This window comes from Sphingomonas sp. NCPPB 2930 (assembly GCF_042867205.1).
Classification (GTDB): domain Bacteria; phylum Pseudomonadota; class Alphaproteobacteria; order Sphingomonadales; family Sphingomonadaceae; genus Sphingomonas.
Genome location: NZ_JBHZQU010000021.1, coordinates 1 through 52,277, shown reverse-complemented (window position 1 = coordinate 52,277; position 52,277 = coordinate 1). Strand labels below are relative to the sequence as shown.

Below are 52,277 nucleotides of genomic sequence, written 5' to 3'. Positions count from 1 at the left end.
GCGCGCGAGCCTTTGGGCTCGCTCAACCCCTCACCCAAGCTACGCTAGCCAGCAGGCTGGCAAGCTTCGCTAACCCTCTCCCCTGTCCAGGGGAGAGGGGAAGAAGAAGCGATCCAGAATGGCGATCCGTCCTGGGGCCGGAGCGGGGCCCGCCAGGACGACGGTCATCCCTGATCGCTTGGTCCTATCCCCCGGCGGGGCGATGAATCACGCCCCCGGTCATCGGCTGCGGCACGCCGGTCGTGCCGGGAAAGCTGATCGGCCGCTCGTTCAGCCGACGCACCGCCATATAGGCGAAGCCCTCCGCCTCCATCGCGTCGCCGTTCCAGCCGAGCGCATCGCTCGGCTCGGGGGTCAGCCCCGTCGCCGCCGCGATCATCGCGAGCATCGTGGCATTGTGCCGCCCGCCGCCCGCGACCAGCAGGCGCCGGGGCCGCGCGGGCAGATGGTCGAGCGCGCGCGCCACCGTTTGCGCGGTAAAGGCGGTCAGCGTCGCCGCGCCGTCCGCCGCCGACAGCCCCCGCGCGGGCTGGATGGTGAAGTCGTTGCGGTCGAGCGACTTGGGCGGGGCGAGGTCGAACCACCCATTGTCCATCATCGTGTCGAGCACGGTCGGCTCCACCCGTCCGCTGCCCGCCAGTGCGCCATCGGCATCGTAACGCTGCCCGGTTTCGGTCTCCATCCAGCTGTCGATCAGGCCATTGGCCGGGCCGGTATCGAAGGCGACGAGCGCGCCGTCGTCGCCGATCCAGGTGATGTTCGCCACCCCGCCCAGATTGAGGATCGCCACCGGCTTCTCCAACCCGGCCGCCAGCGCGGCGTGATAGACCGGGATCAGCGGCGCCCCCTGCCCGCCCGCCGCGACATCGGCCGAGCGGAAGTCGGAGACGGTGACGATCCCGGTCGCATCGGCCAGCGCCTGTCCGTCGCCGATCTGCCAGGTCCAGCCGCGATCGGGGCGATGCGCGACCGTCTGGCCGTGAAAGCCGATGACATCGACCGCATCCGCGCCGATCCCGGCATCGCGCAGCAGCTTCTGGACGACCATCGCATGGGTGCGCACGATCAACTCGCTCGCCGCGACGATCGGCGGGCTGGCGCGCGGTCGGTCGAAGGTCAGCGCCATGGCGGTGGCCTCCGCCAGTTCGGTGCGCGCGGCATCCGAATAGGGTTCGCTGCGAAAGGCGATCGCGCGCCGCTGCGCCTCGCCGTCCGTCTCGATCAGCGCGGCATCCACCCCGTCGAGCGAGGTTCCCGACATCAATCCGATCGCCAGCATCGCGCTTAACCCTTGTGAATTTGCATCCCTCATGCCGGGATCGCGCGGACGTGTCGACCACATGGCGCAAGCGCATCTGGAAAAGCGTCGCGTTTTGGCCTATGTGCGCGCGTATCCCATGGCAACCAAACTCCCCACTCCGCCGCGTGTCGGCATGGTCTCGCTCGGCTGTCCCAAGAATCTGGTCGACAGCGAACGCATCCTGACCCAGCTCCGCGCAGACGGCTATCAGATGTCGCCCGACTATGCCGGGGCCGACGTCGTGCTGGTCAACACCTGCGGCTTTCTCGACTCCGCCAAGGAGGAAAGCCTGGAGGCGATCGGCGAGGCGATCAAGGAAAATGGCCGCGTCATCGTGACCGGCTGCATGGGCAAGGAGGCCGAGGCGATCCGCACCCGCTTCCCCGACGTGCTCGCGATCACCGGCGCGCATGAATATGAGCAGGTGGTGGAGGCGGTCCACGCCGCCGCGCCCGCCAACCTGTCGCCCTATATCGACCTGATCCCCGACGCCGGGCTGAAGCTGACCCCGCGCCATTACAGCTATCTGAAGATTTCCGAGGGCTGCAACCATCGGTGCAGCTTCTGCATCATCCCGTCGCTTCGCGGCGACCTGGTCAGCCGCCGCCCCGACGCCATCCTGCGCGAGGCGGAAAAGCTGGTCGCGGCGGGCACGCGCGAGCTGCTGGTCATCAGCCAGGACACCTCGGCCTACGGCATCGACATCCGCAAGGAACCGCGGATGTGGAAGGGGCAGGAGGTCGTGCCGCACATGACCGACCTGGCCCGCGAACTGGGCAAGATCGCGCCCTGGGTGCGGCTGCACTATGTCTATCCCTATCCGCATGTGGATCAGGTGATCCCGCTGATGGCGGAAGGGCTGGTGCTGCCCTATCTGGACATTCCGTTCCAGCATGCCGCGCCGTCGGTGCTCCGCCGTATGAAGCGCCCCGGCAACGACGCCAAGGTGCTCCAGCGCATCCACCAGTGGCGCGACATCTGCCCCGATATCGCGATCCGCTCGACCTTCGTCGTCGGCTTCCCCGGCGAGACGGAGGAGGATTTCGAATATCTGCTCGACTGGCTGGACGAGGCGCAGCTCGACCGGGTCGGGGCCTTCCGCTTCGAGCCCGTCGAGGGCGCCGCCGCCAACGCCCTGCCCGATCACGTCCCCGAGGAGGTGAAGGAAGAGCGTTACGCGCGGATCATGGAAAAGACCGCCGCCATCTCCGCCGCCAAGCTGGCCGCCAAGGTCGGCCGCACCCTGCCCGTCATCATCGACGCGGTGGATGACGAAGGCGGCGCGACCGGCCGGTCCCAGGCCGACGCGCCCGAGATCGACGGTGAGGTCTTCCTGCGCGATGCCGGGCATCTGTCGGTCGGCGATATCGTGTCCGTCGAGATCGAGGATGCCGACGAGCATGACCTGTACGGCGTCCCCGTCACAGGAAGCGAATAAGCATCATCACCAGCCCGGCCATCGACACCAGATAGGCCAGCGACCGGACGTACCGGACGCCGAACAGATAGAGCGGCACATAGGCGACCCGTGCGAGGAACCAGACCCACGCGCCGGTCGCCGCCATCCCGCCGCTCCGGCCGGTCAGGGCCAGCCCCAGCGCCAGCGCAATGAAGACGGGCCAGGTCTCACGATAATTGGCCGAAGCACGCTCCGCCCGCCCGGCAAGCGGTCCCAGCGGCGCCGGAGTCCCGTCGCGCGGCCCCGCATTCCAGCCGATACCCCGGTCCAGCGTCGCCAACTGCGATTGCAGCGCGAGATGGACGAACAACAGGATGATCGACCAGCCGAGGATGGTCAGTTCGGTGGTCATTCGTCCGTCTCCCGCAGTCCACCCCGGCGAAGGCCGGGGTCCGGTGGTCAGCGCGCCTAGGCGCGCGACGGGGTCTCCAACGCAGAACGTCGCAACTGGACCCCGGCCTTCGCCGGGGTGGCCAGGAAAAAGCGCCGGGTGTCTCCCATCCCCCGTTCAGCCTGAGCGTAGTCGAAGGCCAAGGGACTCATTCTCCACACAGTGATCTTCAGGCTTGGCAGATGTCGTAGCATGGCCTTCGACTACGCTCAGGCTGAACGGAGGGGGGCACGACCGCCCTCCACGCTCCCACACCCGCCCCACACCCGTTGCGCCGCCCCCACAAACCTGCTTCCTTGGAGCGCATGAGATACCCGACCCTGCTGGCAGCCGTCGCGCTGCTCGCCCCCGCTCCGCTCGCCGCACAAGCCCTGACCCCGGCCGAAACCCAGAAGATCGATGCGCTGGTGACCAGGACGCTGGCCGATACCGGCGTCCCCTCCGCCTCGATCGCGGTGGTGCGCGGCGGCAAAATCGTGCTCGCCAAGGCTTATGGCAAGCAGTTCGAGGGGCAGCGCGGCCCCGCCGATCCGGCGCTTCCCTATCAGATCGCCTCTGTGTCCAAGCAGTTCACCGCGACCGCGATCCAGTTGCTGGCGGATGAAGGCAAGCTGTCGCTGGACGACACTGTCGCCAAATATATCCCCGGCATCAGCGGCGGCGACACAATCACCATCCGCCAGTTGCTCAGCCACACCTCGGGCCTGCGCGATTACTGGCCGCAGGATTACAGCTTCAAGGCGATGGCGACCCCCACCACGCCGCAGGGGATCGTCGACCGCTGGGCCAAGGCGCCGCTGGACTTCGCGCCGGGCACCCAGTGGCAATATTCCAACACCGGCTATGTCGTGGCGGGCCTGATCGTCGAGAAGGTATCGGGCCAGCCGCTGCTCGACTTTCTCCAGGCGCGCGTCTTCGGTCCGCTGGGCATCCGCGCGGTGGATCAGGACAAGGCGGTCGGGCCGGGCTTCCCCCAGGGCTATCTCCGCCATGCGCTGGGCCCCGTCCGGGTCGAGACGCCCGCGGCCCCCGGCTGGCTCTATGCGGCGGGCGAGCTGTCCATGGCACCGCGTGATCTGGCGAAATGGGACGTGGCGCGGATGAACCGCACGCTGCTGCCCGCGAAGGACTGGAATGAGCAGGAGACGCCGGTCAAGCTGGCCGATGGATCGAACACCAATTACGGGCTGGGCGTCGCGGTCGGCACCGCCGATGGACGCCGCGTGGTCGAGCATAGCGGCGAGGCGGTCGGCTTCCTGACCGAGAATATCGTCTATCCGGACGACAAGGCCGCCGTGGTGGTCGCGGTCAATGCCTGGTTCGCCGATGCGCAGGGGCGGATCGCCAAGGGCATATCCGACATCGTCCTGCCCGCGCCCAAGGCCGATGCCGGGGATGCCGCCGCGCTCGACCGCATTCGCCGGGTCTATGCCCAGCTTCAGGCGGGGCACCTCGACCGATCGCTGCTGACCGAGGACGCGGCCTATTATTTCACCCCCGCGACCATCGCCGACTATCGGTCGAGCCTGTCGCCACTCGGCGCGCCGAAGACGATCGAACAGACGGGCAAGACCCGGCTGCGCGGCGGGTTCGTCAACCGTTCCTACCGCGTGACCTATCCGAACCGCACGCTGCGCATCAGCACCTATGCCGAGCCGGGTGCGACCGGAAAGATCGAACAGTTTCTCGTGAGTCCCGCCGAATGACCGACTTTGCCCCCCTGCTCCAACCCGATCGCGGCCAGAGCGCCCATGCGATCACGCTGCTGACCGCCGACGGCTTTGACGGCTGGCTGAGCCGCCAGCCCGCCGCGACCCGCGCGCTGGCGGCCGCGCAGCGCTTCACCGCCAAGCCCAATAGCCATATCCTCGTGCCGCAGGATGACGGCATCGCGGTGGTGGCGGGCGTCGCCGATCCCGCCGCGCCCTGGGCGCTGGCAAAGCTCGCCGAGACGCTGCCCGAGGGCAGCTATCGCCTGGACGGCGCGGAGGTCGGGGCCAATGCGCTGGGCTGGCTGCTCGGCCAATATCGTTTCACCCGCTATCGCAAGGCGGAGGATGCGGGGCCCCGCGTCCTGCTGACCCGCGACGTCGCGCACCGGGACGAGATGCTCCGCATCGCCGCCGCGACCGCCTTGGTCCGCGATCTGGTCAACACGGGTGCGGGCGATCTGGGCCCCGCCGAGCTGGAAGCGCAGGCCGAGGCGCTGGCCCAGGCCCATGGTGCGACCGTCACCGTCACGGCGGGCGAGACGCTCGCCCGCGACTATCCGATGATCCATGCGGTCGGGCAGGCCGCGACGCGCGACCGTGCGCCGCGCCTGATCGAGCTGGCCTGGGGAAATCCCGCCCATCCGCGCATCGCGATCGTCGGCAAGGGCGTGTGCTTCGACACTGGCGGGCTCGACATCAAGCCGTCGGCGGGCATGCGGCTGATGAAGAAGGACATGGGCGGCGCGGCGCATGCGCTGGCGCTGGCTGGCCTTGTCATGGCGGCCAAGCTGCCGGTCCGGCTGCACCTGCTGATCCCGGCGGTGGAGAATGCGGTGTCGGGCGCGTCCTTCCGCCCCGGCGACGTGCTGCGCACCCGCAAGGGCCTGACCGTCGAGAACACCAATACCGACGCCGAGGGCCGCCTGATCCTGGGCGACGCGCTGACCCGCGCGGGCGAGGAGAAGCCCGAGCTGATCCTCGACTTCGCTACGCTGACCGGGGCGGCGCGCGTGGCGCTGGGCCCCGACCTGCCGCCGCTGTTCACCGATGACGAGGCGCTGGCGGCCGAGCTGCTGGCGGCGGGCGTGGCGGAGGACGATCCTGTGTGGCGGATGCCGCTCTGGGACGGCTATGACGATATGCTCAAGTCCGACATCGCCGACATGGTCAACGCACCCGATGGCGGCTTTGCGGGGGCAATCACGGCGGCGCTGTTCCTGCGGCGCTTCGTGCCCCGGGATACGGCCTGGGCGCATCTCGACGTGTTCGCGTGGCGGCCTTCGGGCAAGCCGGGACGCCCCAAGGGGGGTGACGCCTATGCCCTGCGCGCGGCGTATCGGATGTTGAAGGAGCGCTATTCGGGGGTTTGATCGGCGGTTGGACGTGGCCTTCGACTACGCTCAGGCTGAACGGAGCTCGGGGATCAATCCCGACAGCCGTTCACGCTGAGCGAAGTCGAAGCGCACGGGCCACACCCAACCCCAATCACAACCCCGCCGCCGCCTCGATGATCGGCACGAACTTCTCGGCGGTCAGGCTGGCTCCGCCGACCAGCGCGCCGTCGACATTCTCGACCGACAACAGCGTCGCCGCATTCTCACCGATCACCGAGCCGCCATACAGGATGCGAACGTCGTCCGCCGCATCGCCGATCAGCATGCGCAGCTTGGCGCGCGCGATCGAGTGGATCGTCGCGATCTCCTCGACGGTCGGCGTCCGCCCGGTCCCGATCGCCCAGCGCGGTTCATAAGCCAGGGTGAACCAGCTCCCATCGGCATTGTCGGGCACCGACTTCTCGATCTGCGCCTGCACCACCCGCTCGGCGCGGCCCGCATTGCGCTCCGCCTCGGTCTCGCCGCAGCACAATATGACCTTCAGGCCGTTGCGATGCGCCGCCGCCGCCTTGGCCCAGGCGTCCTGGCTCGTCTCGCCCTGGTCGGCACGACGTTCGGAATGGCCGACGATCGTGAAGCGCGCGCCCGCCTCGCGCACCATCCCGGCCGAGACGCAGCCGGTATGCGCCCCCGAATCGCGTTCGTGCACATCCTCCGCGCCGATCGCCAGATCGGGCACCCGCTCCGCCGCCGCGGCGATCAGCGTGAAGGGCACCGCCATCGCGACATCGACATTCGGGGCCGCCAGCGCCGCCGCCGCGATCGCGTCCAGCTCGGCCAGGGCGGCGCGCGAACCGTTCATCTTCCAGTTGCCAGCCACCATTTTGCGCCGTGCCATAACCGGGCTCCTCATCTGTCGACTGTTATACGTGTTCAACACCGATAGCGGATCATGCGATCCGCGCAAGCTTGATGCGGGCGCGACGGGCCCCTAAAGCACATCCGTTTTTATCCTTTGCCGATCGGTCGTCCATGCTCAGCTTCTTCCGCCGGATCATCAATTCCAAGGCCGGCGTCGTCGTGACCTTCATCGTGCTGGGCGTGATCGCGATCGCGTTCGCCGCGGGCGACGTGTCCAACATCTCGGGCATGGCGGGCGGGCTGACCGGCTCGTCGGTCGCCAAGGTCGGCGATGCGAAGATCACCGCCAACGACCTGCGCACCGCCGCGCAGAACGAGGTCGCCGCCTATCGCCAGGAACAGCCGACCTTCGACATGGCGCAGTTCATGGCGGCGGGCGGGTTCGAGGGCGTGCTCCAGCGCGAGATCACCGGCCTGTCGCTCGAACAGTTCGGCAAGGACCAGGGCATGGTCGTCTCGCGCCGCCTGATCGACGGGCAGATCGCCTCGATCCCGGCCTTTCGCGGCCCCAATGGCCAGTTCGATCCGGCGCTTTACCAGCAGCTTCTGGCCCAGCGGAAGATGACCGACGCGCAGGTCCGCACCGACCTGGAGCGCACCCTGTTCGCGCAGCAACTGACCGTGCCCACCATCGGCGCGACCCAGATGGCGATGCAGATGGCGCTGCCCTATGCCTCGCTGCTGCTCGAAAAGCGCGGCGGTGAGGTCGGCTTTATCCCGACCCGTCTGGTGCCCACCGGCCCCGCGCCCAGCGACGCCGACATCCAGGCCTTCTACACGCGCAACGTCCAGCGCTACACGCTGCCCGAGCGTCGCGTCGTCCGCTATGCGCTGGTCACCCCCGCCGCCATCGCGGCCAAGGCGACCCCCAGCGAGGCGGAAATCGCCCGCTATTATCAGAGCAACCAGTCGCGCTACGCCGCCGCCGAAAAGCGCGACGTGACGCAGGTGATCGTCGCCGATCAGACGGGCGCGAACGCGCTGGCCGCCAAGGCGAAGGGCGGCACCAGCCTGGCCGATGCGGCGCGCGCCGCCGGGCTCGAGGCTTCGGTGCAGAAGGGCCTGGACAAGGCGGCCTATGCCGCGCTCGCCTCCGCGCCGGTCGCCGATGCGGTGTTCACCGCCGCCAAGGGTACGGTCGTGGGTCCGGTGCGCGGCACCCTCGGCTTCGTCGTCGCCCGTGTCGACGGCGTGACCCAGGTGCCGGGCAAGACGCTAGCGCAGGTCCGTCCCGAGATCGTCGCGGAGCTGACCAAGCAGAAGCAGGCCGCCGCGCTGGGCGAGATGCGCAACGCGATCGAGGATTCGCTGTCGGGCAACGCGACCTTCGAGGAAGTGGTCGCCGACCGCAAGCTGCAGGCGCAGACCACCCCTGCCGTCACCGCGCAGGGCACGGCGCCCGACGCGCCCACCTTCCAGCCGACGCCCGAACAGCGCGCGATGATCACCGCCGCCTTCACCGCCGAGGAAGGCGACGCGCCGCAGCTGGTTCCGGTCGGCCAGGACGGCGGCTTCGCCATCGTCGGCGTCGGCCAGATCCAGCGCTCGGCACCCCGCCCGCTGGCGCAGGTCCGCGCGCAGGTGCTGGCCGATCTGAACGCCGACCGCGCCCGTGCCGCCGCGCGCAAGCTGGCCAATGCCGTGCTCGCCAAGGTGAACAAGGGCATGCCGATGGCGCAGGCGCTGAAGGAAACCGGGCTGGCCGTGCCGCCGGTCCGCCCGATCGCCGCGTCGCGCCGCGACCTCGCCGCCGCGCAGAACACCCCTGCCGCCGCTCCGCTCGCGCTGCTGTTCTCGATGCCGCAGAACAAGGCGCGCACGCTGGAGGCACCGCAGAACGAAGGCTGGTACATCCTGCGCGTGACGAAGATCGAGGCGGGCAATGCGACCGGCAATGACGCCGCGATCCGCGCCGCGCGCGGGGACATTGGCCGCCTGGTCGGCCGCGAATATGTCTCGCAATTCGCCCGCGCCGTCCGCGACACGCTGGGCGTCAAGACCGATCCCAAGGCGATCGCCAAGGTCCGCTCGGAGCTGCTGAACAATGGCGGCAACTGAGCCCCACGCCGATGACGCCGCGCTCGCCCAGCTGAAGGCGGGGCGGCCCGCGCTGGTGTGGCGGCGGCAGATCGCCGACACCGAGACGCCGGTCGCCGCCGCGCTGAAGCTGATCGAGCCGGGGCGCGGCGACTTCCTGCTCGAATCGGTCGAGGGCGGCGCGACGCGCGGGCGCTACAGCCTGATCGGGCTGGCCCCCGATCTCGTCTTCCGCGCCGACGGGCATGACGCCGCGATCAACCGCCGCTGGGCGACCGATCGCGACGCTTTCGAGCCCTGTGCTGCGCCGACGCTCGCCGCGCTACGCACGCTGGTCGCCGAATGCCGCGCCGACGTGCCTGATGGGCTGCCGCCCGCGCTCGCCTGCCTGGTTGGCTATTTCGGCTATGAGACGGTGGGGCTGGTCGAGGCGCTGCCCAAGCCCCCGGTCGATCCGCTCGGCCTGCCCGACATGATTTTCGTGCGACCGACGGTCATCCTGGTGTTCGACCGGCTGACCGACGCGCTCTATCTCGTCGCGCCGGTCTGGCCCGAGAATGTCCGCGATCCCGAACGCGCGCTGGCCGAGGCGCAGGAGCGGCTCGACGCCACCGCCGCGCGGCTGGCCTCCACCCGTCTGCCGCCGCCGGTCCGCGCCGATCTGCCCGAGCCCAGCTATGCCCCCGCCCTGCCCGCCGGGCTCTATGCGGAGATGGTGGCGCGGGCGAAGGACTATATCGTCGCGGGCGACATATTTCAGGTGGTGCTGGCGCAGCGTTTCTCGGCGCCCTTCGCGCTGCCGCCCTTCGAGCTGTATCGCAGCCTGCGGCGGATCAACCCCTCGCCCTTCCTCTATCATCTCGACCTGCCGGGCTTTTCGCTGATCGGATCGAGCCCCGAAATCCTCGTCCGGGTCCGCGCGGGCGAGGTCACGATCCGGCCGATCGCGGGCACCCGCCCCCGCGGCAAGACGCGTGCCGAGGACGCCGCCAACCGCGACAGCCTGCTCGCCGATCCCAAGGAGCGTGCCGAGCATCTGATGCTGCTCGACCTGGGCCGCAACGATGTCGGCCGCGCCTCGGCGGCGGGCAGCGTCCGTGTGACCGACAGCTATACGGTCGAATTCTACAGTCATGTGATGCACATCGTGTCCAACGTCGTCGGACGGCTGGGCGACGACAAGGACGCGCTCGACGCGCTGTTCGCGGGCTTCCCGGCGGGCACGGTCAGCGGCGCGCCCAAGGTCCGCGCCTGCCAGATCATCGCCGAGCTGGAACCCGAGCAGCGCGGCGCCTATGCGGGCGGCGTCGGCTATTTCTCGCCCGACGGATCGATGGACTCGTGCATCGTGCTGCGGACCGCGGTGGTCAAGGACGGCACCATCCATGTCCAGGCGGGCGCAGGCATCGTCGCCGACAGCGACCCGGCCTATGAACAGCGCGAATGCGAGGCCAAGGCAGGCGCGATGCTCGCCGCCGCACGCGATGCGGTGGCGCGGGCGGGTGACGGGGGTTTCGGGCAGTAGGGCAGCTCAGGGCCGGGGCGCCCGACGGGGAAGCGGAACCAGTATCGCCGCAAACGCGAGGGAACTGGGGCGGATCGATATTCAGGATAGCTTCTTCTTCCCTCGCCCCTCGCAGAGGGGAGAGGGGAGAGGGTTGCGCAGACTTGGCCTTTGCGTAGCAAAGGCTTAGTCGGAGCTGGGTGAGGGGTGGCGCTCGCTTCGCGAGCGCGCGAGCCCTTGGGCTCGCTCAACCCCTCACCCAAGCTGCGCTAGCCAGCAGGCTGGCAAGCTTCGCTAACCCTCTCCCCTGTCCAGGGGAGAGGGAAGAAGACGCAATCCCGCACGTCGATCGACCCTAAGCCACCGCCCTCACTGCCCGTCGGCGGACGGCGGGGTCGCTTCGGCGCGGCGGGCGCGGCGTTCGTCGGAATATTGGCGGTTCCAGGTCATGCTGCACCCGCTCTGCCCGCCCGTGCCGACCGGCGAGCAGGTGTCGGGGATGCCGCCCGCGACCCGACCGACCTGATCGATCGTCGCGGCACGGTTGACCCAGCTCTGGTTCTGCGCGGGAATCGGCTTGTCGTCGCGCAACGCCTTGGGAATGCGGTAGGGCTCGTCGACGCGACCGCAGACCACCACCTCTTCGGAGGTGCTGGGCGGACATTTCTGGTCGCCGGTCAGCGTCACCTGACGCACCCGCTTGGGCGGTTGGCCGGAGGCGGCCTGCGCATCCTGCCCCGCTTGCTGGGCAAGCGCCGCGCCGGGGGTCAACAGCAGGGCAGCGATCAGGGCGGCACGAACCATGGCGACGAAACTCCTTTGAGACGACAACGTCGAACGCCGCGCATGGCTCCACGCTGAACGGCCTCTCCCCACGGCCGAATTCCGGCAAATTTAGGGCCATGTGTCGCGCGGCCCGACAATTTCACACCTCCGACCGCCCGGTGCGGCGCGGCGGGCGTTGCACCATCCGTGCGATCGGCTATGGCGGGATCATGATCCTGGTCGTCGACAATTACGACAGCTTCACCTGGAACCTCGTCCATTATCTTCAGGAATTGGGCAGCGAGGTGGAGGTGGTCCGCAACGACGCGATCTCGGCGGGCCAAGCGCTCTCGTCGGGGGCGCAAGCCTTTCTCATCTCCCCGGGGCCCTGCACCCCGACCGAGGCGGGCGTCAGCCTGGACCTGGTCGCCGCCGCCGCCGATGCGGGCCGGCCGCTGCTGGGCGTGTGCCTGGGCCATCAGGCGATCGGCCAGCATTTCGGCGGACTGGTCCAGCGCGGCGGACTGATGCACGGCAAGACCTCGCCCGTGCATCATGACGGCACCGGGCTGTTCCGGGGCCTACCTTCTCCCTTCACCGCGACGCGATACCATTCGTTGATCGTCAACGACGTGCCCGACAGCCTAGTGGTGAATGCGCGGGCCGAGGACGGCACGGTGATGGGCTTCCGCCACGCGACGCTGCCCATCCACGGCGTCCAGTTCCACCCGGAAAGCATCGCCACCGAATATGGCCATGCGATGCTCGCCAATTTCCTGCGCGAAGCGGGCGTGGCGCACGACCTGCCTGAGCGGCTGCGTCCGCCGGTCGAGACGCCCGCGTGACCACGATCGCGCTGCTGCCCGATCCCGTCAGCCCGCTGTCGCGCGAGACGGCCTATGCGGCCTTTGCCGACATTCTCGACGGTCGCGCGGGCGACGAGGCGACAGCGACCTTCCTGACCGATCTGGCCGAGCGAGGCGAGACCTCGATCGAGATCGCCGAGGCCGCGCGGGCGATGCGCGAGCGGCTGATCCCCATCACGGCGCCGCCAGGCACGATCGACGTGTGCGGCACCGGTGGCGACGGGCATCACACGCTCAACGTCTCGACCGCCGTGTCGCTGGTCGTCGCGGCGCTCGGCGTGCCGGTCGCCAAGCATGGCAACCGCGCCGCCTCGTCCAAGGCGGGCGCGGCGGACACGCTGGAGGTCCTGGGCCTCGACATGGAGCGCGCCGGACAGGTGGCGCAGGCCAGCCTGAGCGATATCGGCATCGCCTTCCTCTTCGCCGCCAACCACCACCCCGCCATGGCGCGGATCACCCCGATCCGGCGGCGGATCGGGCGGCGGACGATCTTCAACCTGATGGGCCCGCTCGCCAATCCCGCGCATGTCGGCCGCCAGCTGATCGGCATCGCCCGTCCCGACTATGCGTCGGTCTATGCCGAGGCGCTGGAGCAGCTGGGCGCGACGGCGGCGCTGGTCGTGTCGGGCGAGGAAGGGCTGGACGAACTGTCGGGCGCCGGGCCCAGCATCGCGGTGTCGGTCGGCGATGTCGCCGCGCCCGCGACGATCACGCCCGAGGATGCGGGGCTGCCCCGCCATCCCATCACCGCCATTCGCGGCGGCGACGCCCGGCACAATGCCGAGGCGCTTCACCGCCTTCTCGCCGGAGAGCCGGGCGCGTATCGCGACGCGGTTCTCCTCAACGCCGCCGCCGCCTTGCTGGTCGCGGGGCATAGCGCCGATCTGGCCCAGGGGGCCGTGGCCGCTGCCCGCGCGATCGATACCGGCGAGGCTGCGGCGCTTCTCGATCGATGGATTGCTTACCGATGACGATGCTCGACCGCATCCTGGAAACCAAGCGCGCCGATGTCGCCGCGCGCAAGGCGACGATGTCGCTGTCCGATCTCGATGCCAAGATCGACACGGTCTCCGCCCCGCGCGGCTTTCGCGCCGCGCTCGACGCCAAGACCGGCCATGCGCTGATCGCCGAGGTGAAGAAGGCCAGCCCGTCCAAGGGCCTGATCCGCGCCGATTTCGATCCCCCCGCCCATGCCCGCGCCTATGAGGCCGGGGGCGCGGCGTGCCTGTCGGTGCTGACCGACGAGCGCTGGTTCCAGGGGGCCGACCTGTTTCTGGAACAGGCGCGCGCGGCGGTGTCGATCCCGGTGCTGCGCAAGGATTTCATGGTCGATCCCTGGCAGGTGCATGAGGCCCGCGCGCTGGGGGCCGACGCCATCCTGATCATCGTCGCCGCGCTGGACGACGGCCAGATGCAGGAGATCGAGGCGGCTGCGATCGAATGCGGCATGGACGCGCTGGTCGAGGTGCACGACGCCGCCGAGATGGAGCGCGCCGCCCGGCTGAAGTCGCGACTGATCGGGGTGAACAACCGCGATCTCAGGGACTTCTCGGTCGATTTTCAGCGGACCTACGAACTGGTCGGCCGCGCGCCGCAGGGTTGCACCTTCGTCGCCGAGAGCGGGCTGACGACGCGCGCCGATCTCGACGCGATGGCCGAGCATGGCATTCACTGCTTCCTGATCGGCGAAGCGCTGATGCGCCAGCAGGATGTCGAGGCGGCGACCCGCGAACTGATCGGATGACCGGCCTCACCCATCTGGACGAGACCGGGTCGGCGCGGATGGTCGATGTCGGGGGCAAGTCGGTGACGGCCCGGCAGGCGGTGGCACAGGGGCGGATCACCATGTCGGCCCAGGCCGCCGCCGCGATCGCGGCGGGCAGCGTCCAGAAGGGTGACGTGCTCGCCGTCGCGCGGGTCGCCGGGATCATGGCCGCCAAGAAGACCAGCGACCTGATCCCGCTCTGCCACCCGCTTCCGCTCAGCAAGGTCGAGATCGAACTGACCTTGGATGCCGAAGGCGTGACCGCGACCGCGACCGCCGCGACGGCGGGCCAGACCGGGGTGGAGATGGAGGCGCTGGCCGCCGTATCGGTCACGCTGCTGACCGTCTATGACATGGCCAAGGCGCTCGATAAGCGCATGACGATCGGCGATATTCGGCTGTTGTCCAAGACCGGCGGCAAGTCGGGTGACTGGCACGCCTGACCGGCCCGCCTGCGGGAACGCCAGCGCCGACGACGCGTCTTGTCGCCAATAGGAGTGACCGCCATTCTTCTACCCGTTGCCGAAGCCCAACAGCGCCTGCTCGCGCTCGCCCCTGACCGGCCCGCCATCGAGCTCGCCCTGCGCGACGCCGCCGGGCGCTGGGCCGCGCGCGACGTGCTGGCGCAGCGGACCCAGCCCTCGCGCGACCTGTCGGCGATGGACGGCTATGCGATCCGCTTCGACGACATGCCGGGGCCCTGGACGGTGATCGGCGAAAGCGCCGCCGGACGCCCCTTTCTGGAGAGAGTCGAAGCCGGACAAGCGACGCGCATCTTCACTGGCGCCGCGCTGCCACAGGGCACCGACACGGTGCTGGTTCAGGAAGAGGCGGGGCGCGAGGAGCAAACGCTGACCCTGACCGGCGAAGGCCCGGCGCATCGCGGGCGCAATGTCCGGCGGCGCGGGCTGGATTTTTCGCAGGGCGACAGGCTGATCGCCGCCGGGCAGCGGCTGACGCCCGCGCGGATAGCGGTGGCGGCAACCGGCGGCCATGGCACCCTGCCCGTCCGCCCGCGCGTCCGGATCGCGATCGCCGCGACCGGCGACGAACTCGTGCCCCCCGGACAGGGGGATGCCGATGCCCTGCCGGAGTCGAACGGCGTGATGCTGGCGGCTTTGCTCGCCGACCTGCCCGTCGAGATCATCGATCTGGGCATCCTACCCGACAATCTGGAACGGCTGCGCGACGCCTTTGCCGGGGTCGCCGCCGATCTGCTGGTCACGACCGGCGGCGCGTCGGTGGGGGACCATGATCTGGTCCAGCCCGCGCTGAAGGCGGCGGGCGGCAGCATCGATTTCTGGCGGATCGCGCTTCGCCCCGGCAAGCCGATGATGGCGGGGCGGCTGAACGACATGGTCGTGCTGGGCCTGCCCGGCAATCCGGTGTCGGCCTTCGTGACCGCGATCCTGTTCGTCAAGCCGCTGGTCGCGCATATGGCGGGCGCGGGCGATCCCTTCCCCAGCGCGATCCCCGCCATTCTGGGCGAGGATCTGCCCGCCAACGGTCCGCGCATCGACTATCTGCGCGCCGCGATGATCGACGGGCGCATCCATGCGGCGGCCATCCAGGACAGCTCGATGCTGCTGACTCTGGCGCGCTCGACGTGCCTGGTGATCCGCCCGCCGCACGCGCCCCCGGCCCCTGCGGGCGACTCGGCGGAAATCCTGATGCTCGCTTGACGCAAGCCTTTCCGTTCCATATAAGTTCCACGTCTGTTCTGGACGGAGGATCGCGATGCTCACCGCAAAGCAGCATGAGCTTGTCTGCTTCATCAACGACCGTTTGCGGGAAACCGGCGTCTCGCCCTCCTTCGAGGAGATGAAGGAGGCGCTGGACCTCAAGTCCAAATCGGGCGTCCACCGCCTGATCTCCGCGCTGGAGGAACGCAATTTCATCCGCCGCCTGCCCAATCGCGCCCGCGCGCTGGAGGTGCTGCGGATGCCTGATCGGCCGGAAAAGCCGGTCGCGGCCGCCGCCAGCGCGGCCGATGCGCGACCGCCCGCCGCGAAGCCGGTCGCCGAGCCCGCCAATGACGTGGTCGAGATTCCCCTGCACGGCCGTATCGCCGCGGGTGTCCCGATCGAGGCGTTCGAGGGCAGCTCGACCCTGGCCGTCCCCGCTGCCCTGCTCGGCACGGGCGAGCATTATGCGCTGGAGGTGTCGGGCGATTCGATGGTCGAGGCGGGTATCCTCGACGGCGACTATGCGCTGATCCGCCGCACCGACATCGCCCGCGACGGCCAGATCGTCGTCGCGCTGATCGACGAGGCGGAGGCGACGCTGAAATATTTCCGGCGCGAAGGCTCGATGATCCGGCTCGACCCCGCCAACCGCGCCTATGATCCGCAGCGTTACGCGCCCGCCCAGGTGCGGGTGCAGGGCAAGCTGTCGGGCATTCTGCGCCGCTACGATTGACAAGGGAGCGAGCGGGTCAGCGTCCACGCGCCTCGCTCGCCACGATCCAGGGGTGCCGGTCCCCCGGCATCCGCGCGGTTTCGGCGACTGGTCCCGACAGCTGGATCGTCACGCCGCCGCTGCGGCGCAAGGCGAGGGCATCGAGTTTCAACCAGCGCGGGCGGCACGCCTCGGGCAGCCGTCGGTCGGCGATCATGATGTCGACGCGGTCGCAGAGCGCGATCAGGCTGGCCCAGGGCACCGCATAACCGCTTCGCGTCGCCGCCACCCGCCAGACGCGCCCGTCCCGCACGATCCGGGTCAGGCAGATATCGGCGCCGCACCGCGCCTCCGCCTGGTCGACCAGCGCGAGCGGTGCATCGTCGCTGCCGCCGATTTCGAATAGCGCATTGCGGACATAATCCCCCGCCCGCTCCCGCAACAGCGCCATGCCGCCGCCGGTGCGGATCGCGGCATGGCGGCCGTCACCGGTCACGATCAGGTCGGGCACGGGCGCGGCCAGCATGGCGGTCACGCCGATCGCCACGCCCGGCACGCCCAGCCATCGCCACCGCGTCCGCCACAGCGCCACCCATAGTCCGCCAAGGATCGTCACGGCGAAAGCCCCGTCCGGCGCGACCGGCAGCGCCATTACCGCCCCCGGCATCGCCGCCACCTGCCGCGCCAGCCAGAGCAACGCCCCCAGCGCATGGCCGAGCAGCCACCAGAAGGGCGCGCCCAGCCCCACGGGATCGAGCAGCAGCGCCAGCATCTCCAACGGCATGGCGACAAAGGTCGTCCAGGGAATGGCGACGATATTGGCAAAGGCGCCGTACAGCCCCGCCTTGTGGAAATGATAGATGGCGATCGGCATCAGCGCCGCCTCGACCACCAGCCCGGTGACGAGCAACGCCCCCAGCTGCCGCGCCGCCGACCAGCGCCAGTCGGGATGCGGGCCGAACCAGCGCCGCATCGCGGGATGTTCGTGCAGCGCGACGATGGCGGTGATCGCCGCGAAGGACAGCTGGAAACTCGCCCCCATCAGGGCCTCGGGCCGGAAGAGCAGCACGATGGACGCCCCCGCCGCAACCAGCCGCAGCGTCATCGCCTCGCGTCCCAGCGCCAGCGCCGCCAGCACCAGCATGGCGGCGACACAGGACCGGATCGTCGGCACCTCCGCCCCCGTCAGCGCGGTATAGCCGATCGCCGCGACCGCGCCCGCCAGCGCTCCGACCAGCGGCAATCGCACGCGCAGCGCCAGCCATGGCCAGAGCGCGAGCAGCCGGATCGTCAGGACCATGACGATCCCGACCACCGCCGTGATGTGCAGCCCGCTGACCGACAGCAGATGCGCGAGCCCCGCCCGGCGCATCGCCTCGGCATCCGCCTCGCCGATGCCGCCGACATCGCCGGTTGCGAGCGCGGCTGCGATACCGCCCGCACTCCCCTCGATCCGCGCGGAAATATGGGATGACAGCCGCTGGCGAAGCCCCTCTCCCCGGCTCAATGGCCGCAGGACCTTGACCGGCGCGAAGCCACGCCCCGTCGCGCCGATCCCCTGAAACCAGGCGGCACGGGCAAAGTCATGGCCGCCGCGTGCAATGGGTCCGGCGGGCGGCATGAGGCGCGCGCGCAGGCGGATGATCGCCCCGCGCCCCAGACCGGCCGGAACATCCTCGATGGGCAGCGACACCCGGACATGGGGCGGCAGCATGATCGCCCGCCCGCGCCCGTCGCTGGCCTCCGACGGCTTCAGCATCAGCCGCATCAGCCCGCGCGCCGCCAGCCGGTCGACGCCCTCCACCGCGCCCGTCATGGTCGCCAGCACCGGGCGGGCCAGGACCGGCGCCGCCACCGACTCGGCCCGCGCCCAGGCCAGCGTCGCGCCGCCGCCGACCAGCAGCGCGGCCATGCCGATGCCGCGCGTCACGCGGCCGCCGCCGGACAGGGTGAACGCCGCCAGCCCGACCCCGCCCGCCACACAGATCAGCGCCGCCCAGCCGCGCGGATCGGGCAGGACGAACCACAAGGCGATGCCAAGCCCCCAGGCCACCGGCATCCACAGCGCCAGCTGCGTCCGCTCGCGTTCCGCCCAAAGTTCCAACGCCGTCCAGCGCGGCATTTGGCGAGGGCCGCGCTTGATGCTAGGGGCTGCGGCGGCTGAATAGGCCATCGAAATTCATGATTGGGAGTATGCGCGGTTGAGCGCAACAGATGATATCGCCACCGGGTCGGCCGCAGGCGAAGTGGTCACCCGCTTCGCGCCCTCGCCGACCGGCTTCCTCCATATTGGCGGCGCGCGCACCGCGCTGTTCAACTGGCTGTTCGCCAAGGCGAATGGCGGCAAGTTCCTGCTGCGCATCGAGGATACCGACCGCGCCCGTTCGACCCAGCCCGCGATCGACGCGATCCTGGACGGCATGCGCTGGCTGGGCCTGGACTGGGACGGCGAGGCGGTGTTCCAGTTCGCCCGCGCCGACCGCCATGCCGAGGTGGCGCGCGAGATGATGGCCAAGGGCCATGCCTATCGCTGCTACATGACGCAGGACGAGATCGCCGCGCAGCGCGAGGCCGCGCAGGCCGCCAAGCAGCCTTTGCGCATCCGCTCGCCCTGGCGCGACGCCGACCCCGCGACCGCGCCCGAGGGCCAGCCCTTCGTCGTCCGCCTGCGCGCCCCGCGCGAAGGGGCGGTCACGATCGAGGACCGGGTGCAGGGCAGCGTCACCGTGCAGAATGCCGAGCTGGACGATCTGGTCCTGCTCCGCTCCGACGGCACGCCGACCTATATGCTGGCGGTGGTGGTCGACGACCATGACATGGGCGTGACCCATGTCATCCGCGGCGACGATCACCTCAACAACGCCTTCCGCCAGCTTCCCATCTACAAGGCGATGGGCTGGGCCGAGCCGATCTATGCGCATATCCCGCTGATCCACGGATCGGACGGCGCCAAGCTGTCCAAGCGTCACGGCGCGGTCGGGATCGAGGCGTATCGCGACGAGATGGGCATCCTTCCGGAAGCGCTCGACAATTATCTGCTCCGCCTGGGCTGGGGTCATGGCGATGCCGAGATCATCGCGCGGGACGAGGCGGTGAAGTGGTTCGACCTCGCCGCCGTGGGCAAGGCGCCGTCGCGCTTCGACCTGAAGAAGCTGGAAAATCTCAACGGCCATTATATCCGCGAAGCCGACGACGCGCGCCTCGCCGCGCTGACCGCTGGCCGCATGGGCGTGGAGGAGGTCGCGCTGCTGACCGCCGCGATGCCCTCGCTGAAGCCGCGCGCCGCCAATCTGAACGAATTGGCCGATGGCGCGCGGTTCCTTTTCGCGACCCGTCCGTTGACCATGGATGATGCCGCCGCCGGTCTCCTCGATGAAAAGGCACGGCACATTCTCTTTTCCGTACACACCGCGCTTGACGCGGTGCACAACTGGGATACGGAGCTTTTGGAAGACGCGGTACGCAAGGTGGCCGAGGCAGAGGGCGTCAAGCTCGGCCAGGTCGCTCAGCCGCTCCGCGCTGCCTTGACCGGACGCAAGACGTCACCGGGGATCTTCGACGTGCTCAGCCTGTTGGGCCGTGAGGAAAGCCTGGGTCGGATCGCGGACCAGATGACCGCAGATAGGAAGGATAATTGAGCATGAGCGACACCGCGAAATTCAACATCGCAGGCAAAGAGTTCGACTATCCGGTCATGTCGGGTTCGATCGGCCCGGACGTGGTCGATATCCGCAAGCTCTATGCACAGACCGGCGCGTTCACCTATGACCCCGGCTTCACCTCGACCGCTTCGTGCCGGTCGGAGCTGACCTATATCGACGGCGACGAGGGCGTGCTGCTCCATCGCGGCTATCCGATCGGCGAGCTGGCCGAGAATAGCAGCTTCATGGAAGTCGCCTATCTGCTGCTGAACGGCGAACTGCCGAACCAGGACGAGCTGTCGGGTTTCACCAACACCATCACGCGCCACACCATGGTGCATGAGCAGCTGGCGGCGTTCTTCCGTGGCTTCCGCCGCGACGCGCACCCGATGGCGATCATGTGCGGCGTGGTCGGCGCGCTGTCGGCCTTCTATCACGATTCGACCGACATCCATGATCCGGTGCAGCGCACCATCGCCTCGCACCGCCTGATCGCCAAGATCCCGACGATCGCGGCGATGGCGTACAAGTATTCGGTGGGCCAGCCCTTCCTGTACCCGGACAACTCGCTGTCCTACACCGGCAACTTCCTGCGCATGACCTTCGGCGTCCCCGCCGAGCCGTATGAGGTGAACCCGGCCGTCGAAAAGGCGATGGACCGCATCTTCATCCTGCACGCCGATCACGAGCAGAACGCCTCGACCTCGACCGTCCGTCTGGCGGGCTCGTCGGGCGCCAATCCGTTCGCGTGCATCGCGGCGGGCATCGCCTGCCTCTGGGGTCCGGCGCATGGCGGCGCGAACGAAGCCGCGCTCAATATGCTGCGCGAGATCGGGACGCCCGATCGCATCCCCGAGTTCATCGCGCGCGCCAAGGACAAGAATGATCCGTTCCGCCTGATGGGCTTCGGTCACCGCGTGTACAAGAATTACGACCCGCGCGCGACCGTGATGCAGAAGACCGTGCGCGAAGTGTTCGACGCGCTGAAGGTCAACGATCCGCTGTTCGAGACGGCGCTCCGCCTCGAAGAGATCGCGCTGAGCGACGATTATTTCGTCGAGAAGAAGCTGTTCCCGAACGTCGACTTCTATTCGGGCGTGATCCTGTCGGCGATCGGCTTCCCGACCGAGATGTTCACCGTGCTGTTCGCGCTCGCCCGCACCGTCGGCTGGGTCGCGCAGTGGAACGAGATGATCACCGATCCCGACCAGAAGATCGGCCGTCCGCGTCAGCTGTACACCGGCCCGACGCAGCGTTCGTACGTTCCGGTCGAGCAGCGCTAAGCCATGAACCGGTTCCGGCCGATCCTGATCGCCATCGGTGTCATGCTGACGCTGACCGGGCTGTTATGGATCGGTCAGGGGCTGGGCTATATCCACTGGCCCGAACAGAGCTTCATGCTCGGCCAGGGCCAGTGGGCCGATCGCGGGGCCTTTGTCGCGGTGGCGGGATTGCTGATGATCCTGATCGCGCGCAGGCTGCCCCGGCGGCGGCGCTGAATGGATAGCGACGACAGGAAAGGGCTCCTTCGGGAGCCCTTTTTATTGGGCGCGCAGCCCGAAGGTGAAGGTCGCACCCTCGCCCGGCACGCTCTCGACGCTCAGGTCGCCCCCCATCGCGCGCGCCAGACGGCGGGCGATATAGAGGCCCAGGCCATTGCCGCCGGGCTCGGACGGATCGACCCGCTCGAACTTCTCGAAGATGCGCCGCTGATCCTCGGGGGCGATCCCCTTGCCCTGGTCGGTGACGCGGACCAGAGCCCATTCCTCCTCGCGCGTGACGCCGATGACCACCTCGCCGCCTTCCGGCGAATAGCGCAGCGCATTGCCGATCAGGTTGATCAGGATCTGGAGCGAACGGCCGAAATCGCCGGTCGCGGGCATGGTCTCCGCCGGATCGGGGCGGCGCACCCGGACCCCCGCCGCGTCGGCGCGAACCGCGAGCAGCCCGGCCGCCCGGCGCGCGACGTCGGCCAGGTCCATCGGCGTGGCGGGCAGCGTGAAATCGGGCTGCTCGACCGCCTGCAACTCGACCAGATTGTCGACCAGCCCGAGCAAATGCCGACCGGCATGCGCGATGTCGCTGGCATATTCGGCATAATCGGCCGCGATCGGGCCGTCCGCCCGTGCGGCGATGCTGTCGGCATTGGCGACGATCCGCGCCAGCGGCGTGCGCAGCGCTCGGTCCAGCCCGGCGGTGAAGCTCTCGGTCAGCGGCGGATCGCCCAGCATGGCGGCCGGATCTTCGTCCCCACCCTCTGGATCGACCAGATAGGTCGCACCGATCAGCCCCGCTATGCCGCCCATCCCGTCATGGCGCACCGCCGCCGACAGCCGGACCGCCGCATCGGTCGGCACCAGCCGCGCGCCCCGTCCGTCGAGCGGGGCCGCCTCGTTGAACAACCCCGCCTCGCCGGTATCGAAGACGAACAGCGCGCTGAGCGGACGCCCCAGCAGCGCGGCGGCGTCGATGCCATGATGCAGGCCAGCTTCGGGCGAAAGGAATGTCAGACGCAGCGCGGCGTCGGTTTCCCAGCGGAAGTCGGCACCCGCCGTCGCATAATCGGGGGGCGTCGCGCGCGGCTTCCACGCCGCCCGGTCGCGCCAGCCGCTGACGCTCAGCCGGATCTGCCCCGTCTCGGGCCGGGCCTGGACCCAGAGGTCGAGATCGCCCTCGTCATCGGCAACGACGACCCGGCGCGAGACCGCGACGCCCAGCCGCCGTGCGAGTCGGGCTATCCGCGCGATCGGCGCCACCGCCAGCCGGTCGGACGAGTCGCCGCCCGCGCGGATGTGCAGCAGCTCGATCGGCGGGTCGGCCGACAGGATACGGTCGCTGCCGTCCAGAATGGCCCGCGCCACCATCGATTCGCCGGGGCCGCTCATCGCGCTCACCGGCGGACAGCCCCGTCCAGCCGGTCGATCGCATCGCGAAACCCGCGCGGCAGGGTCAAAGGAGCGAGCGCACGCCTGGCATCCTCGGCCGTCACCGTCATGATCGCGTCCAGCGCGTCGGCGAACCCCTCGATATCGCGGGCGCCATCCGCCTCGCTCAGCGCCAGCCCGATCCGGCCCAGCGTCGCCCGGTTCATGTCGAGCGCGCGCAGCACCAGCCAGAGGCGATCCCCCTCCGGCTCCAGCACGATGTCGCGCATATCGGCATCGTCGATGCCCGTCCCGCGCGCGAGAAAGGCGATGAACAGGCCCAGTTGCCGGTCGGACAGGCTCTCGACCAGCAGATCGGGCAATTCCCCGGCCCGCGCATCGATCGCCGCCGCCAGGCGACGCGCCGCCACGTCCGGCCGAATCCCGTCTGCCTGCGCCGCCAGCAGATGATCCGCCGCCAGCGTCAGCGCGCGGTCGAGCGTGGGGTCGTCACCATCGCGCAGCGCGGCGGCCACGGTCCAGACCAGCTGGCGGTGAAGCGCTTCGGGCAGGCAGGGCGCGACGCTTCCCTGCCCCGCCGCCCGGCTCGCCCCCTCGGCCAGCAGCACCGCCCGCGCGGCGTCGGAGACATTGGGATCGGGTGCCTCGGCCAGCCGTACGAGCAGGCTCGTGCCGTCGCTCGCCAGCGCCTCGGTCGGCAGCGCGTCGGCCAGCAGCCGCTGGCGCAGTTGCGCGACAAGTTCGGTTACCAGTTCGGGATCGGCGAGCAGCCCGGCCCGGCGCAGCCGCTCGACGGTGGCGGCCACGGGGCTGCGCCACGCGACCTCGCCCTCCATGTATAGCCCCGCCTGGTGCCGCAGGTCGCGCGCCACCCCCTCGACCAGATCGTGCAGCCGCGCGATCACGGTCAACCGGATGCGTTCGCTCAACCGACCATCGTCATCCAGCGCCAGATCGACCAGCGCCGCCCGCCGCCGCCGCGTATCGCGCGCGCGCGCCGACGCGACCCGCGCGGACAATCGCGCGCCCTGCCAATGCACGGCATGATAAGGGTCCGGGTCGACCGCCATTCCGAACCGCTAACCCGTTTGATCTTAATGCGACACTAAACTTGCGCGCGTAATGTCTCGATTGCGGACGCCAGGGTCGCAATCGCATAGATGCTGGCCAGCACCAGCCCCCACAGGCCGATGCCGAGCAGCGTCGCGGGCAGGATCACCAGCAGATAGGCGGGCGGGCTCGCCCACCAGCGGCGGCGGAAACGATAGAGCGCGGCGCGCTCCGCCAATATGCCGAGGACGACCAGGACCAGCGCCATGGCCAGCCCCAGATCGTCGGCCCAGGCCCGGTAATGCTGCCACCCCAGCGCCATGATGGCGAGCGCCGTGAGCACCGCGATCGCGGCCGACAGCGCGCGCGCCGCCCCCTGTTCGTCGCGCAACCCCGCCAGCGTCTCGCCCAGCCCCAGCCCCAGCGTGCCGATCATCGCCAGGAACAGGCCAAACCCCGGAAATCCTGTCAGGATCAGGATCAGCCCGAGCAGCCCGGCGCCGCCACCGACCCCGCCCGCGACATGGGCAGGCACCGACCGTTCGACCAGCCGGGGCAGCGCCAGCCGGGCGATCGGCGCCAGGATATAGCGATCGAACCAGCTCCGCCGCCCCGACACCAGCCGCGCGACGACCGCCCGCCCCCGCGCATCGAGCGTCTCGGCGTGGTGGACGATGCCGTGCCCGGCCTTCTCCGCATCGGCGGGCAGCAGGATATGCGTCGCCCGCGCCTGCGCGGCGAGGCGGAGCAGCGTCGATTGCAGATCATAGTCACGCGGCAGCGCGGCCACCTCAGCGACGCGACGCGGATCGAGCCGAGCGACCCCCGCCCAGGCCATCTGGCTGCCGACCCGCTCCAGCCCCGGCTCGGCCCCCGCCTCGGGCACGACCATCAGCGCGTCATGGCCGGTGTCGCGCAGGACATGCGCGATCGTGTCCTCGGTGGTGATCAGCCCGTCCGCCAGCACGACCAGGCGCGAGAGCGGATGCAGCTTTTCCGCTGCCTCGACCGCGCTGCGCACCGTGTCGACCACCACGCCACGCTGTGCGATTCGGGCGATCGCGCCGAGCAGTTCGGGGGTCAGGCGCGCAACGACGATGATGATCTGCGCCGCCCCCGCCGCGATCAGCAGCCGCGCCTGATACTCGATCAGGGTCACGCCCGCGAACGGCAAGGTGGCCGTCAACCGTCCGGGACGGTCGTCGGCATCGTCAATCGCGAATAAAAGGCCGGATAACATCGCCCGCTGTTAGGCGCTTGGCGCGGCCCATGCCAGCCCCGAGCGCCGATGAACGGATCGGCGCGGGCGTCAGAGCCGCGCGACGACCTCGCCGATCCGGACCAGCAGTTCGGCGTCGGGCGCATCGCGCGTCGCCGCCTGCGCGGCCAGCGTCATCAGCGGCAGCGCATTGACGCTGGCCGCCAGCCCCTTCAGGCGGAGCGCCGCCTCTCGCCACCCCTGCCCGCCCTCTGCCGCGTGCAGCGTTTCCACCGCATGGTTCACGCCGTCGACAAAGGCCCGGCGCAAATCCTGGATCACCGCAGGCTCATCACCGGCCACCGCCGCCAGCGCGGAATCGATTGTTCCGTGTTCATAGGTCATTCATGGCCGCTTACCCGGATTGCCCACGACACGGAACAGCGCAAATGACTTTCTGCCGTCGGCAAACGTGATAAACCGACCCATTGTGACACGGGGGCTCGGATGATCGTGGATATGCGCGCGGAGCGTCAGGACAGGCCGGATATCGCCGACGTGGAAAGCCATGACGGGCGCTATGATCCGGTCTTTGCCGAGCCCGTGGCGGCGCCGCCCGCCAGCCCGTGGCTGGACGACGGCCCCCTGCCCCCACCCGAGGACCCCGCCCCGCGCTGGCCGATGATCCTGGCGATCGGGGCATCGGTGCTGTGGTTCGGCGGCATGCTGGCCTGGGGACTGCTGGGCGCGAACGCCCCGTCGGCCGAGGGGCTGGCCTCGTTCGCCACGCTGGCGCTGGCCGGGCCGATGCTGATCGCGATCCTGTGGCTGCTTGCCCAGCGCAGCAGCTCTGCCGAGCAGCGCCGTTTCGCGATGACCGCGCATGACATGCGCCGCGAGGCGATGGCGCTGGAGCGTGCGGTCGGGATGATCGGGCGCGCGCTGGAGGCCAACCGATCCGAATTGTCGGCGCAGGCGATCGCGCTGGGCGAGATGGCACAGGCCGCCGAAACCCGGTTCAACGCGATCGCGCGCGACCTGTCCGACGATATCCAGATGGTCGAGGCGCATGGCCGCGTGCTGAGCGATGTCGCCGGGACCAGCCAGGCCTCGCTCGCGCACCTGCTCGACGCGCTGCCCCGCGCCGTCGACGAGGTCGGCGAGGCGGGCGACCGGATGGCCGAGGCGGCGCGATCGGCCGAGAGCCATGCCGCCGCGCTCGATGCGCAACTGGTCGCGCTGGGCCGCCGGGGGCAGGATGCGGACACCATCGCCAGCGGCGCGGCGCAGCGTCTGGCGACCCATATCGAACAGATGGAGGCGACCAGCCGGACCGCCAGCGCGCATCTGGAAACGGTGACGGCCAGCGTCGCGACGACGATCGACGCGCTGCTCGACCGCACCGCCGAAGCGATCGACCAGTCGCGCAAGGGCATCGCCGCACAGGGTGACGCCATGCTGGCGATGGTCGGCGCCAATCAGGCCGCACTCGAAAGCGCCGCGCGCGACAGCGCCGATGCGCTGGCAGAGCGGGTGGGAAGCGTCGACCAGGCCATTGCCCGCCTGACCGCCGAGCTGGAGGGGCAACGGATCGCAGGCGAGGCGATGATCGACGCGCTGGACGCGCAGCTCGACCGGGTGGAGGCGCGCATGGCCGTGCTCCACACCCAGGGCACCGAAAAATCGCAGATGCTGGCCGCGTCGATCAGTGCGCTCGGCGGATCGGCGGACGCAATGACCGGCGCGCTGGAAGCGGGTGAGGCGATGGCCAACCGGGTCATCGCCACCACCGAAACGCTGCTGATCGCGCTCGACGCCGCCGCGCGCGAGATTGACGAGACGCTGCCCGAGGCGCTGGGCCGGCTCGACCAGCGGATGCACGCCAGCCATGAGGTCGTGGTCGAGACCAAGCCCGAGCTGCTCGCGCTGGTCGCGGCGGCCGAGAGCACGCATGAGGCGATCGCCGCCATCGCCGACGTCATCGCTGAACAGCGCCAGACGCTGGAAACGCTGTCGGGTTCGCTGATCGAGACGCTCTCGACCGGCCGGGCCAAGGCCGATGCGCTGGGCATGATGGTCGACGAGACGATCGACCGCTCGCACCGCTTCGCCGACGAGGCCGCGCCCAAGCTGGTCGATGCGCTGCTGCGTGTTCGCGAGACGGCGGCGACCGCGGCGGAAAGCGCCCGCGAGACGCTGGCCGAGGTCATTCCCCAGGCCGCCCATGCGCTGGAGATCGCCAGTGCCGAGGCGATGCGCCGCGCGACCGGCGACACCGTCGAGCGCCAGGTCCATGCCATCGTCGAGGCGACGCAGGGCGCGGTCGAGGCCGCCACTCGCGCCACCGAAAGGCTGGCCCGCCAGGCCGAGCAGATTGCCGAGAAGACGGCCCTGGTCGAAAACCGGATCGAGGAGGCCCGCACCGAGCGGGAGGAGGCCGACCGCGACAGCTTCGCCCGCCGCGCATCGCTGCTGGTCGAATCGCTCAATTCGGCGTCGATCGACATCGCCAAGATCTATGCCCCCGAGGTCACCGACAGCGCCTGGGCGGCCTATCTGAAGGGGGATCGCGGCGTCTTCACCCGGCGTGCGGTGCGCATCCTCGACTCGCATCAGGCGCGCGATATCGCCGAGTTGTATGACGACGACCTGAAGTTCCGCGAGCATGTGAACCGCTACATCCACGATTTCGAGGCAATGCTGCGCGGCGTGCTGGCCCAGCGGGACGGATCGCCGCTGGGCGTGACCTTGCTGTCGTCGGATATGGGCAAGCTCTATGTCGCGCTGGCCCAGGCGATCGAGCGGCTGCGGTAGGCGGGATCAGGCGCGTCGCCTGGCCACGTGCACTTCGACTTCGCTCCGTGCGAACGGAGGTGCAAACACGGCCCCGCGTCCTATCCCGACCTCCGTTCAGCCTGAGCGAAGTCGAAGGCCACGCATCGCCACGGCCACAGGCCAAACCAGGCTCAGAGGCCCCGGCTCATCCCGCTCCAGTCGAGCATGTCGGCGGTGATCCAGCCATAGACATAGTTGAGGTAGAACAGCACGAACATCACCGTCGCGGTGATCGTCGTGCGCCGCAGGAAGCGCCCGACGGCAAAGACGTGCGGGGCGCTTTCGGCGGTGCCGGGGATGTGCACCTCCCCGGCCTCATGCGCGGTCCTGACCCCGAAGGGCAGGACCAGGAACACCGCGAGGAACCAGAACAGGACGTAGATCGCAAGCGCCGACGTCCAGTGCATGGCATCAGCCCTCGATCAGGAGGACGTCGACGATCGGCTTCTTGCCGGTCCAGCGGGTCGCGACCCGGCGCACCGACAGGCGGATATCCTCGCGCAGCTTGTCGGTGGCGCGGCGCGGGCCGTCCACCGCCTTGGCGGCGGCCGCCACTGCTTCGGCGATGAAGGCATCGCGCTCGTCCTCGACGGGCACGCCCTGCACCCGCACCTGCGGACTGCCGACCAGCCGCCCCTTGGCGACCGCGACGCCGACCGAGATCTGGCCGTTGATCGCCAGCTTGCGGCGCTCGTTCATCGTCGACCCGTCCGAGGGCAGGATCACGTCGCCGTCCAGCACCAGACGGCCGACCGGCGCGTTGCCGATCTTGGTCGCATTGCCCGGCAGCAGGCGGACGATGTCGCCGTCCGACTGGACCAACGTCTGCGGCACGCCCTGCGTCGTCGCGAAGCAGGCATGTTCCATCATGTGCCGCATCTCGCCATGCACCGGCATCAGCGTGCGGGGGCGCAGCCACTTGTACATCTGGGCCAGTTCGGGCTGGCCGGGATGGCCCGACACATGGACATGCGCCTGGCGCTCGGTGACCATGCGGACGCCCTTGCCCGCCAGGATGTTCTGGATACGACCGACCGCGGTCTCGTTGCCCGGAATCTGGCGCGCGGAGAAGATCACCGTATCCCCCGTGTCGAGGCGGATCGTATGGCTGCCCTCGGCGATGCGCGACAGTGCGGCGCGCGGCTCGCCCTGCCCGCCGGTCGCGACGATCAGCACGCGGTCCTTGGGGAGCCGCATCGCGGTTTCGGGATCGACCGTTTCGGGGAAGCCCTTGAAGTAACCACAGGCCTTGCCGACCTTCAGGATCCGGTCGAGCGAGCGGCCGGTGACGCACAGCTTGCGCCCAGTCTCCTTGGCCACCTCGCCCAGCGTCACCAGACGCGCGGCATTGGAGGCGAAGGTCGTGACGACCACCCGGCCCTTGGCCTTGGCGACCGTCTCGGCGATGCCCGGACGGACGCTGGCTTCCGAGCCCGAGGCTTCGGTGTTGAAGGCGTTGGTCGAATCGCAGACCAGGATGTCGACACCCCGGTCGCCGATCGACGACAGCTGCGCCGGGCTGGCGGGCTTGCCGATCACCGGGGTCGGGTCGATCTTCCAGTCGCCGGTGTGGAACACCCGGCCGACAGCGGTCTCGATCAGTAGCGCATTGGCCTCGGGGATCGAATGCGACAGCGGAACGAAGGTGAAGTCGAACGGGCCAACCTCGAACGCCTTGCCCGCCTCCATCACGCGCAGCTTGACGCGGCTGGCGCTGCCCTCTTCCTCCAGCTTGCCGCGGACCAGTCCGGCGGTGAAGGCGGTGGCATAGATCGGCACGCCCAGGTCTTCGGCGAGATAGGGCAGCGCGCCGATATGGTCCTCATGCCCATGGGTCAGCACGATGCCGACCAGATCGTCCAGCCGATCCTCGATGAAGGACAGGTCGGGCAGGATCACGTCGATGCCGGGATAGGCCGGATCGGCGAAGGTGATGCCGCAATCGACCATCACCCATTTGCCTTCGGTGCCGTACAGGTTCACGTTCATGCCGATTTCGCCCGAGCCACCGAGCGCGCAGAACAGCAATTCTTTCTTGGGAGTCATTCACTTCCTGACAATGAGCGCCCACCCCGCTGAAAGCGGGTCCGGGGCGATAGGGGTGCGCCGGTCAGGGCGCGGTCATCTCTTCACGGGCCATGCGCCCTGCGGCATCTCGCGGGCTGCACGATCCGAAACTCTCGTTACCGAATATGGGCGCGTTCCCACAGGATCGCCAGCCCCTGAATGGTCAGATCGGGTTCGATATGATCGAATACGTCGGTATGCGGGCTCAGCAGCGTGGCGAGACCGCCGGTCGCGAGCACCTTGACCGGCCGCCCGACCTGCGCCTTCAACCGCGCGACCAGCCCCTCGATCATCGCGACATAGCCCCAGAAGATGCCGATATGCATCTGGTCGACCGTGTTGCGGCCGATGACGTTGCGGCTTTCCGGCGCCTCGATCGCGATACGCGGCAGCTTGGCGGCGGCGGTGACGAGCGCGTCGAGCGACAGGTTGATGCCCGGCGCGATGATCCCGCCCTTATAGGCGCCTTGATAATCGCTGATGTCGAAGGTCGTCGCGGTGCCGAAATCGATGGTGATCAGATCGCCAGGATAGAGCGCGTGTGCGGCAATGGTGTTCACCGCGCGGTCCGCGCCCAGCGAGGCCGGCTCGTTGACGTCGATCTCTATGCCCCATTCGGCGGCGCCGCGACCGGCGATCAACGGGTCGACCTTGAAATATTTCTGCGCCAGCACTTCCAGATTGTGGAGCGCGCGCGGCACCACGGTCGCGATGATGACCCCGGTCACATCCTCGCGCGCATAGCCTTCCAGTGCCAGCAACTGGTTGATCCAGACCGCATATTCGTCGCCGGTCCGACGCGGATCGGTCGCGATCCGCCAGCGGCCCTTGATCGTCCGCCCTTCGAACAGCGCGAAGACCACATTCGTGTTCCCGGCATCGATCGCAAGCAGCATGGGGGTCCTTCAGATCAGGAAAATATCACCGGCATGGATGACATGCACCGAGCCATCCGCCAAGCCGAGCCGTAAAGCCCCGTCCCCCGCCAGTCCGTCGAAGACGCCGTCCAGGCTCTGTCCGTCAGGCAAGCGGGCATTCAAGGGCGTGCCACGCGGATGCGCCCGCGACTCCCAGCGCGCGGTCACGGCGGACAGACCCCAGGTCCGCCACGCCTCGACCCAGCAGGCCATGGCCTCGGAAAGCCGGTCCTGCATCGCCGCCACGCTGACTGCCGCGCCCTGTGCCGCCAGCGAGGTCGTTGCCCGGTCGGGCAGGTCGGGCGCGGAGGCCAGGTTGATGCCGATGCCGATGATGACCGCGTCCCCCACCCGCTCCAGCAATATGCCGGACAGCTTGGCGCCGTCGATCAGCAGGTCGTTGGGCCATTTGAGGCGAAGCCGGTCTTCGATCGCGGGGAGGCAGGATCGCACCGCCTCTTCGATCGCCACCGCGGCGACCAGCGCCAGCGTCGCGGGGCTCGGATCGCCCGGCTGCAACCGCACCAGCGTCGATCCGTAATAATTGCCGATGGGCGAGGACCAGTCTCGCCCCTGGCGTCCGCGCCCCGCCGTCTGGCGGTCGGCGCGGAGCCAAAGACCGTCTTCGCCGCCCGCTTCCGCAAGCTGGCGAAGATCGGCATTGGTCGATCCCGTTTCCGGGACGTGCAGCACTCGGCTCAGAACAGAGCCCGCGCCGCCGCGAGCGACCAGGCGCCCAGCACCGGGATCAGCAGATAGCCGACCGGCGACACGAACAGCGCCGACAGCGCAATCAGGCCGTTCTCGACCGGCTGCGCATCGCTATTGTCCCAGGCCCCGACGGGCTCGTCGAAGAACATCGTCTTGACGATGCGGAGATAATAATAGGCACCGATCACCGAGGCGACGACACCGATCACCGCCAGCGGGAACAGCCCCGCCGCGACCGCCGCGTTGAACACCGCGAACTTGGCATAGAAGCCGAGCAGCGGCGGAATGCCCGCGACCGAGAACATGAAGAAGGCCATCGCCCAGGCGAGCGCCGGACGCGTGCGGGACAGGCCCGACAGGCTGGCGATCGACTCCATCGGATTGCCCTGCTCGTCGCGCATGCGGATGACGATCAGGAACGCACCCAGCGTCATGATGACGTAGATGGTCAGATAGGTCAGCACCGCCGCGACGCCCTGTGCCGTGCCGGCTGCCAGACCGATCAGCGCGAAGCCGACATTGTTGATCGACGAATAGGCGAGCAGCCGCTTGATGTTGGTCTGGCCGATCGCCGCCACGGCGCCGAGAATGATCGACGCCAGTGCGGCGAAGGTCACGATCTGCTGCCACTGCTGCACCGCCGAGCCCATGGCCTCGACCGCGACGCGGATCGCCAGCGCCATCGCCGCGACCTTGGGGGCGGAGGCGAAGAAGGCGGTCACCGGGGTCGGTGCGCCCTCATAGACGTCCGGGGTCCACATGTGGAACGGCACCGCCGACATCTTGAACGCGAGGCCCGCAAACACGAACACCAGGCCGAACATCAGGCCCAGCGAGCGCGTCCCCATCGCCGCATCACGGCCATAGGCGCCTGCGATCTGCGCGAAGTCGGTCGAGCCGGTGAAACCATAGACGAGCGAGATGCCGTAGAGCAGGATGCCCGACGCCAGCGCGCCCAGCACGAAATATTTCAGGCCCGCTTCGGCCGAGCGGCCATCGCGCCGCATGAAGCTGGCCAGCACATAGGCCGACAGACTCTGCAGCTCCAGACCGACATAGAGCGTCAGCAGATCACCCGCCGACACCATCATGCCCATGCCGACCGACGAGAGCAGCATCAGGATCGGATATTCGGGACGCAAATCCTCACCCGGCGAGCGGGCGAAGAAGCGCGGCGCCATGATGATCGCCACTGCGGTCGCCAGATAGATCAGGACCTTGGCGAAACCGGCAAAGGCATCCGCCCGGTACAGGCCGCCAAAGGCCAGCCCGCCCGTGGTCGCCGGACCGGCGAGCGCGACCATTGCCCCCGCCAGCACGAACACCGCCGCAATGGAGATCCCGCGCGTCGAGGCGGTTCCGCCCCAGGCGGCGACGAGCATCAGCGCGATCGCGCCGAGGGTCAGCACCAGCTCGGGCAGGACCATCAAGAGGTTCAACGAATAGCTCATCAGTGCGCCTCCCCGTGCGCAGCTTGGTGCTCAGGGGCATGGGTGGTGGCCAGCGCCGGGTTACCGGCGGTGGGGCGGCTGTCCGAACCGGGGTTGGCCCGGTCGATCCGCTGGAGCAGGATCGTCACGTCCTTGCGCATCGGCGCCAGGAAGCTTTCCGGATAGACACCCATCCACAAAGTTACCGCCGCGATCGGGGCCAGCAGCCAGAGCTCACGCGCAGACATGTCGGGCATCGCCGCCACCTCGTCCGACTTGATCTCGCCATAAGCGATCCGCCGGTAGAGATAGAGCATATACGCCGCACCCAGGATGATGCCCGTGGTGCAGAGCAGCGCGGTCCAGGTCGACACCTGATAGGTGCCCATCAGCGACAGGAACTCGGCGACGAAGCCGCTGGTACCCGGCAGACCGATCGACGCCATGGTGAAGAACAAGAAGAACACGGCGTATTTCGGCATGTTGATCGACAGACCACCATAGCGCGCGATCTCACGGGTGTGGAGCCGGTCATAGATGACGCCGACGCACAGGAACAGCGCGCCCGATACCAGACCATGGCTGAGCATCATGATCATCGCACCCTCAATGCCCTGCTGATTGAAGGCATAGAGGCCAATGGTCACGATCGCCATATGGGCGACCGACGAATAGGCGATCAGCTTCTTCATGTCGGACTGCACCAGCGCTACCAGCGAGGCATAGATCACCGCCACCGCCGACAGCGCGAAGATCAGCCAGGTCAGCTGTCCGCTCGCCTCCGGGAACATCGGCAGCAGGAAGCGCAGGAAGCCATAGCCACCCAGCTTCAGCAGGACGCCCGCCAGGATGACAGACCCCGCCGTCGGCGCCTGGACGTGCGCGTCCGGAAGCCAGGTGTGGACCGGCCACATCGGCATCTTGACCGCGAACGAGGCAAAGAAGGCGACCCACAACCAGGTCTGGACCGAGGCCGGGAAGTCATAGGCGAGAAGCGCCGGGATCGAGGTCGTGCCCGCCGTGCGCGCCATATAGAGCATCGCGACGAACATCAGCAGCGAGCCGAGCAGCGTGTACAGGAAGAACTTGTACGACGCGTAGATGCGGTTCGCCCCGCCCCAGATGCCGATGATCAGATACATCGGGATCAGGCCGGCTTCAAAGAAGACGTAGAAGAGGAACAGGTCCTGCGCCGCGAAGGTGCCGATCATCAGCACCTCGGTGAACAGGAACAGCCCCATATATTCGGGAACGCGCTTGTCGATCGAGCGCCAGCTGGCCCCGATGCAGATCGGCATCAGGAACACGCTGAGCATGATCAGCAGCAGCGCGAAGCCGTCGATGCCGAGCGACCAGCCGAACGGACCGAAGATGCCGGGGGCATGTTCGACGAACTGCCACTGCGCGCCGCCCACGTCGAACTGCGTCCAGAGCACGATGCCCAGGACGAAGTCGACCAGCGTGGCGGCCAGCGCCAGCATCCGCGCGCCCTGCGCGTTGAGGAAGAGGCAGGCGATCGCGGCAACAGCCGGGACCGCCAGCATGACGGAGAGGATCGGGAAGCCCTGCATCACGCGATCAACCCAAAATGGCCCAGGTGACGGCCGCGGTCAGGCCGATCAACATGACGAACGCATAGCTGTAGAGGTATCCCGTCTGGAAGCGCGCCGCACCCTTGCTGCCTTGCTGGATAAGCCAGGCAACGCCGTTGGGGCCGAAGCGGTCGATCGTCTTCTCGTCGCCACGGTGCCACAGGAACCGGCCGATCGCGAAGGCGGGGCGCACGAAAAGGAAATGGTAGATCTCGTCGAAATACCATTTGTTGAGGAGGAAGCGGTACAGGATGCGGAACTGGTCCGCGAACTTGGCCGGGAATTCCGGCGCACGGATATAGGTCAGATACGCGGTCAGCAGACCGAGCAGCATCACCACCGTCGCCGACAGCTTCACCCACACCGGCACGCCGTGCATCGAGTGCATCAGGTGCTCGTTGAAGGCGATCGCGCCCTTCCAATAGCTCTCGCCCGCCTCCGGCTCGATGAACCAGCCGTGGAAGACGAAGCCCGCCGCGATCGCGCCGATCGACAGGACGATCAGCGGGATCAGCATGACCAGTGGGCTTTCATGCGGATGATAGCCACCGGTGCCCTCGGGCAGGTCGGTATGCGCCGGACCATGGACATGCGGTTCGTCACCGGCGTCCTCGGCATGGGCGACATTGTGATGCGCCTCGTCGTGATGATGCGCGTCATGACCATGCGCATGATCGTCATGGCCGTGGCCATGCGCGTCGTGCAGCGCGTGCTGGATATGCTCCGACCCGGTCCAGCGCGGCTTGCCCCAGAAGGTCAGGAACATCAGGCGCCACGAATAGAAGCTGGTCAGCAGCGCGGCGATCACGCCCGCCCAGAAGGCGAAGCCCGACCCACCCGCATAGGCGACCTCGATGATCGCGTCCTTCGAATGGAAGCCCGCGAAACCGAACGCCATCGGGTTGCCGAACAGAGCCGGAATACCGACGCCGGTGATCGCCAGCGTGCCCATCATCATCGCCCAGAAGGTGAGCGGGATGTGGCGACGCAGGCCGCCATAGTAACGCATGTCCTGCTCGTGATGCATAGCATGGATCACCGAACCCGCACCCAGGAACAGCAGCGCCTTGAAGAAGGCGTGCGTGAACAGGTGGAACATCGCCGCGCCGTACGCACCGACGCCAGCCGCGAAGAACATATAGCCGAGCTGCGAACAGGTCGAATAGGCGATGACGCGCTTGATGTCGGTCTGCACCGTGCCGACGGTCGCGGCAAAGAAGCAGGTGCAGGCGCCGATCACGGTGATGACGCCAAGAGCGGTCGGCGACGTCTCGAACATCGGCGACAGGCGGCACACCATGAACACGCCCGCAGTCACCATGGTCGCGGCGTGGATCAGCGCCGACACCGGGGTCGGGCCTTCCATCGCGTCCGGCAGCCAGGTGTGGAGACCCAGCTGCGCCGACTTGCCCATCGCACCGACGAACAGCAGCAGGCAGAGCACGGTCATCGTGTCGAAGCGATAGCCGAGGAACCCGATGGTCGAACCCGCCATGGTCGGCGCGGCCGCCAGGATTTCGGGGATCGACACCGTCTTGAACACCAGGAAGGTGCCGAAGATGCCGAGCATGAAGCCCAGGTCGCCGACGCGGTTGACGACGAACGCCTTGATCGCGGCCGCATTGGCCGAGGGCTTGCGGAACCAGAAACCGATCAGCAGGTAGGACGCGAGACCCACGCCTTCCCAGCCGAAGAACATCTGGACCAGATTGTCCGCCGTCACGAGCATCAGCATCGCGAAGGTGAAGAGGCAGAGATAGGCGAAGAAGCGCGGCTGATCCGGCTCCTCGCTCATATAGCCCCAGCTATAGAGATGGACGAGCGCCGAGACGCTGGTGATGACCACCAGCATGATCGCGGTCAGCGAGTCGACGCGCAGCGCCCAGTCGACCGACATGTCGCCGCTGGTGATCCAGTGGAGCACCGGCGTGACCGTCGCGACATTGGCGCCTGACAGATAGCCGATGAAGATCGGCCAGGACAGCGCACAGGAAATGAACAGCGCGCCGGTCGTGACGACCTTGGCGGGCACGTTCCCGATGGCCTTGTTGCCGAACCCCGCAATGGCGGCGGCCAGCAACGGCAGGAAGACGATAGCGAGGATCAACCCGATTACCCCTTCATCCGGTTGACGTCGTCGACCGCGATGGTGCCGCGGCCACGGAAATAGATGACCAGGATCGCCAGACCGATCGCCGATTCACCGGCAGCCACGGTCAGCACGAACATGGCGAAGACCTGCCCCACCAGATCGTGAAGCGCGGCCGAGAAGGCGACGAGGTTCAAGTTCACGGCGAGCAGGATCAGCTCGATCGCCATGAGGATGACGATCAGGTTCTTCCGGTTCAGGAAGATACCCAGCACCCCCATGGTGAACAGGATCGCTGCGACGACCAGATAATGGACGAGACCGATCGTCACAGTTCCACCCCCTGCCCGATGGGCTGATTGATGTTACGGATCGCCTCATGCGGCTGACGCGCATTCTGCTTGGCGATGTTCTGCGGACGGACGCCGCCGCGCTTGCGATGCGTGAGCACGATCGCGCCGATCATCGCGACGAGCAGGACCAGGCCCGCACCCTCGAAGATGAACAGGTAGCGCGTGTACAGCAGGTTGCCGATCGCCTGGATGTTGGACACCTCAGGCGCGATCGGGGCCGCACGGGCCGCCAGCTGAACGCCGCCGACGCTCCAAGCCTGGAAGGCGATGATGACCTCGGCCAGCAGGGCGACGGCGAGTGCCAGGCCCAGCGGCAGATAGCGCGCAAAGCCCGCCCGCATCGCCGCGACCTCGATATCGAGCATCATGACGACGAAGAGGAACAACACCGCGACCGCGCCCACATAGACGATGACGAGCAGCATCGCGATGAACTCGGCCCCGCACAGCACCATGAGGCCCGCAGCGTTGAAGAACGCCAGGATCAGCCACATGACCGAGTGCACCGGATTGCGCGACGCGATCGTGAGCCCAGCGGACACGATCACCACGGTCGCGAAAATATAGAAGGCGATAGCCTGTATCACTGCCTGTCAGGCCCCTTTTCTGTCCGCCCCGAACCGTTGGTCGCGGGCTTTAACGGTACGGCGCATCGGCGGCAAGGTTCGCCGCGATCGCGCTTTCCCAGCGGTCACCGTTATCGAGCAACTTCGACTTGTCGTAGATCAGCTCTTCGCGGGTCTCGGTCGAAAATTCGAAGTTCGGACCCTCGACGATCGCATCGACCGGGCAGGCCTCCTGGCACAGCCCGCAATAGATGCACTTGGTCATGTCGATGTCGTAGCGCGTCGTGCGGCGGCTGCCGTCGTCGCGGGGTTCCGCCTCGATCGTGATCGCCTGGGCGGGGCAGATCGCCTCGCACAGCTTGCACGCGATGCACCGCTCCTCGCCATTGGGGTAGCGACGCAGCGCGTGCTCGCCCCGAAAGCGCGGAGAGATGGGGTTCTTCTCGAACGGATAGTTGATCGTCGCCTTCGGCTTGAAGAAGTAGCGAAGGGTCAGCGCATGCCCCTTCACGAACTCCCACAGCGTAAAAGCCTTGACGTACTGAGCGACGCTCATGCCGGAACTCCCACGCGCGCATACATCAGCACGCCAGACACCAAGAATACCCAGAACAGCGACACCGGCAGGAACACCTTCCAGCCCAGCCGCATCAGCTGGTCGTACCGATAGCGCGGTACGGTCGCCTTCACCCACGAAAAGACGAAGAAGAAGAAGCACATCTTCAAAAGCAGCCAGACGATACCCGGCACGGCATAAAGCGGCGCCCAGTCGAGCGGCGGCAGATAGCCACCCCAGAACAGGATCGCGTTCAGCGCGCACATCAGGATGACGTTGGCATACTCGCCCAGCCAGAACAGCGCGAACGACATCGAGCTATATTCGGTCTGGTAACCCGCGACGAGCTCCGACTCCGCTTCGGTCAGGTCGAACGGCGCGCGCTGCGTCTCGGCCAGCGCCGAGATGAAGAACATCACCGCCATCGGGAAGAGCAGCGGATTGAGGAAGAAGCCGTTGACCGGAATCCCCAGCACGCTCTTCTGCGCCTCGACGATGTCGGTCAGGTTGAAGCTGCCCGACCACATCACGACCGAAATCAGGATGAAGCCGATCGCGACTTCATAGGACACCATCTGCGCGGCCGCACGAAGCGCCGAGTAGAAGGGATATTTCGAGTTCGATGCCCAGCCCGACAGGATCACGCCGTACACGCCCAGCGACGAGGCGGCGAGGACATAGAGCAGGCCGACATTGATGTTGGCGACGACCACGCCCGGCTGGAACGGCACCACCGCCCAGACGATCAGCGCGACCGTGAAGGTGATGATCGGCGCCAGCAGGAACAGTCCACGATTGGCGGCGGCCGGAACGATGGTTTCCTGAAGGAAGACCTTCAGACCGTCGGCGAAGGACTGGAGCAGACCGAAGGGGCCGACCACGTTCGGACCACGGCGCAGCGCCATCGCCGCCCAGATCTTGCGGTCGACATAGATGACCATCGCGACCGCCAGCATCAGCGGCAGCGCGATCGCCAGAATCCCGACCAAGGTCGCGATCGTCCAGGCCCAGCCATAAGGAAGGCCGAGCGTCGTGTTGAAAAACGCGGTCACTCCGCTGCCTCCGCATAGCTCTCACCATGGACCAGTTCGGCCGAGCAGCGCTGCATCGTCGGGCTGGCGCGGCAGATCGCGTTGGTGAGGTAGAAGTCCTTGATCGGATAGCCCTCGATCGTGCCCGACGCGGTCGCGTTCAGCGACGGTGCGGCCCAGTCGAAGGTGACAAGACCGACCTGGCCCAGCGCGGGAACCTCGGCGGCCATGGCGGCGCGGAGTTCGTCCAGCGTGTCGAACTTCAGGGTCTGGCCCAGAACCTCGGACAGCGCGCGGAAGATCGTCCAGTCGTCACGCGCGTCGCCCGGCGCGAACACCGCCCGCTCGCCGCGCTGCACCCGGCCCTCGAGGTTGACCCAGGTGCCCGACTTCTCGGCATAGGTCGCGCCCGGCAGGATGACATCGGCGTGATGCGCACCCTTGTCGCCATGATGGCCGACGAACACCTTGAAGCTGCTGCCGAACTTGGCGAAATCGACCTCGTCGGCGCCCAGGAAAAAGGCGAGCTTCGGCGCAGCCGCGACCACGTCGGCGATACCGCCCTTCTGCGCATAGCCGAGCATCAGCCCGCCCATGCGCGCGGCCGCCATGTGGACGACATTATAGCCGTTCCAGGCCGAACCGTCTTCCAGCGTCCGCACCAGATTAAACTGGTCGACCAGCTTCAGGCTCGCGCCATGCGCGCCCTTGATCGCACCGCCACCGACGACGACCATCGGACGCGCGGCCTTGCCGAACAGCTCGGTCACCGCCTCGGGCAGGTTGCCCAGCACCGACAGGTCGGCGCCCAGCCACTCGACCTTGTAGGTCAGGTCGGTTTCGGGGCCGATCGCGAAGACCTTGGCGCCCTTCTTGATCGCCTTGCGGATACGGGTGTTCACCAGCGGCGCTTCCCAGCGCAGATTGGTGCCGATCAGCAGGATCGCATCGGCGCGCTCGACGCCCGCGATGGTCGTGTTGAAGTTGACCGCGGCCAGGCTCGACGTGTCATAATCCATGCCGGTCTGGCGGCCCTCGAGCAGGCTCGAGCCCATCTTGGCCAGCAGCGCCTTGGCGGCGAACATCGTCTCGCAATCGACCTGATCGCCGGCGATCGCGGCAACGCTCGAACCGGCATTCACGTCACGGATCGCGGCGAAGGCCTCGTCCCAGGTCGCAGGCACCAGCTTGCCGTCGCGGCGGATGAACGGACGGTCGAGACGACGACGGACCAGGCCGTCGATCGCGTGACGCGTCTTGTCGCTCGCCCACTCCTCGTTCACCTCGTCATTGATGCGCGGCACGCAGCGCAGCACCTGACGACCACGGCTGTCGAGGCGGATATTGGTGCCGACCGCGTCCATCACGTCGATGGCGAGCGTCTTCTTCAGCTCCCAGGGACGCGCCTCGAACGCATAGGGCTTGGACGTCAGAGCGCCCACCGGGCACAGGTCGACGACATTGCCCGACAGCTCGCTCGACACGGCCTGTTCGAGATACGAAGTGATCTGCATGTTCTCGCCGCGATAGATCGCGCCGATTTCCTCCACGCCCGCGACCTCTTCGGCGAAGCGGACGCAGCGGGTGCACTGGATGCAGCGGGTCATGACCGTCTTGACGATCGGACCCATGTACTTCTCGGTGACGGCCCGCTTGTTCTCGTCATAGCGGCTATGGCCCTTGCCATAGGCCATGGATTGGTCCTGCAGGTCGCACTCGCCGCCCTGATCGCAGATCGGGCAGTCCAGCGGGTGGTTGATCAGCAGGAATTCCATCACGCCTTCGCGCGCGGCCTTCACCATCGGGGTGGTGGTGAAGATCTCCTGATTCTCCGCCGCCGGGAGCGCACACGACGCCTGCGGCTTGGGGGGCCCAGGCTTCACCTCGACGAGGCACATGCGGCAATTGCCCGCGATGGACAGCCGCTCATGATAGCAGAAGCGCGGGATTTCCTTGCCCGCAAGCTCGCAGGCCTGCAGCACGGTGGCGCCCTGCGGCACCTCGATCTCGACGCCGTCGACTTTGACCTTAGGCATTATTCGGCAGCTTCCATCATCGGGGCGTTGCCGCCCGTCTCGCCTTTGCGTTCGCGAATGCGACGTTCCATCTCCGGGCGGAAGTGGCGGATCAGGCCCTGGATCGGCCAGGCCGCCGCGTCGCCGAGCGCGCAGATGGTGTGGCCTTCGACCTGCTTCGTCACCTGGAACAGCGTGTCGATCTCGGAGACATCGGCATCGCCGGTGCGCATCCGCTCCATCACGCGCCACATCCAGCCGGTGCCTTCACGGCACGGGGTGCACTGGCCGCAGCTCTCATGCTTGTAGAAATAGGACAGACGGCTGATCGCGCGGACGATGTCGGTCGACTTGTCCATGACGATCACGGCCGCCGTGCCGAGACCCGATCCGACCGCCTTCAGGCCGTCGAAGTCCATCGGCGCATCCATGATCTCGGCGGCGGGCACCAAAGGCACCGACGAACCACCCGGGATCACCGCGAGCAGATTGTCCCAGCCGCCGCGAATGCCACCGCAATGGCGCTCGATCAGCTCGCGGAAGCTGATCGACATGCTTTCCTCGACCACGCAGGGACGATCGACATGGCCGGAGATCTGGAAGAGCTTCGTGCCCTTGTTGTTCTCGCGCCCGAAGGACGAGAACCACTCGGCGCCGCGCCGCAGGATCGTCGGGGCGACCGCGATCGACTCGACATTGTTGACCGTGGTCGGGCAGCCATAGAGGCCCGCACCCGCCGGGAAAGGCGGCTTCAGGCGCGGCTGGCCCTTCTTGCCTTCCAGGCTTTCGATCATCGCGGTCTCTTCGCCGCAGATATAGGCGCCCGCGCCACGATGGACGAAGACGTCGAAGTCATAGCCCGAGCCGCAGGCATTCTTGCCCAGGAAACCCCGGTCATAGGCCTCGGCCACGGCTGCGAACAGCGTCTCGGCCTCGCGGATATATTCGCCGCGAATATAGATATAGGCCGCCCGCGCGCGCATCGCGAAGCCCGCGACCAGCGCGCCTTCGATCAGCTTGTGCGGATCGTGGCGGATGATCTCGCGGTCCTTGCACGAACCCGGCTCGGACTCGTCGGCATTGATGACCAGGAAGCTCGGACGGTCGGGGCGCGGTTCCTTGGGCATGAAGCTCCACTTCATGCCGGTCGGGAAGCCCGCACCGCCGCGCCCGCGCAGACCCGACGCCTTGATGACGTCGATGATCTTGTCCTGGCCCAGCTCGAGCAGCGCCTTGGTATTGTCCCAATCGCCGCGCTTCATCGCCGCGTCGACGTTCCACGGCTGATAACCGTAGAGATTGGTGAAAATGCGGTCCTTGTCAGCGAGCATTATGCGCCCCACTCCCCGCGATAGTCGTGATTGTCGCCGACCATGGCGGTCAGCGTGGTCGGACCGCCCAGCGGCTCGACCGTGTGGCGCCCCGGCTCCTGCGTACCGGTCTTGGGGCTCTCGCCGCGTGCCAGCGCTTCCAGGATCGTGACCGTGCGGTCGTAATCCAGATCCTCGTAATTGTCGTCGTTGATCTGGACCATCGGCGCGGAGGCGCAATTGCCCATGCACTCGACCTCGGTCAGCGTGAACAGGCCGTCGGGCGTGGTCTTGCCCTTGATCAGCCCCTTGTTCTTGCACGCCGCCAGCACGTCGTCCGACCCGCGCAGCATGCACGGCGTCGTGCCGCACACCTGGACGTGATAGCGGCCGACCGGCGCCAGGTTGAACATCGTATAGAAGGTCGCGACCTCATAGATGCGCATATAGGCGACACCCAGCTGGCGCGCGACGAACTCGATCACCGGCACGGGCAACCAGCCTTGCGTCTGCGTCTCCGCCCCCACCTGGCGCTGGGCCAGATCGAGGAACGGGATCGAGCAGGACTGTTCGCGACCCTTGGGATAGCGCGCGAGGATCTCGTTCGCCTTCTTCTGGTTCTCGTCCGTCCAGGCGAAATTGCCCCAGCGGGCGCGGACTTCGGCCTCGTCGGGAATGATGGCTGCGTCGGCCATTAGCGAATGAACTCCACGCGCGACACCTTGTCGTTCTCGAAGGAATAGATGGACATGACCTCGAACGCCTCGCCACCCGGCGCGCGTTCGACCTTTTCATGCAGCAGCACGGTCTCGCCGAACGCCTGGTCGGCGACGATCTCGGCGCGGTTCTGCGGGAACTGCGCGAACATCGCCTTCAGCCCTGAACGCACGCCCTCGCGCCCGTCGCGCAGGACGGCACCGCGATAGCCCGCTTCGCAGGCATCCTCGGTCATCAGCGCGACATAGGCGTCAGCGTCCTGCGCATTGTAATGCGCGATCATTTCGCGAGCGATCGCGACGCGCCGGGCGGTGTCGACTCCGCTCAACGGTCGCACTCCCCGAACACGATGTCCATCGCGCCCAGGATCGCGGTCGTGTCGGCCAGCATATGCCCCTTGGACATGAATTCCATGGCCTGGAGATGGCTGAACGCGGTCGGCCGGATCTTGCAGCGATAGGGTTTGTTCGATCCATCGGAGACGAGATACACGCCGAACTCGCCCTTGGGGCTTTCGGTCGCGACATATACCTCACCGGCGGGGACGTGATACCCTTCGGTATAAAGCTTGAAGTGGTGGATCAGCGCTTCCATCGAGCGCTTCATCTCACCGCGCTTGGGCGGCGTGACCTTGCGGTCGGTGGCGAGCACCGGACCCTCGGGCATCTGCGCCAGGCACTGCTTCATGATCCGGGCCGACTGGCGCACTTCCTCGACGCGCACCATGAACCGATCATAGCAGTCGCCACTGGTGCCGACCGGCACGTCGAAGTCGACCTTGTCATAGGCGTCATAGGGCTGCGACTTGCGCAGGTCCCAGGGGATGCCCGAGCCGCGGATCATCGGGCCGGAGAAGCCCCACTTGATCGCGTCCTCGCGGTTCACCACCGCGATGTCGACATTGCGCTGCTTGAAGATGCGGTTGTTCGCCACTAGGCCGATCGCATCCTCGAACAGGCGCGGCAGACGGGTGTCGAGCCAGTCGGCGATATCGGTCAGCAGCTTCAGCGGTACGTCCTGGTGGACACCGCCGACGCGGAAGTAATTCGCATGCATGCGCGCGCCCGAGGCCCGCTCATAGAAGTTCATGCAGTCTTCGCGAATTTCGAACAGCCACAGGTTCGGCGTCATCGCACCGACGTCCATGACGTGGCTGCCGATGTTGAGCATGTGGTTCGAGATGCGCGTCAGCTCGGCGAAGAACGTCCGCAGATATTGCGCGCGCAGCGGCACTTCCAGGTCGAGCAGCTTCTCGACCGCGAGCACATAGCTGTGCTCCATGCACATCGGCGAGCAGTAATCGAGGCGGTCGAAATAGGGCAGCGCCTGCGAATAGGTCTTGTACTCGATCAGCTTCTCGGTGCCGCGGTGCAGCAGGCCGACATGCGGATCGACCCGTTCGACGATCTCGCCGTCCAGCTCCATGACGAGGCGAAGCACGCCGTGCGCCGCCGGATGCTGCGGGCCGAAGTTGATCGTATAGTTCTGGATCGACACGTCACCCGTGGTCGGGTCGACGGCGTCGGTCTTGTGGAGCAGTTCGTCGACGTAGTCGCTCACTGATTCTGTCCTCCACCCTTGCCCGGCACGACGTCCGGATCCTGGGGCTTGCCGTCGGCCTTATTGCCCGGATGCGGTTCGCCCGCGCCCGTCTGCTTGGGGCTTTCGGTAGTCTTCACATCGGCGGCACGCGGCGCGGCGGTCTTGTCCGGCTCGGCACCGGCCTTCTTGACCGCATCGGCGCTGGCCGGGGTCTGCGCACCCTTGCCTTCGGGCTGCGCGCCCTTCTCGTCGCCGGGAAGCACATATTCGGCGCCTTCCCACGGGCTCTGGAAGTCGAAGTTGCGGAAGTCCTGCGCCAGCTTCACCGGCTCATAGACGACGCGCTTCTCTTCTTCCGAGTACCGCAGCTCGGTATAGCCGGTCAGCGGGAAGTCCTTGCGCAGCGGATGGCCGCGGAAGCCGTAATCGGTCAGGATGCGACGCAGGTCGCTATTGCCCGAGAACAGCACGCCGTACAGGTCATAGACCTCACGCTCCAGCCAGCCCGCGACCGGCCACAGGCCCGTCACCGACGGCACCGGCTTGTCCTCGTCGGTCGAGACATGGACGTGCAGGCGGTGGTTGCGGGTTAGCGAGAGCAGGCAATAGACCACCTCGAAACGCTCGTCGCGCTCGGGATAGTCGACGCCCGCAATCTCCATCAACTGCTGATATTCCAGCCCCTTGGTGTCGCGCAGCGCGATCATCGCGGGGACCAGGTTCGCACGGTCGACGACCAGCGCGACCTCGCCGACATGCTCGCGCGCGTCGAGCAGCCAAGGGCCGAGCGCGGCGCGCGCCGCATCGATCACGCCGTCATTCGCGGCGAAACGGGGAGCAGGCGCCCTCACCGTTCGATGCTCCCGGCACGGCGGATCTTCCGCTGCAACTGCATCACGCCGTACAGCAGCGCCTCGGCGGTCGGCGGGCAGCCGGGGACATAGATGTCCACGGGCACGATCCGGTCACAGCCGCGCACCACCGAATAGCTGTAATGGTAATAGCCGCCGCCATTGGCGCAGCTGCCCATCGAGATGACGTATTTCGGGTTCGACATCTGGTCGTACACACGACGCAGCGCCGGGGCCATCTTGTTGCACAGCGTACCCGCCACGATCATCACGTCCGACTGGCGAGGTGACGCGCGCGGCGCGGCGCCGAAGCGCTCCAGATCGTAACGCGGCATGTTCACGTGGATCATCTCCACCGCGCAGCACGCCAGACCGAAGGTCATCCACCAGAGCGAGCCGGTGCGCGCCCACTGGAACAGCTCCTCGGTCGAGGTGACGAGGAAGCCCTTGTCGGTCAGCTCGCCGTTCAGCCCGTCGAAAAAGCCCTGATCGGGCTGAATGACGGCCTGGCCATCATGGACGACTCCGCCATGGGCCTGCGGCTTGAACTCAACCGGACCGGAGTGAAGATTTACTCCCAATCCAACGCTCCCTTCTTCCACGCATAGACGAGACCCAGCGCGAGCTCGCCGATGAAGATCATCATCGAAAACCAGGCGGTCCAGCCGAGGCTGAAGACGCTTACCGCCCAGGGGTACAGAAATGCCGCTTCCAGATCGAAGATGATGAACAGGATCGCGACGAGGTAGAAACGCACGTCGAACTGGCTGCGCGGGTCTTCGAACGCGGGGAAGCCGCATTCATATTCGGACAACTTCTGCTCGTTGGGCTTATGGGCACCCGTCAGGCGCGCCACGAGCATCGGCAGAAACACGAAGGCCGTCGACAGAACCAGGGCAACGCCCAGGAACAGGAGGATCGGCAGATATTGCGACAGATCGACCAAGTTTTTCTCTCGCAGATGCGGAACTGGATGCGATTGGCTTTAGGCCGATGGGTCGGCCGGAGCAAGCCAGCGGAGGCATGAGAATGAATCGCAAGTGAACGCCCTCACCCGCCCTCATCCTCGAATTTTCAGATGGTAATTCAGTGGTTTGAACGCAAGAGGCATGATCCCTTGCGTTCAAATCCCACCAAATTCTTAACGCAGCGCGTTGGCCAGCAGCTTGTGCAGCTTGGAATGCAGGCCCTCATTGGCCGCCAGATACTCGCCGCGCTCGAGCGACTTGTCCGAACCCCGGAAGTCGCTGACGAAACCGCCCGCTTCTCGCACCAGCAGCATGCCCGCCGCCGCGTCCCAGGGCTTCAGGCCCGACTCCCAGAAACCGTCGTAACGACCGGCCGCGACCCAGGCGAGGTCGAGCGCGGCCGAGCCGAAGCGGCGGATGCCGGCCACCTGTGGCGCGATCGCACCGAAAATGCGGCTCCACTGGACGAAATCGCCATGTCCCAGGAACGGGATGCCGGTGGCGATCAGCGCCTCCGACAGATCGCGGCGCGACGACACGCGCAGGCGGCCGTCCTGCAACCAGGCGCCCCGGCCCTTTTCGGCCCAGAAGCTCTCGTCGGTCAGCGGCTGATAGATCAGGCCGGTCGTCACCTCGCGCTTGCCGTTCGCCAGCGGCTCCTCGACCGCAATCGAGATGGCGAAGTGCGGGATGCCGTGCAGGAAGTTTGAGGTGCCGTCGAGCGGATCGATGATGAAGCGCGGCTTGGACGGATCGCCCTTGATCTCGCCGCCCTCCTCCATGAGGAAGTTCCAGTCGGGACGCGCCTTCTTCAGTTCCTCGAAGACGGTTTCCTCGGCGCGCTTGTCGGCCATCGACACGAAGTCGGCGGGCCCCTTGCGGCTGACCTGGAGGTGCTGGACCTCGTTGAAGTCGCGGCGAAGACGCGGCGCGGCCTTGCGCGCGGCGCGTTCCATGATGGTGAGAAGCCCGGAGTGCGAGGCCATGATCGTCCTTTCGGTCGCGCCTCTGCATCTCGGGCGCTGGAAGTGAAAAGGCCCGCCGCGAACGACGGGCCGGGACGGCGGATGACGGTGTCGCGCTCAAGCCGCGCCGGTCATCCGCCGATACCGATTAGTCCGCGCGGCGGACGTAGGTCTGTTCGTACACGTCGACGACGATGCGCGTGCCGCTGGCGATGTGCGGCGGCACCATCACGCGGACGCCATTGTCGAGAATGGCGGGCTTGTACGACGAGGAGGCGGTCTGCCCCTTCACCACGGCGTCCGCCTCGACGATGGTGGCTTCGATCTGGTCGGGAAGCTGGACCGAGATCGGCTTTTCCTCGTGCAGTTCCATCACGACGTCCATGCCGTCCTGAAGGAATGCGGCGGCGTCGCCCAGCAGGTCGCGCGGCAGCGTGATCTGCTCATAGCTTTCCTTGTCCATGAAGGTCAGGTCGTCACCCTCGGCGAACAGGAACTGGAAGTCCTTGGTGTCGAGACGGACGCGCTCGACCGTCTCGGCGGAGCGGAAGCGGACGTTCGTCTTGCGGCCGTCGATGAGGTTCTTCATCTCGACCTGCATATACGCACCGCCCTTGCCGGGCTGGGTGTGCTGAATCTTCACGGCGCGCCAGATGCCGCCTTCATACTCGATGATGTTGCCGGGACGAATGTCCACGCCGCTGATCTTCATGGGTCTTCAACCTGCTGGAAAGAGCAAAGGATGCCGGGGCGTGGCGCCGCACGGCAGTCCGTGTGGCCTGCCTTAGCTCGAAGCGGTCTTTCCGGCAAGCAGCGGATAGGGATCGACCGGCTCGCCCTGCCACCAGCCATCCCCGGCGCGCATCCAGCTGATCGCGAAATGGAGATGGGTGTTGCCCGCCCCGGCATTGCCGCTGTCGCCGACATAGCCGACCACCTGCCCCTGGCGGACCGGCGCGCCCTCCGCGATGCCCGGCGCATAGCCCTGGAGATGCGCGTAATAGAGGCTCCAGCGGCCGTCGCGCGAACGGATATAAAGAGTATGCCCGCCGCGATCGCTGTCGAACAGCTTCTCGATCGTGCCGGCCAGCGCCGCGACGACCGGGGTTCCGGCGGGGGCGATCAGGTCGATCCCCTCATGCTTGCGCTTGCCGCCATCGCGCGGATCGCCCCAGTCATGATGCAGCGACCCCAGCGGATAATGCGCGATCGGCATGGCCAGCGCCGCCGAACTGCCCGCCACCGCCTGGCGGGCGGGGGCCGCGACCTCGGGCACCACCACCCGGCCCGGCCCGAAGGACAGCATCGACAGGAAGCCGCCGACCCCGATCACGATCAGCGCCAGCATCACCCAGCCGAAGCGCGATAACAGCCCCCTGCCCCCGCTCTGCTTCATGCCCCCTCCTTTGCATCCGGCCGCCCATCCCCAAGCAAACGCGAGGAGGGACGCTTGTTTCCGAAGCGCAACGGATGGGAGGGTTCTCGACCGCCCTTCGCCCCCGCAAGAAGCCGGGGGCGAAGCGGCGATATTATTTCAGCACCTCGGCAAAGGCCTTCACCGCGGCAGCCTCGTCGCCGTTCCACACCGCGCCCGACACGGCGAGGAAATCGGCCCCCGCCCGGACCAACGGCGCGGCATTGGCCGGGGTGATCCCGCCGATCGCGACGCAGGGCAGCTCGAACAGCGTCGACCACCAGGACAGGACGACCGGTTCCGGCCGGTGCGTCGTTTCCTTGGTCGTGGTCGGATAGAAGGCGCCGAACGCGACATAATCCGCGCCCGCCTCGCCCGCTTCCATCGCCAGGTGGCGGCTGTCGTGACAGGTCACACCGATCTGCACCGTCGGGCCCAGCACGTCGCGCGCCTCGCGCGCATCGCCATCCTCCTGCCCCAGATGGACACCATCCGCGCCGAGCCGCTTGGCCAGGCTGATGCTGTCATTGACGATGAAGGCCACCTCGCGATCCGCGCAGATACGCTGGAGCGGCTCGGCGAGCTTGGCGGCGGCGTGCTGATCCATGTCCTTCACGCGGAACTGGAATGCCGCGACCGGCCCGGCGTCGAGCGCGCGCGCCAGACGGTCGGGGAACGCCCCGGCGACGTCGAGCGGCGAGATGAGGTAGAGCTGGCATGGCGGCCGCCGCATGTCGCGCACGAAGGCGCTGGCGAATTCGGGATCGAGCGGGCCGAGGGGATCGTCTTCAAGCGTCATGCCTGTCCCCCTAGCGCGTGACGCGGCGTCCGTCACCTGGGGGCGGCGCATGGTGGAATGGGCGCCCCGGTTCCCCAACCGGAACGCCCAAGCCTGCCAAGGACTTATTCCTCGTTCTTGTAGATCGCGACCAGCTTGTCGAGCATCGCCAGCGCCTCGTCGCGCGGGCGCTGGAAGGTGTTGCGGCCGATGATCGAGCCGTTGCCGCCGCCGTCGCGAATGTCGCGCGCATCCTGATAGACGGCATCCGCCCCCTTGGCCGCGCCGCCCGAGAAGACGACGATGCGACGGCCCGCAAAGCTGGACTGGACGACGTGGCGCACCCGGTCGACCTGGTGAGACCAGTCGGTGCCTTCATAAGCGGACTTGGCCTCGGCCTGTTCGATATGGTCGGTGGGCAGCTTCACCTTGATGATGTGCGCGCCGAGCTGCGCCGCCATGTGCGCCGCATAGGCACCGACGTCGAGCGCCAGTTCACCGTCCTTGGTCAGCTTGCCGCCGCGTGGATAGCTCCAGATCACGGTGGCGAGCCCCGCCTCGCGCGCTTCGGCCGTCAGGATCGCGATCTGGTCCATCGCGTCGAAAATGCCGTCCGAGCCGGGATAGATGGTGAAGCCGATCGCCGCGCAGCCCAGCCGCACCGCGTCCTGCACGCTGCCCGTCACGGCTTGCGTGATCGAGGTGCCCCAGCTGTTCGAGCTGTTGATCTTCAGGATGGTCGGGATCTGGCCCGCGAACGTGTCCGCCCCGGCCTCCAGCATCCCCAGCGGCGCGGCATAGGCGGACAGCCCGGCATCGATCGCCAACTGGAAATGGTAATGCGGGTCATAGGCGGGCGGGTTGATCGCGAAGCTGCGCGCGGGCCCGTGTTCGAACCCCTGGTCGACCGGCAGGATGATCAGCTTGCCGGTGCCCCCCAGCCGCCCCTGCATCAGGATACGCGCCAGATTGGCCTTCACCGCCGCCGGCGTGGCTTCGTACTTGTCGAGAATGGCCTTCACGATCGGGGTCATCGATTCTCTCCGGATTGGGTTCGGGAACGGGTCAGAGCATCAGCCAGCGGCGCAGTGCCTGGTCGACCTGCTCCATCCGGGTGGGCGAAGCATGGCCGAGCAGTTTGACGATATGATTGCGCGGGATGGACAGGATTTTGTCGACCTGCACCTCGCACTCGACGGTCAGGCCGGTATGTTCGCGCGGGGAAAAGGCGACGCGGAACAGCGCCTCGCCCCCCACGACCGAGGTCATGGGACAGACGGTGATCGTATTGTGCGTCTCATTGTAAAGGTCGGACTGGACGACCAGGAACGGGCGGTGGTCGCCCCCCTCCCCCGTCGTCGCGAGCACGATGGCGGCGTGCGAGATCTTCACGCGTCCGCCTCCTGCGCCAGCGCGTTCCAGAAGGCGAAATCCTCCGGCGTGTCGCGCTTCGAGGCGCGAGTCGACTGGCGACGGGCCTCGCGGCGATAGGCCTCGTCATGCAGGTCGACATAGCGCCGCACCGCCTCGCGCGCGATGTCGCTCTTGCTGCGGCCCTGGGTCCGCGCGACGGCCGCCAGCCGTTCTTCCAATTCGGTGTCGAGACGGACGCCGAGCATCGCCATTCCTTCGTTTAACACGTTCAACGTAGCAAGTCCGACAAGTCGGATCAAGCGCCCTTGACGGCATAAAGTGTGCGCGATCATTCTGATGCGGGGCAGATGGGGGGAGTCTTGGGATGAAATGGTTGCGCTTCGCAGGGGCCGCGATGCTGGCCGTGACGCCCGTTGCGTCCCCGACCCTCGCCAAGTCCACGCCCAAGGTCGGCGACATGGCGCCCGATTTCGACCTGACGCTGATCGACGGCAGCCATGTCCGGCTGGCGGACCTGCGCGGACAGGTGATCGTGCTGAATTTCTGGGCGACATGGTGTGGGCCGTGTCGGGCGGAACTGCCGCTACTCGACCAATATCATCGCATCCAGGCACCGCATGGCCTGAAGGTCTTTGCGATCGCGACCGAGGATTCGCTGCCGCTCTACAAGCTGAAGCCATTGTTCGCCGCGATGACGATGCCATCGGCGCGGCGGATCAAGGGGCCCTATGCCACGCTGGGCGCGGTGCCGACCAATTACATCATCGATCGCAGCGGGCGGGTCCGCTACGCCAAGGCCGCCGCGTTCGAACTGAGCGACCTCAACCAGTTGCTGGTGCCGCTTCTAAAGGAAACCCCGTCGCCAGCGGCGACGGGGTCGTAGTTCCCTAATTTTCCTCCCCTTGCAGGGGGACTGTTTACACCGGCCGCATTGTGGATTCTTGTCTGTTCCTGTGATTTGAGGCGGGGGG

At 67.5% G+C, this 52,277-nt stretch carries 51 protein-coding genes; 16 read left to right on the top strand and 35 right to left on the bottom strand.

The genetic code is table 11. From position 1 onward, the window contains the following. Positions 1-184: 184 nt before the first annotated feature. On the bottom strand, positions 185-1,279 hold the full coding sequence (locus tag ACFX59_RS16950; protein ID WP_387433958.1) for an anhydro-N-acetylmuramic acid kinase: 1,095 nt from the start codon (positions 1,277-1,279) through the stop codon (positions 185-187). 118 nt (positions 1,280-1,397) lie between these two features. On the opposite strand from ACFX59_RS16950, the gene rimO reads away from it, so the two are divergent. Further along, positions 1,398-2,738 carry a 30S ribosomal protein S12 methylthiotransferase RimO gene (gene rimO, locus ACFX59_RS16945; RefSeq protein ID WP_387433955.1) on the top strand — a complete coding sequence of 447 codons (1,341 nt, stop codon included), beginning with the start codon at positions 1,398-1,400 and terminating at the stop codon, positions 2,736-2,738. Here rimO and ACFX59_RS16940 read toward each other — a convergent pair. After that, a complete protein-coding gene (locus ACFX59_RS16940; RefSeq protein WP_387433952.1) occupies positions 2,722-3,111 on the bottom strand; it encodes an MAPEG family protein in 390 nt (129 codons plus the stop codon). The two genes, rimO and ACFX59_RS16940, sit on opposite strands and share 17 nt — an antisense overlap. Positions 3,112-3,455: 344 nt before the next feature. On the opposite strand from ACFX59_RS16940, the gene ACFX59_RS16935 reads away from it, so the two are divergent. Next, positions 3,456-4,856 (top strand): serine hydrolase domain-containing protein, encoded by a 1,401-nt coding sequence (locus ACFX59_RS16935; protein ID WP_387433950.1) that lies wholly within the window; start codon positions 3,456-3,458, stop codon positions 4,854-4,856. After that, on the top strand, positions 4,853-6,232 hold the full coding sequence (locus ACFX59_RS16930) for a leucyl aminopeptidase family protein (protein WP_387433948.1): 1,380 nt from the start codon (positions 4,853-4,855) through the stop codon (positions 6,230-6,232). The genes ACFX59_RS16935 and ACFX59_RS16930 overlap by 4 nt, the downstream gene beginning before the upstream one ends. 115 nt (positions 6,233-6,347) lie before the next feature. Here ACFX59_RS16930 and tpiA read toward each other — a convergent pair whose 3' ends face one another. Further along, the gene (gene tpiA, locus ACFX59_RS16925; protein ID WP_354297051.1) at positions 6,348-7,094 is read right to left on the bottom strand and encodes a triose-phosphate isomerase; all 747 of its coding nucleotides are present in this window, start codon (positions 7,092-7,094) and stop codon (positions 6,348-6,350) included. 134 nt (positions 7,095-7,228) lie between these two features. On the opposite strand from tpiA, the gene ACFX59_RS16920 reads away from it, so the two are divergent. Both ACFX59_RS16920 and trpE read left to right on the top strand, forming a co-directional pair. Then, positions 7,229-9,175, top strand: coding sequence for a SurA N-terminal domain-containing protein (locus tag ACFX59_RS16920; RefSeq protein WP_387433946.1), 1,947 nt, complete (start codon positions 7,229-7,231; stop codon positions 9,173-9,175). Then, positions 9,162-10,679, top strand: a complete 1,518-nt coding sequence (gene trpE, locus ACFX59_RS16915) for an anthranilate synthase component I (RefSeq protein WP_387433944.1) — start codon at positions 9,162-9,164, stop codon at positions 10,677-10,679. The genes ACFX59_RS16920 and trpE overlap by 14 nt, the downstream gene beginning before the upstream one ends. Positions 10,680-11,027: 348 nt before the next feature. Here trpE and ACFX59_RS16910 read toward each other — a convergent pair whose 3' ends face one another. Next, positions 11,028-11,462: a hypothetical protein gene (locus ACFX59_RS16910; protein ID WP_309696302.1), complete on the bottom strand. Its 435-nt coding sequence runs from the start codon at positions 11,460-11,462 to the stop codon at positions 11,028-11,030. Between the two features lie 191 nt (positions 11,463-11,653). Between ACFX59_RS16910 and ACFX59_RS16905 the strand changes: the two genes are divergently transcribed. Genes ACFX59_RS16905 through lexA form a run of 6 tightly spaced genes read left to right on the top strand, consistent with a single transcriptional unit; the run spans position 11,654 to position 16,472 of the window. After that, positions 11,654-12,268 carry an aminodeoxychorismate/anthranilate synthase component II gene (locus ACFX59_RS16905; RefSeq protein WP_307104562.1) on the top strand — a complete coding sequence of 205 codons (615 nt, stop codon included), beginning with the start codon at positions 11,654-11,656 and terminating at the stop codon, positions 12,266-12,268. Continuing rightward, entirely contained in the window at positions 12,265-13,260 is a 996-nt protein-coding gene (trpD, locus tag ACFX59_RS16900) for an anthranilate phosphoribosyltransferase (RefSeq protein WP_387433941.1), read from the top strand. Before ACFX59_RS16905 ends, trpD begins: the two co-directional genes overlap by 4 nt. Continuing rightward, entirely contained in the window at positions 13,257-14,033 is a 777-nt protein-coding gene (gene trpC / locus ACFX59_RS16895; protein ID WP_307099675.1) for an indole-3-glycerol phosphate synthase TrpC, read from the top strand. The genes trpD and trpC overlap by 4 nt, the downstream gene beginning before the upstream one ends. Next, positions 14,030-14,497: a cyclic pyranopterin monophosphate synthase MoaC gene (gene moaC, locus ACFX59_RS16890; RefSeq protein ID WP_387433938.1), complete on the top strand. Its 468-nt coding sequence runs from the start codon at positions 14,030-14,032 to the stop codon at positions 14,495-14,497. Before trpC ends, moaC begins: the two co-directional genes overlap by 4 nt. Before the next feature lie 54 nt (positions 14,498-14,551). Continuing rightward, positions 14,552-15,736, top strand: coding sequence for a gephyrin-like molybdotransferase Glp (glp, locus tag ACFX59_RS16885; protein WP_387433936.1), 1,185 nt, complete (start codon positions 14,552-14,554; stop codon positions 15,734-15,736). Positions 15,737-15,791: 55 nt separating this feature from the next. Next, on the top strand, positions 15,792-16,472 hold the full coding sequence (lexA, locus tag ACFX59_RS16880; protein WP_307099681.1) for a transcriptional repressor LexA: 681 nt from the start codon (positions 15,792-15,794) through the stop codon (positions 16,470-16,472). Positions 16,473-16,488: 16 nt separating this feature from the next. Here the strand turns inward: lexA and ACFX59_RS16875 are convergent, their stop codons facing one another. Further along, complete coding sequence (locus ACFX59_RS16875) at positions 16,489-18,573, bottom strand: ComEC/Rec2 family competence protein (protein ID WP_387433933.1); 2,085 nt, start codon at positions 18,571-18,573, stop codon at positions 16,489-16,491. Between the two features lie 79 nt (positions 18,574-18,652). On the opposite strand from ACFX59_RS16875, the gene gltX reads away from it, so the two are divergent. From gltX to ACFX59_RS16860, 3 genes are read left to right on the top strand one after another with little or no spacing between them, the layout of a single operon-like run. Further along, positions 18,653-20,089, top strand: a complete 1,437-nt coding sequence (gltX, locus tag ACFX59_RS16870) for a glutamate--tRNA ligase (protein ID WP_387433931.1) — start codon at positions 18,653-18,655, stop codon at positions 20,087-20,089. A gap of 2 nt (positions 20,090-20,091) precedes the next feature. Then, positions 20,092-21,375 carry a citrate synthase gene (locus tag ACFX59_RS16865; RefSeq protein WP_307099687.1) on the top strand — a complete coding sequence of 428 codons (1,284 nt, stop codon included), beginning with the start codon at positions 20,092-20,094 and terminating at the stop codon, positions 21,373-21,375. A 3-nt stretch (positions 21,376-21,378) separates the two neighbouring features. Beyond that, positions 21,379-21,591 (top strand): hypothetical protein, encoded by a 213-nt coding sequence (locus tag ACFX59_RS16860; protein WP_307099688.1) that lies wholly within the window; start codon positions 21,379-21,381, stop codon positions 21,589-21,591. A gap of 42 nt (positions 21,592-21,633) precedes the next feature. Here the strand turns inward: ACFX59_RS16860 and ACFX59_RS16855 are convergent, their stop codons facing one another. The 4 genes from ACFX59_RS16855 to ACFX59_RS16840 form a co-directional block, all read right to left on the bottom strand. After that, positions 21,634-22,977, bottom strand: coding sequence for a sensor histidine kinase (locus ACFX59_RS16855; RefSeq protein WP_387433963.1), 1,344 nt, complete (start codon positions 22,975-22,977; stop codon positions 21,634-21,636). Positions 22,978-22,982: 5 nt separating this feature from the next. Next, the gene (locus ACFX59_RS16850) at positions 22,983-24,047 is read right to left on the bottom strand and encodes a DUF2336 domain-containing protein (RefSeq protein ID WP_387433927.1); all 1,065 of its coding nucleotides are present in this window, start codon (positions 24,045-24,047) and stop codon (positions 22,983-22,985) included. A 35-nt stretch (positions 24,048-24,082) separates the two neighbouring features. Further along, positions 24,083-25,267: a hypothetical protein gene (locus tag ACFX59_RS16845; protein ID WP_387433925.1), complete on the bottom strand. Its 1,185-nt coding sequence runs from the start codon at positions 25,265-25,267 to the stop codon at positions 24,083-24,085. A 69-nt stretch (positions 25,268-25,336) separates the two neighbouring features. Next, the gene (locus ACFX59_RS16840) at positions 25,337-25,630 is read right to left on the bottom strand and encodes an Hpt domain-containing protein (protein WP_309696322.1); all 294 of its coding nucleotides are present in this window, start codon (positions 25,628-25,630) and stop codon (positions 25,337-25,339) included. A gap of 102 nt (positions 25,631-25,732) precedes the next feature. On the opposite strand from ACFX59_RS16840, the gene ACFX59_RS16835 reads away from it, so the two are divergent. Further along, entirely contained in the window at positions 25,733-28,039 is a 2,307-nt protein-coding gene (locus ACFX59_RS16835) for a hypothetical protein (protein WP_387433922.1), read from the top strand. 152 nt (positions 28,040-28,191) lie between these two features. Here ACFX59_RS16835 and ACFX59_RS16830 read toward each other — a convergent pair whose 3' ends face one another. The 26 genes from ACFX59_RS16830 to ACFX59_RS16705 form a co-directional block, all read right to left on the bottom strand. After that, the gene (locus ACFX59_RS16830; protein ID WP_387433919.1) at positions 28,192-28,467 is read right to left on the bottom strand and encodes a DUF1467 family protein; all 276 of its coding nucleotides are present in this window, start codon (positions 28,465-28,467) and stop codon (positions 28,192-28,194) included. A gap of 4 nt (positions 28,468-28,471) precedes the next feature. Then, the gene (locus tag ACFX59_RS16825; RefSeq protein ID WP_387433917.1) at positions 28,472-30,106 is read right to left on the bottom strand and encodes a ribonuclease J; all 1,635 of its coding nucleotides are present in this window, start codon (positions 30,104-30,106) and stop codon (positions 28,472-28,474) included. Between the two features lie 137 nt (positions 30,107-30,243). Then, the gene (locus ACFX59_RS16820) at positions 30,244-31,023 is read right to left on the bottom strand and encodes a type III pantothenate kinase (RefSeq protein ID WP_387433915.1); all 780 of its coding nucleotides are present in this window, start codon (positions 31,021-31,023) and stop codon (positions 30,244-30,246) included. A gap of 9 nt (positions 31,024-31,032) precedes the next feature. Beyond that, positions 31,033-31,737, bottom strand: coding sequence for a biotin--[acetyl-CoA-carboxylase] ligase (locus ACFX59_RS16815; protein ID WP_387433913.1), 705 nt, complete (start codon positions 31,735-31,737; stop codon positions 31,033-31,035). A gap of 5 nt (positions 31,738-31,742) precedes the next feature. Beyond that, a complete protein-coding gene (gene nuoN, locus ACFX59_RS16810; protein WP_354294737.1) occupies positions 31,743-33,206 on the bottom strand; it encodes an NADH-quinone oxidoreductase subunit NuoN in 1,464 nt (487 codons plus the stop codon). Continuing rightward, a complete protein-coding gene (locus ACFX59_RS16805; protein WP_387433961.1) occupies positions 33,206-34,756 on the bottom strand; it encodes an NADH-quinone oxidoreductase subunit M in 1,551 nt (516 codons plus the stop codon). Before ACFX59_RS16805 ends, nuoN begins: the two co-directional genes overlap by 1 nt. 7 nt (positions 34,757-34,763) lie before the next feature. After that, on the bottom strand, positions 34,764-36,884 hold the full coding sequence (nuoL, locus tag ACFX59_RS16800; RefSeq protein ID WP_387433910.1) for an NADH-quinone oxidoreductase subunit L: 2,121 nt from the start codon (positions 36,882-36,884) through the stop codon (positions 34,764-34,766). 5 nt (positions 36,885-36,889) lie between these two features. Next, entirely contained in the window at positions 36,890-37,198 is a 309-nt protein-coding gene (gene nuoK, locus ACFX59_RS16795; protein WP_375244588.1) for an NADH-quinone oxidoreductase subunit NuoK, read from the bottom strand. Continuing rightward, the gene (locus ACFX59_RS16790; protein ID WP_007404217.1) at positions 37,195-37,806 is read right to left on the bottom strand and encodes an NADH-quinone oxidoreductase subunit J; all 612 of its coding nucleotides are present in this window, start codon (positions 37,804-37,806) and stop codon (positions 37,195-37,197) included. The genes nuoK and ACFX59_RS16790 overlap by 4 nt, the downstream gene beginning before the upstream one ends. Before the next feature lie 49 nt (positions 37,807-37,855). Continuing rightward, entirely contained in the window at positions 37,856-38,341 is a 486-nt protein-coding gene (gene nuoI, locus ACFX59_RS16785) for an NADH-quinone oxidoreductase subunit NuoI (RefSeq protein ID WP_042483186.1), read from the bottom strand. Next, positions 38,338-39,393 carry an NADH-quinone oxidoreductase subunit NuoH gene (nuoH, locus tag ACFX59_RS16780; RefSeq protein WP_307099710.1) on the bottom strand — a complete coding sequence of 352 codons (1,056 nt, stop codon included), beginning with the start codon at positions 39,391-39,393 and terminating at the stop codon, positions 38,338-38,340. The genes nuoI and nuoH overlap by 4 nt, the downstream gene beginning before the upstream one ends. Continuing rightward, the gene (gene nuoG / locus ACFX59_RS16775; RefSeq protein ID WP_387433906.1) at positions 39,390-41,408 is read right to left on the bottom strand and encodes an NADH-quinone oxidoreductase subunit NuoG; all 2,019 of its coding nucleotides are present in this window, start codon (positions 41,406-41,408) and stop codon (positions 39,390-39,392) included. The genes nuoH and nuoG overlap by 4 nt, the downstream gene beginning before the upstream one ends. Further along, positions 41,408-42,718, bottom strand: a complete 1,311-nt coding sequence (gene nuoF / locus ACFX59_RS16770) for an NADH-quinone oxidoreductase subunit NuoF (RefSeq protein WP_007404054.1) — start codon at positions 42,716-42,718, stop codon at positions 41,408-41,410. The genes nuoG and nuoF overlap by 1 nt, the downstream gene beginning before the upstream one ends. Beyond that, complete coding sequence (locus ACFX59_RS16765; RefSeq protein WP_307099716.1) at positions 42,718-43,392, bottom strand: NAD(P)H-dependent oxidoreductase subunit E; 675 nt, start codon at positions 43,390-43,392, stop codon at positions 42,718-42,720. The genes nuoF and ACFX59_RS16765 overlap by 1 nt, the downstream gene beginning before the upstream one ends. Further along, positions 43,392-43,697: a nuclear transport factor 2 family protein gene (locus tag ACFX59_RS16760; protein WP_309698210.1), complete on the bottom strand. Its 306-nt coding sequence runs from the start codon at positions 43,695-43,697 to the stop codon at positions 43,392-43,394. Before ACFX59_RS16760 ends, ACFX59_RS16765 begins: the two co-directional genes overlap by 1 nt. Positions 43,698-43,738: 41 nt before the next feature. Then, positions 43,739-44,974: an NADH-quinone oxidoreductase subunit D gene (locus ACFX59_RS16755; protein WP_387433902.1), complete on the bottom strand. Its 1,236-nt coding sequence runs from the start codon at positions 44,972-44,974 to the stop codon at positions 43,739-43,741. Further along, on the bottom strand, positions 44,971-45,807 hold the full coding sequence (locus ACFX59_RS16750) for an NADH-quinone oxidoreductase subunit C (protein WP_387433899.1): 837 nt from the start codon (positions 45,805-45,807) through the stop codon (positions 44,971-44,973). Before ACFX59_RS16750 ends, ACFX59_RS16755 begins: the two co-directional genes overlap by 4 nt. Then, entirely contained in the window at positions 45,804-46,388 is a 585-nt protein-coding gene (locus ACFX59_RS16745; protein ID WP_387433897.1) for a NuoB/complex I 20 kDa subunit family protein, read from the bottom strand. The genes ACFX59_RS16750 and ACFX59_RS16745 overlap by 4 nt, the downstream gene beginning before the upstream one ends. Beyond that, positions 46,379-46,753 (bottom strand): NADH-quinone oxidoreductase subunit A, encoded by a 375-nt coding sequence (ndhC, locus tag ACFX59_RS16740; RefSeq protein WP_056438114.1) that lies wholly within the window; start codon positions 46,751-46,753, stop codon positions 46,379-46,381. The genes ACFX59_RS16745 and ndhC overlap by 10 nt, the downstream gene beginning before the upstream one ends. A gap of 195 nt (positions 46,754-46,948) precedes the next feature. Continuing rightward, the gene (locus ACFX59_RS16735; protein WP_056438117.1) at positions 46,949-47,761 is read right to left on the bottom strand and encodes an inositol monophosphatase family protein; all 813 of its coding nucleotides are present in this window, start codon (positions 47,759-47,761) and stop codon (positions 46,949-46,951) included. A 127-nt stretch (positions 47,762-47,888) separates the two neighbouring features. Next, on the bottom strand, positions 47,889-48,452 hold the full coding sequence (gene efp / locus ACFX59_RS16730; RefSeq protein ID WP_007403968.1) for an elongation factor P: 564 nt from the start codon (positions 48,450-48,452) through the stop codon (positions 47,889-47,891). Positions 48,453-48,524: 72 nt separating this feature from the next. Continuing rightward, the gene (locus ACFX59_RS16725; RefSeq protein ID WP_387433891.1) at positions 48,525-49,136 is read right to left on the bottom strand and encodes a M23 family metallopeptidase; all 612 of its coding nucleotides are present in this window, start codon (positions 49,134-49,136) and stop codon (positions 48,525-48,527) included. Positions 49,137-49,269: 133 nt separating this feature from the next. After that, positions 49,270-49,953 (bottom strand): thiamine phosphate synthase, encoded by a 684-nt coding sequence (gene thiE, locus ACFX59_RS16720; protein ID WP_387433888.1) that lies wholly within the window; start codon positions 49,951-49,953, stop codon positions 49,270-49,272. A gap of 104 nt (positions 49,954-50,057) precedes the next feature. Then, positions 50,058-50,966 carry a class I fructose-bisphosphate aldolase gene (locus ACFX59_RS16715; RefSeq protein ID WP_387433886.1) on the bottom strand — a complete coding sequence of 303 codons (909 nt, stop codon included), beginning with the start codon at positions 50,964-50,966 and terminating at the stop codon, positions 50,058-50,060. 31 nt (positions 50,967-50,997) lie between these two features. Then, positions 50,998-51,324: a type II toxin-antitoxin system PemK/MazF family toxin gene (locus ACFX59_RS16710; protein WP_261268150.1), complete on the bottom strand. Its 327-nt coding sequence runs from the start codon at positions 51,322-51,324 to the stop codon at positions 50,998-51,000. After that, the gene (locus tag ACFX59_RS16705) at positions 51,321-51,551 is read right to left on the bottom strand and encodes a ribbon-helix-helix protein, CopG family (protein ID WP_309696361.1); all 231 of its coding nucleotides are present in this window, start codon (positions 51,549-51,551) and stop codon (positions 51,321-51,323) included. Before ACFX59_RS16705 ends, ACFX59_RS16710 begins: the two co-directional genes overlap by 4 nt. A gap of 119 nt (positions 51,552-51,670) precedes the next feature. Here ACFX59_RS16705 and ACFX59_RS16700 point away from each other — a divergent pair, with 119 nt between their 5' ends. Beyond that, entirely contained in the window at positions 51,671-52,189 is a 519-nt protein-coding gene (locus ACFX59_RS16700) for a TlpA family protein disulfide reductase (RefSeq protein ID WP_387433881.1), read from the top strand. Positions 52,190-52,277: the final 88 nt, after the last annotated feature.

What these genes read in the sequence shown, in the direction of transcription:
- ACFX59_RS16845 (WP_387433925.1), bottom strand. Translation starts at nt 25,267, where the DNA reads ATGTTATCCGGCCTTTTATTCGCGATTGACGATGCCGACGACCGTCCC.
- ACFX59_RS16920 (WP_387433946.1), top strand. Translation starts at nt 7,229, where the DNA reads ATGCTCAGCTTCTTCCGCCGGATCATCAATTCCAAGGCCGGCGTCGTC.
- tpiA (WP_354297051.1), bottom strand. Translation starts at nt 7,094, where the DNA reads ATGGCACGGCGCAAAATGGTGGCTGGCAACTGGAAGATGAACGGTTCG.
- ACFX59_RS16725 (WP_387433891.1), bottom strand. Translation starts at nt 49,136, where the DNA reads ATGAAGCAGAGCGGGGGCAGGGGGCTGTTATCGCGCTTCGGCTGGGTG.
- ACFX59_RS16825 (WP_387433917.1), bottom strand. Translation starts at nt 30,106, where the DNA reads ATGACTCCCAAGAAAGAATTGCTGTTCTGCGCGCTCGGTGGCTCGGGC.
- thiE (WP_387433888.1), bottom strand. Translation starts at nt 49,953, where the DNA reads ATGACGCTTGAAGACGATCCCCTCGGCCCGCTCGATCCCGAATTCGCC.
- lexA (WP_307099681.1), top strand. Translation starts at nt 15,792, where the DNA reads ATGCTCACCGCAAAGCAGCATGAGCTTGTCTGCTTCATCAACGACCGT.
- ACFX59_RS16905 (WP_307104562.1), top strand. Translation starts at nt 11,654, where the DNA reads ATGATCCTGGTCGTCGACAATTACGACAGCTTCACCTGGAACCTCGTC.
- ACFX59_RS16865 (WP_307099687.1), top strand. Translation starts at nt 20,092, where the DNA reads ATGAGCGACACCGCGAAATTCAACATCGCAGGCAAAGAGTTCGACTAT.
- nuoF (WP_007404054.1), bottom strand. Translation starts at nt 42,718, where the DNA reads ATGCTCGCTGACAAGGACCGCATTTTCACCAATCTCTACGGTTATCAG.
- ACFX59_RS16840 (WP_309696322.1), bottom strand. Translation starts at nt 25,630, where the DNA reads ATGACCTATGAACACGGAACAATCGATTCCGCGCTGGCGGCGGTGGCC.
- trpE (WP_387433944.1), top strand. Translation starts at nt 9,162, where the DNA reads ATGGCGGCAACTGAGCCCCACGCCGATGACGCCGCGCTCGCCCAGCTG.
- ACFX59_RS16860 (WP_307099688.1), top strand. Translation starts at nt 21,379, where the DNA reads ATGAACCGGTTCCGGCCGATCCTGATCGCCATCGGTGTCATGCTGACG.
- ACFX59_RS16735 (WP_056438117.1), bottom strand. Translation starts at nt 47,761, where the DNA reads ATGGCCTCGCACTCCGGGCTTCTCACCATCATGGAACGCGCCGCGCGC.
- ACFX59_RS16935 (WP_387433950.1), top strand. Translation starts at nt 3,456, where the DNA reads ATGAGATACCCGACCCTGCTGGCAGCCGTCGCGCTGCTCGCCCCCGCT.
- ACFX59_RS16930 (WP_387433948.1), top strand. Translation starts at nt 4,853, where the DNA reads ATGACCGACTTTGCCCCCCTGCTCCAACCCGATCGCGGCCAGAGCGCC.
- ACFX59_RS16875 (WP_387433933.1), bottom strand. Translation starts at nt 18,573, where the DNA reads ATGCCGCGCTGGACGGCGTTGGAACTTTGGGCGGAACGCGAGCGGACG.
- efp (WP_007403968.1), bottom strand. Translation starts at nt 48,452, where the DNA reads ATGAAGATCAGCGGCGTGGACATTCGTCCCGGCAACATCATCGAGTAT.
- ACFX59_RS16940 (WP_387433952.1), bottom strand. Translation starts at nt 3,111, where the DNA reads ATGACCACCGAACTGACCATCCTCGGCTGGTCGATCATCCTGTTGTTC.
- ACFX59_RS16760 (WP_309698210.1), bottom strand. Translation starts at nt 43,697, where the DNA reads ATGATCGCGCATTACAATGCGCAGGACGCTGACGCCTATGTCGCGCTG.
- rimO (WP_387433955.1), top strand. Translation starts at nt 1,398, where the DNA reads ATGGCAACCAAACTCCCCACTCCGCCGCGTGTCGGCATGGTCTCGCTC.
- nuoI (WP_042483186.1), bottom strand. Translation starts at nt 38,341, where the DNA reads ATGAGCGTCGCTCAGTACGTCAAGGCTTTTACGCTGTGGGAGTTCGTG.
- nuoG (WP_387433906.1), bottom strand. Translation starts at nt 41,408, where the DNA reads ATGCCTAAGGTCAAAGTCGACGGCGTCGAGATCGAGGTGCCGCAGGGC.
- ACFX59_RS16805 (WP_387433961.1), bottom strand. Translation starts at nt 34,756, where the DNA reads ATGCAGGGCTTCCCGATCCTCTCCGTCATGCTGGCGGTCCCGGCTGTT.
- ACFX59_RS16950 (WP_387433958.1), bottom strand. Translation starts at nt 1,279, where the DNA reads ATGCTGGCGATCGGATTGATGTCGGGAACCTCGCTCGACGGGGTGGAT.
- ACFX59_RS16715 (WP_387433886.1), bottom strand. Translation starts at nt 50,966, where the DNA reads ATGACCCCGATCGTGAAGGCCATTCTCGACAAGTACGAAGCCACGCCG.
- ACFX59_RS16830 (WP_387433919.1), bottom strand. Translation starts at nt 28,467, where the DNA reads ATGCACTGGACGTCGGCGCTTGCGATCTACGTCCTGTTCTGGTTCCTC.
- trpC (WP_307099675.1), top strand. Translation starts at nt 13,257, where the DNA reads ATGACGATGCTCGACCGCATCCTGGAAACCAAGCGCGCCGATGTCGCC.
- ACFX59_RS16855 (WP_387433963.1), bottom strand. Translation starts at nt 22,977, where the DNA reads ATGAGCGGCCCCGGCGAATCGATGGTGGCGCGGGCCATTCTGGACGGC.
- ACFX59_RS16850 (WP_387433927.1), bottom strand. Translation starts at nt 24,047, where the DNA reads ATGGCGGTCGACCCGGACCCTTATCATGCCGTGCATTGGCAGGGCGCG.
- moaC (WP_387433938.1), top strand. Translation starts at nt 14,030, where the DNA reads ATGACCGGCCTCACCCATCTGGACGAGACCGGGTCGGCGCGGATGGTC.
- ACFX59_RS16700 (WP_387433881.1), top strand. Translation starts at nt 51,671, where the DNA reads ATGAAATGGTTGCGCTTCGCAGGGGCCGCGATGCTGGCCGTGACGCCC.
- ACFX59_RS16705 (WP_309696361.1), bottom strand. Translation starts at nt 51,551, where the DNA reads ATGCTCGGCGTCCGTCTCGACACCGAATTGGAAGAACGGCTGGCGGCC.
- nuoN (WP_354294737.1), bottom strand. Translation starts at nt 33,206, where the DNA reads ATGAGCTATTCGTTGAACCTCTTGATGGTCCTGCCCGAGCTGGTGCTG.
- ACFX59_RS16820 (WP_387433915.1), bottom strand. Translation starts at nt 31,023, where the DNA reads ATGCTGCTTGCGATCGATGCCGGGAACACGAATGTGGTCTTCGCGCTG.
- ACFX59_RS16765 (WP_307099716.1), bottom strand. Translation starts at nt 43,392, where the DNA reads ATGGCCGACGCAGCCATCATTCCCGACGAGGCCGAAGTCCGCGCCCGC.
- ACFX59_RS16835 (WP_387433922.1), top strand. Translation starts at nt 25,733, where the DNA reads ATGATCGTGGATATGCGCGCGGAGCGTCAGGACAGGCCGGATATCGCC.
- ACFX59_RS16910 (WP_309696302.1), bottom strand. Translation starts at nt 11,462, where the DNA reads ATGGTTCGTGCCGCCCTGATCGCTGCCCTGCTGTTGACCCCCGGCGCG.